Below are 42,767 nucleotides of genomic sequence, written 5' to 3'. Positions count from 1 at the left end.
AATGTAGATTGATAAAATTACCTTCCATTTTTTATTTCATTGATTTTTTTAGTGGTAGATTTTTAACTATTGTTCATTTCATAAGAGATTGAAAATCCATACTTTAATAAAAAAACAATATGGGATCACCAATGGATAAAACCATCTTCTCCAGCTATGTGCGGAAAGAAGGTTTGTTTGATGAAGTCTTTAAAGGCAATGGCGATGTTAAATCTGTGTACCAGAAGCTTTTAGATCTTTATGGATCCCGGTCTATTGAGGACTATGTCAGCTTGAACAATAAAGCCAAATCCTCTTTTTTTAATCAAGGAATCACTTTTCAGGTATATGGCGACAAGAAAAGTCAGGAAAAGATTTTTCCATTTGACCTCTTTCCTAGAATAATTGACCCTGCGGAATGGGAAATTATAGAAAAAGGGGCCATTCAACGGAGTTTGGCCTTAAATCATTTTTTATGGGATGTCTATCACGATAAGAAAATTGTCAAGGATGGAATTGTGCCTATAGAATTGTTGAGTTCTTCTCCCAATTATCTTCATCAAATGATGAATGTTGATCCCCCGAGCAAAATTTATAACCATATTTCTGGAACAGACATCATTAAACATTCCGATGGTAATTATTATGTTCTGGAGGACAATATCCGGTGTCCTTCTGGAGTAAGTTATGTGATTTGCAACAGAACCGCTCTAAAAAGGGCGCTTTTCGGTGTGTTCAACCATTATAAGACCCATACCGTTACCAATTATGCCGAAAACCTCCTCCACCTTTTGGAAAGTGTTAAGCCCCCGGGGGTGGATTCGCCCGTATGTGTGGTGATCACTCCGGGGATGTTCAATTCGGCCTATTATGAACATTCCTATTTGGCCAAGGCCATGGGTGTGGAATTGGTAGAGGGGCGCGACCTATTTGTTGAAAACGACTTTGTGTACATGAAGACCACCCAAGGACCTGTCCGCGTGGATGTGGTGTACAGAAGGGTTGATGATCTATTTATCGACCCCATGGAATTCCATCCAGATTCGGCGCTGGGTGTTCCTGGGTTGTTTGCTGCTTATCGACAAGGAAATGTTACCATCGCCAATGCGCCGGGTACCGGGGTTGCCGATGACAAGGCCATTTACACCTATGTTCCCGACATTATTAAATATTATTTGGATGAGGAACCCATTCTTAAAAATGTGCACACCTACCATTGTAGCCGTCCCAAGGAGCTTCAGTACGTTCTTGACCATATAAAGGAGTTGGTCATTAAACCTGTGGACGAAGCAGGTGGCTATGGTATTTCCATTGGAAATAATTTGACCAAGGATGAGATTGAAAGGGTCAAATCCGAAGTAAAAGCCAACCCCAGAAAGTATGTGGCACAGCCCATCATGTCCTTATCCGTACACCCTACTTATATAGACCAAAAAGAATCTTTTGAACAACGGCATGTGGACCTCAGAACTTTCACCGTTCTGGGACATGACCAACAATTTGTTTTGAAGGGTGGTCTTACCCGTGTGGCGTTGAAAGAAGGTAATTTGATCGTGAACTCATCCCAAGGTGGTGGATCTAAGGATACTTGGGTATTAAAACAATAAGAACACTATGCTTGCAAGAGTAGCCAACAACTTATTTTGGATGGGAAGGTATATTGAACGGGCAGAACATGTTGCCCGTTTCATGAACGTAAACTATTTTTCATCATTGGATGCCCCCAACCAACTATCGCAATCCAGACAGTTTGTGCTGCGGTCCATGCTGTTTATGGTTGGAAATCCCGTGGATGACGATGCCTCAATGCTCAATGAACCAGAAGTTCTATTCGATATCGGATTGAACCCGGTAAAAGACTATTCCATTATAAACAGCATCAAAGTTGCTAGGGAGAATGCCAATAGTTCCCGTGATCTCATCTCCACCGAGTTGTACGAGAGCCTCAACAAGTTCTATCACTTTGTGATGAACTATCCCACGGACACCTTCTTAAAGACCAATCTGTACGACTTTACGGTGAACATTACCGAAATGACCGCTGTGCTCCGTGGAAAGATAAGGGGCACCCTTTTGCATGATGAGGTGTATGCCATCATTATGATGGGAGTAAATATTGAAAGGGCCATTCAGATTACCCGCATCATCAACACCAAATACAATGATGCTTTGATGGCCAAGGGAAGCTACGGAGATACCATTGGGAACAGTTTTGAATGGACTACCCTGCTCAAATGCGCCGAATCTTATGATATGATGCGGCGACTCTATAAAAAATCCCCCAATAGCACCTCTACCCTAGAGTTTTTAATCTTGAATGGAAGATGCCCCCGTTCCTTTATGAACTGTATCAACCAAGTCCATAACCATATCCTTGAAATCGACAAGAAGGTGGAGTATGCCAAAAGCTCAACAGCTTTTATGGTTGGTAAAATTCGGTCTGAATTTGAATTCAAACAGATTGAGGAAATACATGAGGATATTCAGGGCAACCTAGACATGATTCTTAATAAAATGTTCAAAATTAGTGAGAACATGGAGAAAGAATTCTTCAACTACTAGGTCAATTTAACTAACTTGGCCTGATTGAAACCCCGCACATGTTCTATGAATATGAAATAGATTATGAGACCCAAAATTCCTATGAAAAGGGGTTGAAGGAAGCTTTTTGGCAATTTTTGGTCGTTCCGGAAGAAAATGATACCCAAGAACTTAGCTATTGGCATTTTGAGAACGATTTGGGAGAGCGCAACAGTGTGTCTGTAAATGGTTTGGGCTTTACAACGGTACAGGTACGATCTATAAAGGAAATTGATCACATTACCTTCAGTGCACATTTCAAGCTTATCAAAAAAGAAGTCAACCCGTTTGATTTTGAGCTACCGCTGGACCCTAAAGAAGAATTTGACATGCTCCGTAGCCTAGATTTTAGAATTGACCATGAGCCCTTTCTTAGAAATACGCCTTTGACCCATCTTCCCGAAAAGTATAGTTCCATATATGAATTTGATGAAAAAGTGCCTCTTTTTGAAAATCTTCAGGCCTTGAACCAATGGGTCTACAACAAAATCTTTTTTAAACCTGGCGTGACCAGTGTGGACACCGCATTGGAGGAAATCATTGAAAAAAGACACGGGGTCTGCCAAGACTTCACCCATCTTTTCTGTGCCATTGCCAAGAAAAATGGTATTCCTTCCCGTTATGTGTCAGGCTATTTGCACCAAGGAAATGGGTTCTTCGGGGACTCCCAAATGCATGCCTGGGTAGAGGCCTTTCTTCCGAATGCGGGATGGATAGGATTCGACCCCACCAATAACCTATTGGCCAACCACAACCATATCAAAGTCAGTCACGGAAAAGATTACACAGATTGTGCTCCGTTGAAAGGCGTTGTCTACACACTGGGCAAAAACGAGACCAAATACTCGGTTTCGGTGAAAGCGGCCCAGCAGCAACAATAGATTATAGAATGTGCTGAAAGAAACTTACTTTTGCCCAAATTTGATTACATGGTAACCACAGATCAGCAAAAAGGTCTTATTGAGCGCCTTGGTGCGTTAAGGAGGTATCTTTGACATTGATGCCAAACTTATAGAAATAGAAAACGAGGAAGAAAAAACCCTCGCCCCCAGTTTTTGGGACAATCCGCAAGAGGCCCAAAAACAAATGCAATCCCTAAAGTTCAAGAAAAAGTGGGTGGAAGATTATGAATCCGCCAAAACTTTGGTGGGTGATCTTGAGGTATTACTGGAATTTCAACAAGCGGGAGAAATTTCGGAAGAAGAAGTGACCCAGCAGTATAAAAAAGCTGTTGAGGCCATTGAAAAACTGGAGTTCAAGAACATGCTCTCTGATGAAGGGGACGAACTGACCGCTGTGCTACAGATAACTGCCGGGGCCGGAGGTACGGAAAGTTGCGATTGGGCGTCCATGCTCATGCGGATGTACATGATGTGGAGTGAAAAAAATGGCTACAAGGTCAAAGAGCTCAATTATCAAGAGGGTGATGTGGCGGGCATTAAGACCGTAACCTTGGAGATTGAGGGCGAATATGCCTTTGGATGGCTCAAAGGAGAAAATGGCGTACACCGATTGGTGCGCATCTCCCCTTTTGACAGCAATGCTAAGCGACACACTTCATTTGCATCGGTGTATGTATATCCTTTGGTGGATGATACCATTGAAATTGAGGTGAATCCTTCGGACATAGAAATAACCACGGCACGTTCCAGTGGCGCTGGGGGGCAGAATGTGAACAAGGTGGAAACCAAGGTTCAGTTGGTGCACAAACCCACAGGTATCCAAATTTCCTGTTCCGATTCACGTTCGCAGCACGATAACCGGGCCACGGCCATGAAAATGCTGAAATCGCAATTGTACGAGATTGAACTTCGGAAAAAGCAAGAGGCCAGGGCAGAAATAGAATCCTCAAAAATGAAGATTGAATGGGGTTCCCAAATCCGTAACTATGTAATGCATCCGTATAAATTGGTGAAAGATGTCCGCACCGGAGAGGAAACCGGCAATGTGGATGCTGTTATGGATGGGGAAATCAATCCCTTTTTAAAGGCCTATCTTATGATGATGGGACAGAAAGAGGAGTAGATGTATGACGTGAGACGAAAGAGACAAGAGACAGGAGATAAGACGAAAGAAGAAAGATAATAGATAATAGACGAAAGATGTATGGTGAAAAGTGCGGGGGGAGCAGTGGGCAGTAACCTGCAACCAGTAACCAGTAACCAGTAACCAGTAACCAGTAACCAGTAACAAATAAAGTATGATTAAAATATACCATAATCCCAGATGTAGGAAATCCAGGGAAGGATTGGAAGTTTTGGAAAAATCAGGGCAAGATTTTGAAGTGGTGAAGTATTTGGAGGAGGTTCCATCCAAAGAAGAGCTGAAAACCATTATTGAATATTTGGGAATCGCCCCAATGGAGTTGGTTCGCAAAAATGAGGCCGTCTGGAAGGAAAAGTACAAGGGAAAAACACTTTCAGATGAGGAGATCATAACCGCCATGGCAGAGAACCCAAAATTGATTGAACGCCCCATAGTGGTGAAGGATAAAAAAGCAGTGATCGGCAGACCTTCAGAAAAAATCAATACCTTGCTATAGTATTAAGAACGCATTTATTTGGCCATGAAAAGTACACAGACCCTCGTTTTCTTAACCTTTTTGACCGTATTCCTGTCCATTGGCGACCTAGCGGCCCAATATGGCTATGGATCACCATACGGAAATAGATACGGTAGAAGGCAAAGTACCATACCCAGAGCCCAAGAAACCCCTAAAGAAGTGGAACCGCCCACTGCGGAAGAAGTTGTGGACCAACAAATGCCTTCCATTTCAGAAGCGTTGGGGCTTAATCCTTTTGAGGAGGCAGTGGTGCGTACTACCTTGATACAATCCATACAACAACGGATAGAACTTCAAATTCTAGGACTGGAGCCCTTAAAGATGAAGGAAGAGTATGAGAAAATTTTGAAGAAGCAGAACGATGAGCTTAAGGCCGGTCTGCCAGAAGATAAGTACAATGCATTCCTAGAGCTTCAAGACGACGGTTTCAAAACCAAAAAGAAGAAGAAGAAGAAAAAGAAAAAAGATTAACAAATCATTAAGGTCATTGACGGGATCAAGTGTGTTGTTGACCGATATAAATTTCGTTCCTTCTTTATTTCATTTCAACTTTGCTGGTATAAAACCAAGCTATGCAAAGAATCATTATACCGTTGTTTTTGTTGGCAGTCATTTCATTGAATGCTCAATCACAGCAGAATAGGAGTCCTATCACCATTTCCGGAACAGTAATTGATCAAGATTCCGGGCAACCCCTGGAATATGCAACCTTTGTTTTGCAGGAAGTGGAGAATCCCGATAAAGTAACCGGTGGAATCACAGATTTGGATGGAAAATTTGAGATTGAAACTGATCCCGGCCAATATAACATCCGAGTTGAATATATTTCCTATAAAACCTATTCCCAGACCAACCAGAACTATACCTCATCAACCAACTTGGGGAAAATTATCCTTGCACCCGATGTGTCGCAGCTTCAAGAGGTAGAGGTGGTTGGTGAAAAAACCACTGTTGAGGTTCGATTGGACAAAAAGGTATACAATATTGGAAAGGACATCACCACAAGTGGTGGCAATGTCAGCGATGCCTTGGGCAACATCCCTTCCGTTTCTGTTGATGTGGAAGGTGCCATAAGCCTTAGGGGGAATGAGAATGTACGTATTTTGATCAATGGAAAACCGTCTGCCTTGGCCGGGTTTGGATCTACTGATGTTTTGCGGCAATTACCCGCCGATGCCATAGAAAAGGTAGAAGTAATCACCAGTCCATCAGCACGATATGATGCTGAGGGAACGGCAGGTATATTGAACATTGTATTGAAAAAAGAAAAGACCTTGGGCATCAATGGATCGGTCAATGTTACGGGTGGATATCCTTTCAATGCCAGGGCCACGACCAATTTCAACCTCCGTACCGAGAAATTCAACATCTTTAATACGTTGGGGTATTTTCATAGAGAATCTCCCGGAAATGGTTTTAGCGACAATACCTATTCACAGGGAGAGTTTGACCGCATCATTGAGGACCGGGAGACCAGTAGAAATGATGATGGGTTCAACCTCAATATTGGAATGGAATATTTTCTCACCGAAAAATCTTCCATTACAGGGAGCTTTTTCTATCGCCTTTCCGATGAGAACGATCTAACGGAAAATGACAACCAACGTTTTACCAATGCGGCACTGGCAAGTCGCACTTTCAGAACCGAAGATCAGGGTGAAGATGATAATAGTCGTCAATTTTCGTTCAACTATACCAATAACATCAACGATGATGGACATATACTGACCGCTGATTTTCAGTATTCCTATGATGACGAATCTGTTTTTACTGTAATTGAAGAGAACAGAACTGTGCCGAGCGATAGTTTATTGGCTCTTGAAAATATTTATGAAAGCGAGGTACAAGATGAAGTTTTGGCCCAAGTGGATTATGTTCTGCCCATGGGCGATGCGCAATTTGAGGCTGGGTATCGCGGTACCTTTGAAAAAGAGGTGAATGACTATCAATTGGACATATATAACCAGGATACTGATGCATTTGAGACCAACCAGGACCTGACCAATATCTTCACCTATCATGAAAATGTAAATGCTTTTTACACCCAGTACGGCAATAAATTTGGAAAGTTTTCCTTTTTGGCAGGATTGCGTCTGGAAAATACACAGATGAAGGGAAATGTCGATTCAGAAATTGACAGTCAAGCTTTGGAAGAACTTCTTGGAGAGGATGTTGATTTGAATTTTGACAAAAACTACTTGGGTCTGTTCCCAACCATCAACCTTATTTATGAGTTTAAGGGAAATCAGAATATTTCCCTTGGGTATAACCGAAGAATCAATAGGCCCAGGGGTTGGTTTATCAACCCATTCCCTTCTAGATCAAGTAGAACCAATGTTTTTCAAGGGAATCCAGACCTAGATCCGGCTTTTGCCAATGCTTTTGATCTAGGGTATTTAAAGCGATGGACCAAAATGACCCTTACTTCTTCCATATATTACCAACGGGAGACCAATTCCTTTGAGCGTGTACAGGAAGAAACCGGAGAAGTTACTTCAGATGGTATCCGTATCATCCGATCTATTCCCATAAACCTTTCCACCAACGAACGGGTCGGTGCCGAATTGGGCATGCTTTATAATCCTACAAAATGGTTGCGATTGAACGGCAGTTTTAATTTCTTCCAGTTCAGTTCTGAGGGAAGCTTTAATGGTGTGGACTATGGAACGGACAACTCCAGTTGGTTTGCGCGGTTCAGTTCAAAAATCTCATTGCCTGCCAAAATAGACTTTCAGGCCAATTCTTTCTACATGGGTCCACAACAAAATGCCCAGACAGAAACCAAAGGTATGTTTTCCTTGAACTTGGCCATGAGCAAAGACCTATTCAATGAAAATGCCACCTTGTCCCTGAACGTTAGCGACGTATTTAATTCAAGAAAACGACAATCTTTTACGGAAACAGCATTCTTTACATCAGACAGCGAATTCCAATGGAGGGTACGGCAGATAAATCTATCGTTTATTTATCGTTTTAATCAACCCAAAGATCGTAATCAAAGAGGAAGGGGAAGACAAGGTAATGATATGGAAGAAGAGGAAGGCCAATTCGAAGGTTAGGGAAAAAGGAACTCCATAAAACAAAAAAGAAGCCAAATTGGCTTCTTTTTTTTTATTCTTCAAGCTCGGCTCGTTTGGCCTCGCGTCTTTCTTTGAACATTTCACGTAAGTTACCGATCAACCAATAAGGCACAACAAAGGTCAACAAGAAAATCATCAACCAAAAGCCAATGGTCAAAATCGTTAAAAAAGCTAAAAAACCTAAATATTGGTCAAATTCGAACATTTTATTTCCTTTTGTTGAACAAAGATACTCTGTTCTTGTGAAAAAATACAAATCTCAATCCAAAAAAAGTGTATTTGCCCACAACAACTACCATATAAAATTGCGAACAACTACCTTTGTATATATAAATTTTGAAAAATGAGTTTTAGAATTGAAAAGGACACCATGGGCGAGGTTAAAGTGCCCTCGGACAAATATTGGGGAGCACAAACGGAACGTTCCCGAAACAATTTTAAAATTGGCCCTGCGGCCTCCATGCCGTTGGATGTGGTCTATGGCTTTGCCTACCTAAAAAAAGCGGCTGCCCATGCCAACCATGAGCTTGGGGTGCTTTCTGGGGAGAAAAGGGATTTGATTGCACAGGTTTGTGATGAAATCTTGACTGGAAAGCACGATGGTCAATTTCCCTTGGTCATCTGGCAGACCGGATCGGGCACCCAGAGCAATATGAATGTGAATGAGGTTATTGCCAACCGGGCGCACGAGATCGCAGGAAAGAAAATAGGCGAAGGTGAAAAGACCATTCAGCCTAATGATGACGTCAATAAAAGCCAATCTTCCAATGATACCTTCCCTACGGGAATGCATATTGCGGCGTACAAAAAAATAGTGGAGGTTACCATCCCCGGGGTGGAGCGGCTCAAAAATACCTTGGCCAAAAAATCGAAGGAATTCAAGGATGTGGTGAAGATTGGGCGTACCCATTTAATGGATGCCACTCCCCTCACCTTGGGCCAGGAATTTTCTGGATATGTATCACAGTTGGAACATGGAATAAAGGCCTTAAAAAATACTTTGCCCCACTTGAGCGAACTTGCGTTGGGGGGAACAGCAGTGGGGACCGGTCTAAACACCCCAAAAGGATATGATGTGCTGGTTGCAAAATACATTGCTGATTTTACAGGACTTCCGTTTATCACAGCCCAGAACAAATTTGAAGCCTTGGCGGCCCATGATGCCATTGTGGAAAGCCACGGTGCATTGAAGCAACTGGCGGTTTCCTTGAACAAAATTGCCAATGATATTAGAATGATGGCCTCGGGACCCCGTTCCGGTATTGGGGAAATCATTATCCCGGCCAATGAGCCTGGGAGTTCCATAATGCCCGGTAAAGTGAACCCTACCCAATGTGAGGCCTTGACCATGGTTTGTGCCCAAGTTATGGGCAATGATGTGGCCGTAAGCGTGGGTGGTACCCAAGGGCATTATGAGTTGAATGTTTTTAAACCTATGATGGCCGCCAATATTTTGCAATCAGCAGAACTATTGGGAAATGCTTGTGTGAGTTTTGATGAAAACTGTGCCACAGGTATTGAGCCCAATCACGAAGTCATCAAAACCTTGCTGAACAACTCCTTGATGTTGGTCACGGCATTGAACACCAAGATTGGGTACTACAAAGCGGCTGAAATTGCCAATACGGCCCATAAAAATGGAACCACACTACGTGAAGAGGCCATTAATTTAGGCTATGTTACCCCAGAGGAATATGATGCGTGGGTAAAACCCGAGGATATGGTGGGGAGTCTTAGGACTTAATATAGGGCTTAAAAAGAGACAGTAAGGGTAATTATCTAAGTCCTTTTGAAGACTTAAATTATCTTTTTCACAAAGCTGATATATTACCTATGCTACGAGAATTTTAATAGAAAATTCATGTGTCTTACTGTCTCTTAATACCATTATAGGCACTATATCCAATGGCCTATATTTGGACAATGCGGATTTAATATCAAAGTGGTTTTTGATTTCAAAACCAGCAATCATGGTAATGATATCACCTTCTTTAATGCCTGCTTCATGGGCACTTCCAAAGAAAGTATCCAACCCCTCAACCAAAACTCCTTTGTCTTTCAAAGACTTTCCAAAGATTCCAATATATGGTGTTAGTATGGCTCCTTTTCTGATGAGTTCTTCCCCCAATTCACTGTTCCCTTTATAAAAAGCCAACCTTGCTGCAGAAAAACCCCATTTATCCCGATAGTGAATATCTGCTCCATGATCTATTAAAAATTGAGCAATGGAAAAATTTTTCTCGGTGATACTGATCAATAATGCTGTTTTAGTGTTATTTACCTCTTCTTTTCCAACTTTTTCATCAATTGATGCTCCATGGCTTACAAATAGTTTTACTAAATCCAGATAGTTGTTTTGTGCTGCAATTGCTAGAGGAGTGAGTCCATCTTCATTTTTCAAGCTAAGATCCAGTTTATTAGTACCGAGCAAGCATTCGGCTATCATAAGCATTTTGTCAGTTGTTGCATGTGGATTTTGGAAAATAAGGTGTAACAAATCATCATAAATTACTGCACCGTATTCAATCAACAATTGGATTAACTCCATATCATCCATCATAATAGCAATGGACATAGGTGTAAAATAGGAAGTAATAGTTACTTTATCGTTATCATAAGAACCTGTGTGGGATTCTTTATAATTGACATCTTCAGCTTTTTCTATTGTTGAAAATATTATACCCCTCCATTCTTGATAAATTCTAAGTTTCGTTTTCAGAAGGTTCTCATCTGGAACATGATATTCTGAAAATAGTGGATTATGGCGCGCTCCATCCAATTCAGAAAATATTCTGCTTACAATCCAAAAAAAAGCTTTTCCGTTGATATTTTTGATGTCCATCTCTTTTAATAGGACATTCATATTTTGAACAGAACCCTTTTTTGCACAATGTATCAGTATATTTTCTGGTATTTTGACCTTTGATAAAATACCCGCTTTTATATATAGATCAAAAATCTCACCGGTATCATTCCCTGAAAACGATTTTTTAAATTCTTTAATGGTATACCTTAAATTTCTTCTTTTAAGTTCCTGTTTTGCGGCTTCAACTTCTTTCATTGAGCAATATTTAAACTAGTATCCTATCTAAAATATTTATTGATAAATCATCCGTGATATTCAATTTACACCCACATATTTAACCATAGGGCTTAGATTTGATGGATAGTGGTTTCTAGTTCATCAATGAAGAGGTTTTACCATCGTCTGGGGATTGTAATGTTAAGAAGTCAATTTTGAGCTGGGAAGTATTATAGGAATTGTGAACTGTATGGCATAAAAAAAGCCCGTTCATAATGAACGGGCTTTTTAGGTATATGGATAGTGTGTGAATTATTTCAACTCAAATTTGGAAGTACCCAACAATTTCAAATTGTCATCATAAACATTTACCATGTAGTTTCCTTTTTGGAATTCGTCCACAGGCTTGTTGATGTAGTCACATACGTCCAAAGAACTGTTTTCATAGTAGAAATTGGTTCCTTTGCTATAGGTGATGGAAGCACCTTCCTCAGTAGTCTTGGTGAAGCTGTCGCCCAAAACATTTCCTTGCGGGCCAAGAACTTCAATGAAAAACTCTCTGTCACCGGCTTCAGCGATTACGTTGTCAGCTATGGTAAAACAAACTTTAAACTTGTCGGTAGCCCTGGCTCTGGAAGTAGAAACCAGTTTTCCACTGTTTCTCTCTCTAACCGCATCTACACTGATAGTGGAAAGGTTAAGCGCAGAACCTCTTTCAACGGCATCGGCCAATTGTGTATTCTGTACGACCAATGAATCGTTGAAAACAGTTTGTTTCTCCAATTCAGTAAAAGTACTATCCCTCTGCATGGCCAACAAAGTGTTTGATTGCGTCAAGGAATCCACTTGCTTCATCAATTTCTCTCTTTCAGCCTTCAATACGCTAACTTGTCTTCTGTATCTTGAAAGAGAAGCAATGTCTGCTTTCATGCTTTGTACCGAATCAATGTACTTTGCAATATTGTCACGGGCAGCGACCAATTCCTCATTGGTGGCGTTGCTTTCCAAAATCGCTTTGTCGTACTCAGATTTCAAGTTGTTCAAATCGTCAACAACCAACTCTTTTTCCTGAGTCAGTGCTTGGGTCGTCTTTTTCTTATCTTGGTAAAGACTAACGGTGTAGATGATGGTTCCCAAAAGAACGACACCCAACAAACCTGCAATTACCTTCAAACCATTGTTATTTTTTGCTTCAGTCATAACGTTTTGTATTAATTGATTCTCGTTTAGGTTTTTTAATCAATCATGTTTGGTTTATATACGCTTTGGATTACCATTTGGATCATATAGGTTGAAATAATGTCGAAAAAAATCTTCATTATGATTGATATGCCTTATTTTTAAAGGAACTCAAAACAAACCCATGAGAAGAAATTTTATCCTGATGATGGTTGCTCTAACGCTCACCATCTCCTGTAAACAAAAAAACAAAGAGAAAGAAGAGGCCGAAGCGGTGGCTGCCCAAGTTGAAACTGAATTGCCCTCCAAAGTTGAAATAATCCCCATTGAACACGCAACAGCTGTTTTGGAGTGGAACAATACCACTATTTATATTGACCCGGTTGGAGGCAAGGCTGCTTTTGAAGGGCAACAACGACCAGACATGATTTTTATAACCGATATACACGGCGACCATTTTAATCCAGAAACTTTAAATGAATTGGAATTAGAGGGTGTCCAAATCATTGCACCAGATGCGGTGAAATTACAAATGGAGGAGGCATTATCGTCCAAAACAACCATAATGAACAATGGAGAGACCAAGGAAATGGCAGGATTTTCCGTTAAAGCCATTCCCATGTACAACCTACGTGAAGAAGCCAAGGATTTCCATGTTAAAGGAAGAGGCAACGGATATGTCTTTACTTTTGGGGACGAACGTATCTATTTTTCGGGGGACACAGAGGATATCCCGGAAATGCGGGCATTGGAGAATATTGACAAGGCATTTGTCTGTATGAACCTCCCCTACACCATGACGGTGGAAAGTGCCGCGGATGCCGTACTGGAATTTCAACCTGAGGAAGTTTATCCTTACCACTTTAGAGGACGTCCCGAGGTCAGTGATGTGGCAAAGTTTAAACAACTGGTCAATGAGGGAAATCCTGATATAAAAGTGGTCCAATTGGATTGGTACCCCAATGATGATTTTTAATGGGATAAAATAAAGGCAGCATATTGTCGTTAAGGTAACAGACTATAACCAATTCAAATACTTGACCATGGCTCCCAAATCCCGTGTTTTAGTAGTTGTTGCATTATTCTGTGCCGTACAAACTACGTTTTCCAATCAATGTGATAATTATTATTCCAAAGTGACGTATGCGCTCAATCATTGCAAAAAAGCAATGGAGGCCACCAACTTTGAACATCAAATGTATTATGCTGAAAGGGCTTTGACCGCTCTTGAAAAAGCGGATGAATTCAAAGGCGACTGCGTTTGTAAAAAAGCGTATGACAAAGCCTATGACACAAAGCAAACCTTGGACAAGGCCATTGAACCCGTAGATTGGGAAGCAGGCCGGTTTTTCACCAAAAAAGCTTTGGGAGAAATCAACGAACTCATCACTTTTTTGGACGAATGTACGTTGGGTACTTCCACTACGGTAACCATTGCAGACAGTAATACTGCCACATCGGAATACCAAGCCCATACTGATGGCGGTTCCAATGAAGACGAAGTGGTTGTTTCAAGCGACAATTCCATGGAGCTTGAAATGATCAAAGTTTTTGAGAAGCACGCCACAGATAAATTAAGAACAGCCGAACAAGCCGTTGCCCAATTGGTGGAACTCTCCAAAACCATTGGAACAAATCCTGTTAGTGGGGATAACGACCCCAACAGTTTAGCATCGCACCAACAAGCCTATTTGGAAAAGGCCAAAAAAATACTTGAGGAAGGCATCAAAAATCTCGGTGGAGAAGAATAGTTCCTCAATTACCGAATCAATTTCTTGTACTTGATACGCTTGGGCATGATATCCATTCCCAAGCGTTTCTTTTTGTTTTCCTCGTAATCAGAGAAAGAACCTTCAAAGAAATACACCTGCGAATTGCCTTCAAACGCTAAGATGTGGGTACAAATCCTATCCAAAAACCATCTATCGTGGGAAATGATCACCGCACAGCCCGCAAAGTTTTCCAAACCTTCTTCCAAGGCTCGCAATGTGTTCACGTCCAAATCGTTGGTAGGCTCATCCAGCAATAAAACGTTCCCTTCTTCCTTTAAGGTCATGGCCAAATGAAGTCGGTTACGCTCTCCACCCGATAGCATGTTCACTTTCTTGTTCTGTTCGCTTCCAGAGAAATTGAATCGACTCAGATAGGCACGGGAATTCACTTGTCTCCCTCCCATCATGATCAATTCTTGCCCATCGCTGAAATTTTCCCAAATCGATTTTTCGGGGTCGATGTTTGAGTGACTTTGGTCCACATAGGCCAATTTAGCCGTATCACCCACAATGAATTCACCCTTATCTGGAGTTTCTTCGCCCATGATCATTCGGAAAATGGTGGTCTTTCCTGCACCATTGGGACCAATAATGCCCACAATTCCCGCTTGCGGCAAATTGAAATTCAAGTCCTCGTACAGCAATTTATCGCCATACGCTTTGCTTACCCCTTTGGCCTCAATAACCTTGGTCCCCAATCTGGGGCCGTTGGGAATATAAATTTCCAACTTCTCTTCCAACTGTTTTTGATCTTGGCTTAAAAGTTTATCATAGTTATTTAATCGTGCCTTTTGCTTGGTCTGTCTTCCCTTGGCTCCTTGTCGAACCCATTCCAACTCACGCTCCAAGGTTTTTTGACGTTTGGAGGCTTGTTTGCTCTCTTGGGCCAATCGTTTGGCCTTTTGATCCAACCAACTGGAATAATTGCCTTTCCAAGGAATGCCTTCTCCCCTATCCAATTCCAAAATCCAGCCGGCTACATTGTCCAAGAAGTAACGGTCGTGCGTTACAGCGATAACGGTTCCTTTATATTGCGCCAAATGGTGTTCCAGCCAATGCACGGATTCAGCATCCAAGTGGTTGGTGGGCTCATCCAACAATAAGACATCCGGTTCTTGCAGCAATAAACGGCAAAGGGCCACACGTCTACGCTCTCCTCCGGAGAGGACGCTTATTTTTTTATCGGATTCCGGGGTGCGGAGGGCGTCCATGGCTATTTCCAGTTTGGTGTCCAGTTCCCAAGCATTGGAAGCATCAATTTGATCTTGCAAAGCAGCCTGCTTGTCCATCAACTTTTGCATCTTGTCCGCATCCTCATAAACCTCGGGCAGGCCAAACATATCGTTGATTTTGTTGTACTCGTCCAAGATGGCCACGGTTTCCGCAACACCTTCCTTTACCACCTCAAGGACAGTTTTATTCTCATCCAATTGGGGCTCTTGTTCCAAATACCCCACACTGTAACCGGGTGAAAATACCACATCACCCTGATAGTTTTTATCCACCCCGGCGATGATCTTCAGCAAAGTTGATTTACCTGAACCATTGAGACCTAAAATCCCAATTTTGGCACCGTAAAAGAAACTTAGATAGATGTTTTTGAGTACTGGGGTGTTGGCCGTTTTAAAGGTCTTGGTAACCCCAGACATTGAAAAAATGACTTTTTTATCGTCTGACATGCAATTGTTCTTTAAATTGAAAAAAGGGGAAATCTAAACCCGCCCCTTGAGCGCATTGAAGACCCAAGCTACGGCAAAAAAACCGATTCCCACCGCACCAAAGCCATAACCTGCAACTTCGTCATATTTGAAAGCCCCAAGGGCAATCATTCCTATTCCTACAAAAATCATGATCCATGTTGCCCAAGCGAGCACTGTGTTTTTGTTCATTCCCATATATATCGTTCAGAAGAGCTTCAAATATCGTAAAAAATGAAATAATCCAAAGACTCAAACACGGTTTATCCCTCAAAAGGAAAGGTAATCCCACATTTTTTACGGATTGTGTCCAATAATTCGGCCAGGTCCAAGCTATTTTGGTGTGACCATAGGTCACTTTCCAGTTTTTTGGCCTTTAGACATCGGTGTACTTCCTCAATTTCATAGACAAAACCGTTCCCTTGACGGGGAAGGGCGAACTGTTGTGTCTTTTCCTCTTTTACCAAAGAACAGCCATCCGCCTCATGCCATCTAGGATGGATAAAAATCTCTCCTTTGGATCCTGAAATTTCAGCCTCCATTTTAGAGTCGCCGGTCAAACCGCTGTACAAAACGGCTTGTGCAGTATCATAATGGAAAATCATAGAGGTTTGTAATTCTGTTCCGTTATCATGAAAATTTGAGGTGGCCATAATTTCATTGGGCATCCCCAGAATCAAATAGGCTAAAAAGATGGGATAGATTCCAATATCCAGCAGTGAACCGGAAGCCAAATCTGGATTCAATAATCTGGAATCCAAACCGCGATCCAAAGCATAAAATGCAAAATCGGCATGGAGATAGCCTACATCACCAATGGTTCCATTGTCCACCATTTGCTTTGCTTTTTGTACGGATGGATTGAATCTGGACCAAAGTCCTTCCATCATAAAAACTTTTTTTGCTTTGGCAGCTGCTACAATTTCCTCCACTTCTGCCCTACTAACGCCCAACGGCTTTTCACAGAGGACATGCTTACCTGATTTTATGGCCTCAATCGCCAAATCCTTGTGAAAGTTATGCGGCGTGGCCACATAAACAATATCTACCGCATCCGAATTGAAAAGCTCATCATAACTTCCAAAAGCATTCGGAATATCGAATTGATGGGCAAATTTTTGTGCTCTTTCCAGGTTTCTGGAAGCCACTGCAGCGACTTCCGCATCTTGCACCAATTTTAAATCTTCGGTAAAGTTTGTGGCGATTTTTCCAGGGCCCACAATCCCCCATTTAATTTTTGTCTCCATATAACCTCAAAAGTAATGATTATAACTCCTTATCTTTAACCGATAGCAAGAAATTGAAATACATCTATGGATATCAACTTCAACAAAAATGAAGACCATAATAAGCTGATGCTCTCCGAGCTTCGGAAAAGACTCGCCACAGTGAAGCTGGGCGGAGGTAAAAAACGCATTGAAAAGCATCATGAAAAGGGCAAAATGACGGCCCGTGAGCGCATTGATTATGTATTGGACCCAAAAACCCAGTCCATTGAAATAGGTGCGTTTGCAGGAGATGGAATGTATGGTGAACATGGTGGTTGCCCCTCTGGTGGTGTTGTGGTGAAGGTAGGCTATGTGAAGGGAAAACAATGTGTGGTGGTCGCCAATGATGCCACGGTAAAAGCCGGAGCTTGGTTTCCCATCACCGGGAAAAAGAATCTGCGCGCACAGGAAATTTCCATTGAAAATAGGCTCCCGATTATTTATTTGGTGGACAGTGCCGGGGTTTACCTGCCCATGCAGGATGAAATCTTTCCGGATAAGGAACATTTTGGACGGATTTTCAGAAATAATGCCATCATGAGCAGTATGGGCATTACCCAAATTGCTGCCGTTATGGGAAGCTGCGTAGCAGGCGGGGCCTATTTGCCCATTATGAGTGATGAAGCCTTGATTGTTGACAAAACCGGAAGCATTTTTTTGGCGGGCAGCTATTTGGTAAAGGCCGCCATTGGGGAAAATATTGACAATGAAACTTTGGGCGGCGCCACCACCCATTCCGAAATCAGTGGGGTGACCGATTACAAAGCCAAGGATGATAAGGATGCCCTGGACAAAATCAAGAGCATTGTTGATAAGATTGGGGATTTTGAAAAGGCGGGATTCAACCGGAAGGAATCAAAAAAACCACTGGAAAACCCAGAGGATATCCATGGTATTTTGCCAGCATCCAGAAGTGACCAATATGATATGTTGGAAATCATTAAGCGGTTGGTGGACAATTCTGAATTTGAACAATACAAGGAAGGCTATGGAAAAACCATTTTAACGGGCTACGCTCGTATTGATGGCTGGGCCGTGGGCATTGTGGCCAATCAACGGAAGGTGGTGAAAACCAAAAATGGGGAAATGCAGTTCGGTGGTGTCATTTATTCGGATTCTGCGGACAAGGCCACTCGGTTTATCGCCAATTGCAACCAAAAGAAGATTCCATTGGTTTTTCTTCAAGACGTTACCGGCTTTATGGTGGGCAGCAAAAGTGAGCATGGTGGCATTATAAAGGATGGTGCCAAAATGGTGAATGCCGTGAGCAATTCCGTAGTGCCCAAATTCACTGTGGTCATTGGAAACAGCTATGGAGCCGGAAACTATGCCATGTGCGGCAAGGCGTATGACCCTAGACTGATTGTGGCTTGGCCCAGTGCAGAGCTGGCCGTGATGAGCGGGAATTCAGCTGCCAAAGTGTTGTTGCAGATTGAAAAGGCTTCCTTGGAAAAAAGCGGCAAACCAGTGGATGCAGAGAAAGAAAAGGAGCTTTATGATAAAATCAAGCAAAGGTATGATGAGCAAATATCACCCTACTACGCCGCGGCACGACTTTGGACGGATGCCATCATAGACCCTTTGGATACTAGAAAATGGATATCCATGGGAATTGAGGCCGCGAATCATGCGCCGAGTGATAAAAAATTCAACATGGGTGTATTGCAGGTGTAATCACTCCACGGTGAACCGGGCCAATTGCTGTTCATCCCCTGCTTCTTGAAGCCGTATCATGAATTCTTCACTTCTTTGGTTGGGCTGTCCAAAGTTGTACTGCACCGTACATTTTAAAAAAGTGGCCGCTTCATTCTTTGGGGTCCTGTTTCCCAAATAGGTGGCGTTCAAAATCCATTCTCCTTTGGTCTCCGCTCCAACAATTTCAAACTGCTCATTGGAGTTTCCATGTTGCAGTTCTTCCAAAATCCGATTTCTGTCGCCAACTTCCGTATGTTCCCATGTGAAAAATCGTTTCTGTGGATTTACAAATTGAACGGAAAATTCAGCATCGGGTACGCTCCAATCCAATAGCAATCGAGCATTATAGGTGAGGTTGTTCCGATATTTTATAGCTACTTTATCAATGTTCAGCTCAGCATTATGCTGATTGACCATATTCCGGATTTCCGTACCCACTATTTTTTCCATTGAACTAAAGTTCAACTCTGGATTTACCACTCCAGTAATCATTCCATTCAACATGGTAAGGGCTTCTTGAAAATTCCCCGCGTGTTTCTGGGCCAAGGCCACATCAAAATAGGATTGGGTCTTATTCGGGAACAAATCCAACATTTTATCGGCTGCAAATACGGCCATTTTATTATTTTTCTGTTCCATGCATTTTAGAAATAGGGCACGTAATGCTTCGTAGGAGGGATTATCGACTTCCAGAATATTGGATAAAATCCGCTCTGCCAATTCTGGGCTGGACCCAAGGAAGAAATTGGACACATCCAAATAATATTCAGGGACATTGGCATACGTTTCCCTTTGATTCAAATAAATGTCATAGGCCTCTCTAATGTTCTTGCCTTTTTTAAGGTCTTTGAGATACGGCGTGACCAAGCTCTTGTTGTTGACCTTGATTTTCTCTTCATAAATGTTATTTTTCAATTGTGCCATATCTACTTTTTCACCAGTTTCTTTGGCATAGTTTGCGGATTTCGATGTAATCAAAAGAACCCCGTTGACACCAAGGCTACCATACTTGTTCGTTGCGGCAAGCCCCTTTAAAACCGTAATGTCCGCTATATTTTCTGGGTTGATGAAATCTGAACTAAAGACCGTCCCACTTCCCGAATCGGACTGCCGGAGGGGAACACCATCAATCACGATCAAACCATACACATTTCCCAGTAAACTGTTTCTAGGACGCATGGTGACTTGGCTCAAATCATCATTTTGTCCAAGGTTTACCCCAGAAAACTTGCCTTGAATCGCCATATCCGGTGTGGTTGCAGCGTCAGAAATGTCATCACTGGAAATGGACTGCACGGCATACCCCACCTTATCCCTGTTCTCCTCCCCATAAGCCGTTGTAATGGTTTCTTGAGGCTCATTCTTTCGTTCACTTACTACCACTTCCTGAAGTTGGATTCCTTGGTCTTCCAGTGAAAAGTTTAGCGTATTGGTCTCTCCCAAAACCTGCTTTTCCAAGCTATTGCCATAAGCAACTATCAATGTATCCCCAACTTTTCCATCAATGGTGAAACTTCCGGTTGCATTGGACTTTACCCTACTGTCTTCATTGCCACGGACATAAATTTCGGCTCCCTCCAAACCTACTGTACCGCTATAAATGGTTCCTGAATATTGGTTGGCATTATCCAAGGGGGCACCTGAATCCCTTTTTTCATTAAAATCCACCAAATTTCCATTATTAACGATGGACAAAAGGTTTAAACTGGCCTTATCAAAGTTTTTATTGCTGTTGATAATATAAACTTCCCCGTTAAAATTAGGGGTGCCACTGCCCAGATTTTGCCCTCCATCCGTAAAAAGCAATACATCCCCTGCATCTACGTAACTGCTCAGGGACTCATAGGAAGTAGCACCGTCATAGTGCACTTCCCCAAGTTTTTTCTTGATGGAAGCCCAATCGCTTGAATTCACTTGATAGGTATCCTTTGAGTGAACTCGGTCGCTAAAAGTGATTAGGCTCACCTTGGCATTTTGGACCGTTTTAAAGTAAGCGTCCAAGAAATAGTAATCCTTGTCAATATTCCTGTTTTGCATGGAAAGGGACACATCCCAACAGATAGTGACATTTTTGTTTTCTTGTGCATTGCTGCTGATTCCTGCAACCAAACAAAATGCAGTAATAATCCAGTTGAACGATTTCATTTTTTAATAATGCTATACTTTCACTAGGTGCTAAAGTAAATATGTATTCTATTCCGCAATTGGATAAAATGGACTTATACTAAAGTATAACTCATCAATCAATATCCCTGCTGTGGTTTTACCCTCGGTATCAACAACAATTCCGTTTGCCTGCCATTGACGTACCGAAATCCTTCTTCTCCAAAAAATCCAGCCTCTTCCAACATAATACGAATATCCCGGTTCCATTCCGGGATGTTCACCGTGGCATTCAATTCTATGGCATAGACCGTGTTTGGGTTCAAAGGGTAATTTTCGCCATCATCCTTCATGACACCACCTTGGGAATCCCACATGCCAATGGTGGTCCCTGCAGAGTGGCCATACATGCCCAAAGGATGGGTATAAATGGCAGGTTGGAGCCCGGCATCCTTGGCCTCTTGGAGCGATTGGGCCAAAATTTCATTTCCGGTTCTGCCTTTGATCATGTTTTTGGTCAAGAAGTCTTGCACCCTGTTGCCATCATACAGCGCATTCACCAAAAAAGAAGGGGCCTCGGTCTCCTCAGGTTTTAGCACATAGGCCAATTCCTGGCAATCGGTGTTGAGACGGAGATAGGTAATTCCAAAATCGCAGTGCAACAAATCGCCCGGCATGATCACCAAATCATCGGGCCTTCCCGAAAAGGAATACAAATGGCTTACCAATTCTTCACTGGTACGTTGTATGTCCACTGTAGGATGAAACCAGGTTTCCAGACCCAAATCGGTTACTTTTTGGCGCATCCACCACTCTACTTCGGTAGTTGTGGTTATCCCAGGTGTTATAACTTTCTCCGAAAAAGCTTCGGCAATAATATCGTGTGTGATGTCCACAAGTTGGTCAAAGAGTATCATTTCCCGTTCTGTTCGGGTCTCAATCCAGCGTACCGCCAATTGTTCCGCAGAAATTACTTTGGGTTGGTATTTTTTGGGAAGGTGGGCCATGAACTCATCATAATCCGTTTTGTCCAGACCATCCGCAATGTTGTGGTCTTTTGAAAAATTGAGTGCTATTTTCTGTGGATTCCGCTCTTCAATAAGTTGTACCAAACGTTTCCACTGATCGGGCTCTTTTTCCTTGTCCCAAGCCGAAACGATATTCTTGCCAATATTGTAGCGGGCCACCGCCAATTTATCAATGGTGTTTTTTTCCTTGTTCCGATAAAAAAGAAGAATGGTTCTTCTTCTTGCATTCAGCCAAGTGGCGGGAAGCATGGTCTTAAGCACCGGGTCTTCGTTATATTCTCTCGAAATGAGCACCCACATATCAATCCCCGTGTCATCCATCAATTGGGGAAGTAGCACATTAAAGCGTTCCTCCAGGATTTCATCCACCACTCGGGCACGTTCCACTTCAGGGAGTATTTGTTGGGCATGGGTAAAGAGAATGGTGCAAAGTGCAAAAAATAGCGTCAGTTGTTTCATGTAGTTTGATTTATCCTCTCAAAATACAAAACTTACCGTATTTGTTGCACTATTTTTTTACGGTGAATTTTTCCACTTTTGGTTTCGATGAAAGGTTTTAACGCATGGACTTCTTTGGGCACTTCGTATTTCTGGATTCCTTTCAAACTTTTGATTTTGTTGAGCAACTTCTGGATATCAACTTGGGATTCCTCTACCACCAAAACCAGTTTCTGACCCAAAGTAGCATCAGGTAGGCCTGCCACAAAAAAACGGGAATGAATTATATCGGCCAATTTTTTTTCTATCTCTTCGGGAATCAGTTTAATGCCCCCAGAATTGATGATGGTATCATATCTTCCCAACCACTTAAATTGATTCTCACTCACCAATTCCACCACATCGTTGGTCACTATTTTGTCATCCGAAATTTTTGGGGCATCAATAATCAAGCAACTCCTGCCATCCACAGAGATACTGATATGGGGCAGGGTTTCAAAACAGTTTGTTGGATCTTGCGTGATTCGTTTAACAGCAATATGGGTAATGGTCTCGGTCATACCATAGGTTTCATAACAATTGGTGGCATATTCTTTTAACGCTGATCTTAATTTGGTATCAACTGGCGCGCCACCAATGATCAATGTTTTTATCCTGCCCAGTTTGTCCAATGAATTTTGCACCTGCAAGGGGACCATCGCCACAAAATCGTAGGCATTATCGGAATTTTGCAAAGGGGTTGATGAGGGTTCCACGTACTCCAAATGCAAACCAAGAACCATAGCCCGGACCAGCATCATTTTTCCTGCGATTCCCGAACTCGGAAGACACAGCAAAGCTGTTTGGGCAGGTTTAAGATCAAAATATGCTCCTGTGGCCAATGCCGAATTGACCATGTGCTCTTTCTGCAAGATTATTTTCTTGGGTTTTCCTGTAGATCCCGAAGTAAAAACTTCCAAGGTGGATGAATCCGATGCCCAGTCCAACAAAAAACTTCCTATGGAATTTTCAAAAGATTCGCCCTCTTTAACCAAGCTATAGCCCACCTCCTTTAGGTCTTCCAAGCTATACGGAATACCATTGAGTTTAAACTGGGGGTGAATGTTATGCCAGATTGGATTCTCCATCGTTTAGGGCCACAAATTCTTCTTTGGTCAATACTTTCCCAAATAATCGGTCTTTCCAATTCTTCCAACCGTACTTTTTGGAGAAAAACCATAACAAAATGGGAAACACAACAAATACGGGGATCACTGCATCCCATCCCAGTGAAGGCTCAGAGATGTCTTTATAAATGGAATTCGTCTGAAAAGCGGTCCAATCTGCTGTCACCAACAAGGCTGTGATGAGATTGTTGGCCGCATGAAAACCGAGGGTAAGCTCCAGTCCTTCATCCATCAAAGTCAAAATCCCCAAGAAAAAACCCGTTCCTATATAGTAGATGAGAATCCCGAAACCTAATTTTTCCACTTCTGGATTGGCTATGTGCATCAATCCAAACAAGGCTGAAGTAACCACCAAAGGCACCCATCTATTTTTTGCCAAAATGCCCAACCCTTGCATCATGTGCCCCCTAAAAAGATATTCTTCAAAGCTGGTCTGCATGGGAATCAAAATAATCCCAATGATTGCCAAGACAATAAATTTGGTCAAATCAAAATTCAACACATAACTATCCGGAGAAAAATAAATATCGAGACCGACCAAAAGAATCATTACAACCGTCCACAGTCCAAATGAAAAAAAGATTCGTCCCCAATCAATTTTTTTTCGCGAAGTGGTCAATGAGGTGATGGATTGTTTGTGCACTAAATAGGTCCACCCCAGCACTACGAACAATCCAACCGCCAACGGAAATAATAGGATGATCAAAACCAAATTGGAACCAAATTGCGCTATAATCTGTTGCATGGTGTCTTCCACACTCACAGGTGAATTCACTGTTGCAATATAGTTTAGCACCATAAATGTGATAAAAGCCGTAGGGATGATGAAATATTTCCAAAGACCAATATCTCCCTTATACCCTTGTTCTATATACATAAATCTTCAATTAAATTATGTTTCCACTGTTTTGCTGCGCTATAATACAATTTACCGCCCGAAACCTTCAATGGACTCTCAAAATTATTGGTGTACAGACTTCCGGTGCCCAAGCCTTGTGGCATGGTATTTCCCAGGGTATAGGTCCACTGGGCAATGGCATTGAGCCCAATATTGCTTTCCAAGGCACTGGTAATCCACCAGCCTATATTGTATTTTTCAGCGAGCTGAACCCATTCTTCGCAACCACCAAAACCGCCCACCAAACTTGGCTTTAAAATGATGTACTGTGGTTGTATGGTTTGTAGCAACCGTTCCTTTTCTGTTACAGAAAAAACACCGATCAATTCTTCATCCAATGCAATGGGCAATGGTGTGTTTTGGCATAGCTCCGCCATATTATCCCATTGGTTTGGTTTGATGGGCTGCTCTATGGAATGCAGTTCAAATTTCGATAATTGTTGGAGCTTTTCCATGGCATCGGTTGGTGAAAAAGCACCATTGGCATCTACACGAAGTTCAATTTCATCAGGGGTAAAGTTTTTCCGGATGGCTCTTAGAATGGAAAGTTCTGATGCAAAGTCGATGGCGCCAATCTTCATTTTGATGCACTGGAAACCCTGCTTCAGTTTCTGTTCCAATTGGGACAGCATAGAGGCTTCATCTCCCATCCAGATCAGTCCGTTGATGGGTATGGGAGATTCTTTTTGGGTAAAATCCGAAGGGAACAATTCAAATGGAGTTTTGGATTGCAGGGATAGAAATGCTTGTTCCACCCCAAATTGAATTGAGGGAAACTCGGTCAGTGCTGCGAGCAATTTTTCTTGCCCCAAATGGAGGTTTTTGCAGACCCACTTCAATATTTCTTCATAATGGGATACGTCATCCACACTCAACCCCCTTAAAATGCCACACTCCCCTATTCCCCAAGAGCCTTGATCGCCAAGCAACAGAAACCAGGTTTCTTTTTGGGTCAAAACGCCACGTGAGGTTCCACTGGGCATCTTAAAATCCAGGATATACTTTTTATAGGTAGCTTTCATCCAATGGTTTCAAATGTAACCATATTTAGGATGTTTTGGATAAAAAATGATCAGCTAAAATTGAACCAAAAACGAACGCCCTCGCCTTGCTTGTCAATGTTCAGCTTGGATTGCAGTTGGTTGACCAATCGGTTCATCAGGCGGATTCCCATGGAAGAATGGGACCGTTCCTCGGTATCTTCGGGAAGGCCAATACCGTTATCGGTGTATTCAAAATAACCTTGATCGCCATTTTTGCGAAGATGGATATAGATTTTCCCATTTTCATCATTGTCGGGAAAAGCATATTTGAAAGAGTTGGAGACCAATTCGTTCAAGATCAATCCAAAAGGAATGGCCCTATCAATGTCCAATTCCGTGCCTTCGGCATCAATGGTAATGCTAATGTTATGCCCTCCTTTTTTGTAGACAGACTGCACGCTGTTGATAAGACTCTCAATATATCCTTGCATTTCAATGACCGACAGATCATCATTTTGATACAGTTTTTGGTGTATCAATGCCATGGCCTTTACCCTGCTCTTTCCTTCTTCCAATGCCTCAATGGCTGCTTTGCTTCGTGTATTTTTGGTTTGAAGGCTCAGCAAACTTGATACCATCTGTAGGTTGTTCTTTACCCGGTGATGGATTTCTTTGAGCAAAGAATCCTTTTCAACAAGGGCATTTTCAATGATGTGCTTTTGCTCGGCAATCAAGCGTTGGTTCTTGATACTTTTTAAATAGGCATAGACCAACCCTGCAAAACCGAGTAGGGTAAATATCAACGAGACAAATACCAAGTGCATTCGCTCATCTTTGGCCTTCATTTCACTGCGGGCCAGTTCATTGATGCGTTTCTGCTCCTCGATCAAACGTTGTGAGTTTTCCAAATCTTCATTGGCCACAATGGTGACCAACTGCTGTTTTATGATGGAGGACTGCTTTTGCGCCATGGAATCTTTAATCCGTTCATTGCGCTTGTAGTACATGGCGGCGTTTTTATAGTTCTCCACCTTGTCATAATATGCCGCCAATAGACTATTTCGCTTAATAAGTTGTAGCGCACCAATGTTCTCATACTCAACATCAAGGTTTCGCTTGGCGGCCAAAAATCGATCCAGCTGCAAATTGGCATCGGCCAAATAGAGGGTGTTTTCCACCATCTCACTTTTATGGCTGTTCTTGGAAGAGGTGTCCAAAACTTCGATACTGCTTTCAAGAAGTGGAATGGCTTCTTCATATTCCCCCAACATAACCTGGCATTTACCAATGTTCCCTTCTATTTCTGCCTTTAGCAAATCGCTTTCAAAAAGTTCATCCTCACTTTTTTGAATGGAGATATCGTTAAGGTACACATCAAGATAGGCCTTTGCTTTTTTTAATTCGCTCAAAGCGGTGGGGGCAGAATTGTCCAACCTCAGATAATTGCCCACCTTACTGTGGTATTTGGCCAGACCATACGAATCGTTGTCCGCAATGGTGGGCTTAACCTCCATGATGTATTGGTTCCTTGCCTTTCTGTAGAGCCCAAGGTTACTGTAAATATCATAGAAAGCAATATTTTCGGTGATGCCCATCTCCTTTTTTTGCTTTCTGATTTCTATCTGCTTGTCAAATAGTTGAAGGTTGGCATAATTATCGTCCAAAACATCCAAGATGGCTTTTTGCGAATCCACATCCAAGGAGTCTTTGGCTGCATAAAGGTCTTTGGCCAAAGTGGTGCTCTTGTCGTACTCGCCCAGATCGTTATAAATCTGTGCCTGCATCACTTGGTACAAGCGAATCGCAGTTGTATCATTGGTTTTTTCTGCGTTGGAAAGATATATCTTGATGGTGTCCAACCAATCGTAAGCCGAGTTTTGATTGTAACGGTCTATGGAATTGAAAAAAACAGTGAACCGTTCTTTTGGAAGGTTGGTGTCCTGAAATTCCTTTAGAACACTCTGCTCTTCATCCTCTGGGGACTGCGCAGAACCGTTGTAAAGAAAAACAAAACAAAGTAAAGTGAATAAAATTCTGACGTAACGTTCCATTAATTTACTATATACAGCATCCCAAAAAATTATTTGGAATCCCACAGTATTGTTTGTGCCCTTTATTTTTATTTCCCTATAGATGATTTCTGCGCTGGATGGATCGTATTGACTCAACCTTTGGAATCAACGTATGGGGTATATAAAGAACGTTAGTTTAGTGCCAAAATTAAATGCAAAGGGACAGAGTTGTTCAGTATTGTTGTGAAACTGCCAATTTCTGTTGTGAAATGTATCCAGAGGTATGTGAAACAACCTTTTGTCGATGTTTTGTGCATTTCATGGATTTTGGCTACTTCTATAAAACCAAAAAAGGCCTTGCTATTAAACAAGACCCTTTTACGAGAACACTATATGAAAATGAAAAAATTACTTTCTAATTAATTACACTGCTAAAGTATGCGAGGAATTCCATTGCTGAAAAACATTGTTGTGAACCCTTAAAAAGTTGTGGTCATTGGCACTGAAAAGATTGTGGCATAAAAAAAGTGCCCCTAAGGGCACTCTTTATATTCTTGTTTTCCTCTTGAAATCAACTGTTCATCGAGGAAAGGATAAATTCCTTGAAATCCTTGGAAATTGGAATCAAGTTATTATTGATCATAATATCTTTTGAGTTGATGGCATCGATGTGATCCACATTCACGATATAGGATTTGTGTGCCCTATAAAACTTGTTTTTGGGTAATTTCTCCAAATAATCCTTGAGCGGGGAACGAACCAAAAACTTTTTGTCTGCCGTGTTCACTTCCAAATAAACATTATCTGCTTTGATAAACTGGATATCCGTAAACTGAATTCTGTAGTACAGGTGTTGTTTTTTTACGAAGATGGAATCCTTTAAAACAGAATTGGAAGTAAAGCTTTCACCTTCTTCTCCCTCAGCATCCCTAATTTCACCTTTCTTGTTATAGTTGAAATTGGAAAGTGCAATTTCTATGGAGGTGTACAAATCCTGTTGTTCAAATGGTTTTACCAAATAGCCATCAGGTTTTACGGTTTTGGCATTCTCAACCGTTGCCCTGTCCGAGTTGGAGGTCACAAAGATGAAAGGAATATTGTACGATTCCCTAATGTGCTTTCCAAGATCGATGCCTGTTTTATCGGAAGCCAGAATAATGTCGATCAAGACCAAGTCCACATGATTGTTTTTCAATACCTCCACAGCCTGCTCATAAACAATGACATTGTCCACGATCTCATAGCCGATTTCTTCCAGCATGGACTGCATGTCATCAGCGATAATGACATTGTCCTCAACAATTAATATTTTAATCGGATGTTCCAAGTTCCTTAAAGTTTATTTGGTTGTATCTCAAAATTACAAAAAATTATTGATAGCAATATAGAACAATATCGCCAGTGCAAAGGTACTGAGAGCCAATTTTTTAAGTTCCCCATCAAGTTCGCCTGGTTCATCGGTTTTAAAAACGGTTGCCAAATGGATCAAAATAGGCACAAAGGCCACCATAAAATAGGAGTTCCAAAGGTTGATGCTTTCCATCCAGATATAACCGAGAAAACACAAAAAAGCGATGAAAATCAACATAAAATGATAGCGTTTTCCGTTCGCAAACCCCATTTTAACCACCAAAGTGTTCTTTCCGTGCTTTTTGTCCGATACCACATCCCTAAGATTGTTCAGGTTGAGTACCCCCACACACAACAGCCCAATGGCCACGGCCGGCAGAACCGAGACCCAATCCAAAGCCTTGGTATATAAAAACATGCTGCCCAAAACCCCTAAAAGTCCAAAAAAAAGAAAAACGAACACATCACCCAAACCTATATACCCATATGCATTGGAACCTATGGTGTATTTAAGGGCCGCCCAGATGCTCAAGGTCCCCAAAAAGAAAAAGAGGAGCACGTAGATCAAATCCTCAGTGCCAAAAGCCCTATAGATCAGAGCCATGGCCAACACCATGGTAACGATAATTGAAACAATGATCCCTTTTTTCAGAACGGGTCTTGAAAGCAATCCACTTTGCAGTGCCCTGGCGGGGCCAATCCGATCTTCATTGTCGGTGCCCTTTACCCCATCGCCATAATCATTGGCAAAGTTGGAGGTAACCTGAAAACCAATAGTGGTCAACAGGGCCAACACAAAAATGCCCAGCTCAAAAAACCCTTTTTTTTGGGCCAAGGCTGTACCGACAATAATTCCCGATAAAGAAAGAGGAAGGGTCCGCAGTCTAGCGGCCTGTATCCAGGCCTTTACATTTGCCAAGATTAATAAGGGTCTTCTATTTGTATCCGTTTGCCATCTTTGTAAGAAGCCACAAAGGCATCCTTAAAGCCCATCTGAACCAATTGTTTCCTGAACGATTGGGCCTCGTCCAAAGTTTCAAAATTACCAAGTGAATAGGCGTAGAAAGGATTTGTCTTTACAAAAAGAGTATTGGTCAATGCTTCAGAAGCTAAAGTGACATTGTTGTCCACAAAGGATTTTACCTGTACGGAATATATTTTTTCCTTGTCCAAAAATGCCTTGGCCAAATAGAACTCCCGAACCAAACTAAGCTCTTCATTTTGCGCTTTCAGATTGTCTATGCGTGTTTTTACAGCATCCAAACTATCTATGGAAACCAAAAGGTGGTTGTTCTGATTTTCAAATGAATTTTTACTGCTCAATCCCGCAGTGAACGAAGTGATGGCCAAAACCCCAATGACAAACAAACCGGTAATGCCCAGTAAAATATTGCGTTGTAGCTTTATCTTTCGGAGGTCCTTGTTTTTATACTTGATTTGGTCCAAAAGTCTTTCGTTGATAATCTGGGCCTTATCTATATCCTTATGAAGGTCCAACAGGTCACTTTCTTCAATAAAAGGCATATGTTAAGTGGTTTTGGTTCGGTACTATGCTAAAGACATAGCTTCCAGTAAGTTAATACATAAATACAAATGTAAAATTTTTACGTAAAGAAAAAAACTTAGCGGTGTGAATTTATCGCTACAGGGGTTTTATTGAGAACTTACTGATTCCTAGCTCTTCAAACCAAATAAATGCCATCATCCTTAATATTTATTTTCCGCTGTCGGTACAATATCCCCACTCCTTTTTTAAAAGCCTTTTTGCTCAAATGGAGCGCATTTTGAATCTCTTCCGGGGAAGACTTGTCGTGAAGGGGCAAAAAGCCATTGTTCTCGTGCAGTTTATCGAATATCATTTTGGCGGTTGGCTCCAACATTTGCGCCCCGATGGGCTGCGGGGAAACGTCTATTTTTTTATCGTCCCTTACATTTTTGATATACCCCTTAAATCCACTGCCCACTGAAACAGGCTTGAACAAGTCACTATCAAAAATGAGTCCTTTGTGTTTTTGGTCCACGATCACCTCCCATCCCAAGGGTGTTTTTCGGGTCACCAGAACGTCCACCTCGTCATTCACTTCATAGGCCGTATTCTCATTGGACAAAAACTTGTTTATCTTACTTGAACCCACCAACCGGAAGGACTCTTCATCCAGATAGCAGTGTACCACATATTTCTTGCCTTCCTCCATCCGTTCAGTCTGCTCCCGAAAAGGCACCAAAAGGTGTTTCTCCAGTCCCCAATCCATAAAGGCACCGAAGTCAGTCACCTCAGCCACTTTTAAAAAGGCAAAACCATTGCGCTTAATGTAAGGTTTTAGGGTAGTGGCGATGGGCCGCTCATTATTATCGAGATAACAAAACACCTCCATTTCTGCATCAATCTGAAAATCCTCGGGGACATATTTGTTGGGCAGCAGCACCTCTGTGCCCTCTTCGTCGCCCAAGAAAAGGCCAACACTTGTGCTTCGCAATACTTTTAAGGTGTTATAGTTTCCCAATTCTATCATAGTGCAAAGGTAGACTGAAAATACGGGTATAAAAAAAGCCGCCCAAAAGGACAGCCCTATTTGATTTTTTGACCCCTTTAGTTATAAACGGATTCTTTTCCAAAATACTTGGTCAGCATATAGTAGATCACAGCGCGGTACTTGTTCTTTTCGGAACGTCCATAACCATCAATAACGCTGCCAATGGCTTCCATTAGGGCTGGACTGTCCGCAAGTCCCAATTTTTTGACCAAGAAATTGTTCTTTACGGTTTCCAATTCCTTTTCATCCGATCCAGAAACCCGGGAAGCATCCAAATTGTAAATGGCAGGGCCCAGCCCGATGGCCACCTTGGTCAATAAATCCATGTCTGGTGTCTTCCCAAATTTGCCTTGGATGTCCTCGGCGTACTTCGTGATCAACTCGTCTCTTTTGCTCATGATTGATTGGTGTTTTGTTTGATTTTTACCTTGCTCCTAAGATATGAAATCGAAGTACCCAAGCAAAATTTTATTGTTCATCAAACGGGGGGTGCTAATTTCTAATATTTTGGGCTTAAGCGAAGTAGCGTAAAAACTGTTCAATCCCTCAGCAAGCTCCTGCTCATTTTCTGCCGTGTAATGGTCAAATCCGTACATCTGGGCCAAATGCTCCGCAGTGAAGGAATGTTGGGTCTCAAAAAAGGTGGAAAACTCCTCCGTATCCTCTTTTCCCGGGAGAATCCTAAAAATACCACCACCGGAATTGTTGATGAGAATGATCCTAAAATCAGGGCGAATATGGGCATTCCACAATCCATTGCTGTCGTAAAAGAAGCTCAGGTCGCCTGTGATTAACAAAGTGGGTTCCTCTGCATGAATCGATGCCCCAACAGCCGTTGATGTACTGCCATCAATGCCACTGGTGCCACGGTTACAAAACACTTTTAAGGAAGCATCCATTGGAAACAATTGGGTGTAGCGCACCGTGGAACTATTGGCCAAATGCACCTGATACCCTTCGGGTATATCCTGCATCACTCGGTCAAAAACAGTAAAATCAGAAAATGGAATCTGGTCAAGATAAGCCTCCCTCCTAGCCTCATAGTGTTTCTTGGCTTCTTGCCACTTGGTTTTGTAGTCACTCTTTTTGGTTTCCGCAGGTAAAATCGCTTTGAAGAAATCGTTTGGGTCGACTTTTATGTGTTTTGAGAGACAAAAGAAGGTATCAAACGCTTTTTTGGAATCCACGTGCCAATGTTCCTTAGGTTGATACGCCCGCAAAAACGCCTTGATTTTTTTGGAAACGATCAACCCACCAAACGTGACCAATATATCAGGTTGAAGCGCTTTTAAGAGGGCATCTTTATTCTCCGACTTTTCAATGGGTGCGATGATGCTATCTATGCTCGGGAAAAATTCAGGATGGTGCATGTTGGAGGTGGTCTCCGTAAACACCAAAGTATTTTCGTCTTGGGCCAAGGCATCCAGCACTTCTTTTTCCATTGCGTTCGGCTGATTGACCCCTACCAATATCATTTTCCGACCACTTTCCTTCCAAATGGAGGCATATGCTGCCCAATCTTCTTGACTTGAATCGATAGGAATATCCATCTTCTTTTCAGAAATCAGCAGGCTTGGCTTTTCCACAACACCGTACAAAGGTTCTTCAAACGGAATGTTGATGTGTACCGGAGTTTTTTTCCACCGTGCTATTTGCAAGGCATTCACAAGCGTCCTTTCGTTGTACTCCTGAACCGATTGTTGGGTTTGCCTTAAAAGATCTCCCCCCCATTTTGAAACAGATTCAGAGGCATGGGAAAGATCCTGTTTTAAATTGGCGGAGTAGCCGATGTGCTTTTCCAGCACATTTTCCTGTCGAATGGTCTGTCCATCACCAATATCAATCCGATAACTGGGTCTATCCGCAGAAACCACGATCAAAGGGATATCGCTATAAAATGCTTCGGCCACTGCCGGGTAATAATTCAAAAGCGCACTTCCCGAGGTACAAACTACAGCTACGGGCTCTTGTAACCGCTGGGCCATTCCCATGGCAAAAAAGGCAGCGCAACGCTCATCAACAATACTGTAACAGGTAAAAAATGGATTTTTGGAAAATCCGATGGTCAAGGGAGCATTCCTAGAGCCCGGGGAAATCACAATATGTTTGACTCCTCTGGACTTAAAGTACAGTACCAATGTCTGCGCCGAGGGAATATCTGAGTACATCATGGACCACAAAAATACATCCCTAAACCGTATTCCCCTAAATTAAGGAGCATCAAATTACAGGATGTTAATCATGGTCTTGCTTTTGTTCTGGGTCTCAACCCATTCGCCTTCTGGATGGGAGGCCGAAGTGATTCCGCCACCGACAAAAATAGTGGCCTTGTTTCCCTGCAATTCCATACACCGCAGGTTGACAAAAAGTGAGGTTTCACTTTTGTTGTTCAGGTTCAATTCACCTAAAAAACCTGTGTAAAAATTGCGCTGATAATTTTCATGCTTCAAAATGAAGGCTTTGGCCGCTTGGGCCGGTATTCCACAGACTGCAGGGGTGGGGTGCAATGCGGTAATAACTTTTCTGATGTCATTTCCCGGGGATAAAGTTCCTTTTACCTCAGAGCGCAAATGCCACAGATTGCCAGCCCTGATGGATTCCGCTTTTCCGATATGAAGTTCCTCCATGGCTTGTCCCAATCGTTCCCGGATGTAATCCGAGACCATTTGCTGTTCCTCAACTTCCTTTGTGCCCCATTGCGGTGCTTTATCTCCATCAAAAGGTAAAGTGGCCGCCAAGGACATCGTATGCAATTTGCTGTCTTTGATTTTCACCAAGGTTTCGGGAGTGGCGCCGCACCATGTACCCACTTTGGGATGATGGAACAGATAGCAAAAGGCGTTGGGATAATTGTCCAAAAGATTTTGAAGGATTTGAACCGGTTTTGTAGTGGTTTCAACCTCCATTTTCCTGGACAGTACCACTTTTTGGAGTTTGCCGGTCTGTATTTCAGAAATCCCCTTTTTGACTAAATTGATATGGGCTTCCTTTCCGTTATCTGAAAAGTCAACAGCACTTTTTTTAGCCTTGATCTTGATTTTGACCACTGTTGAAAGTACTTCATCGGGGTGGATCAAAATGGCATTGTCCTGAAGGTCAAACGGGGCAAAAACAAAACCTTTTTCTTCAAAATTGGTAGTTTGGTACAATGTATCATCAGCCTGAAAAACAGCGGTCACTCTCTCTTCCCGAGGTTTTCGGTAGGCAGCAAAGGGCAGGCCTTTTTTAAGACATGCATCGATTTTCTGAAGAATGGCTTGGAAGTCCCTATTTTCTGGGTAAGGCAATGGTGGTCAGTTTACAATTGGAAATCAGTTTGCCATCCTCATCAGTAATCTTTATCTCCCAAAGTTGGGTGGTTCGGCCTTTGTGCAAGATGGATGCGCGAGCGTATACAAAGCCCTCCGCAATTGATCTTACGTGGTTAGCGGAAATTTCAATGCCACGCACAAAAAATTGCTTTGCATCCAAAAAAATATAGGAAGCCGCGCTGCCCACACTTTCAGCCAAGGCCACCGTGGCACCCCCATGTAGCACGCCATCGGGTTGATGCACCTTGGGGGTTACAGGCATACGGGCCAATAAAAAATTCTCGCCCACATCTATATAGGTAATGTCCAAGGTTTCCATCAATGTCCCTTTGCAAATTTCGTTACAAACGGAGAGAATCTTCTCTTTATGCGCTTCCATCCTTCTATTTTTTGTAAAATTACACAAAGCTAAAGCAATCGAACAACTTAGAAACGACTTTATGGGTCCAAGTGAAAAGACCGTAACCTACACCGCCCAGAACACCTATCTAACCCAAAATCCCATCAACCCGAAAACCAAGAATGTATGGTTGGTGTTTCATGGCATTGGGTATTTGAGCCGCTATTTTGTAAAATATTTTGATGGTCTTAATCCTGACGAGAACCACATTATTGTGCCCCAGGCGCCCTCAAAATATTATTTGAAAGATGAGTACAAATATGTTGGTGCCAGTTGGCTGACCAAGGAAAATACTCCCATGGAAATTGACAATGTGCTCAATTATGTGGATGCGGTTTTTGATGCGGAACAAATCCCTTCAGATTTGAACCTCATCCTCTTTGGTTTTTCCCAAGGCGTTTCCATTGCGACCCGTTGGCTGGTCCATAGAAAAATTGAAGTCAGGGCATTGATTCTCTATGCAGGAGGGATTCCCAATGAATTAAAAAGGGAAGATTTTGATTTTCTGGATTTGGAAGCCACGACCATAAAAATTATGTATGGAGATACCGATGAATATCTCACTCCAGAACGAGTAAAATCCGAAAAAGTGAAAATTGACAGCTTATTTCAAGGGAGAGCAGAAATCACAACTTTTGAAGGCGGACACGAAGTGAAACCTGGGATTATTCAGGGTTTGTTATAAGCTACATGCATTATCCCTCATTGGATTCTGTTGTAGGCTCTTCTTTTGGGTAATACTTGATTACCCGGGTGGTGTAGGTGTTGCCGGGCGTGATGATTTTCTTGACCCAGTTCTTTTCTTCATTGCTATCAAACTGGAAAATATAGGATTCCACGGACTCCGTATTCACGGTTTTAGTGACTACTTTGTCCAGAACACCATTGGCATAATGGTAAAATAATTTCTTTTGGGAAACAAATTCCTTCCCTTCAAAATCATATTGAAAAAACTCACTGGTCACCAAATTACCTTCTGAATTAAAAACCTCCTCAGTGGCCCGGTTGGGTTCCCCATCAAGATATTCCTTGGTCAGAACCACCTTTTGTGTACCCTTGGGGCCCTTGCGTTCTGAATTTCGTATGGTCTTTTCAAGAATACCATTGGTGAAAATACTGGTAGTAAGCTCATTTTTATAGGGTGTGTATTCAAAAGTGGTCTCATCCACCCCATCTGAATTAGAGGTGGTTATCTTTGTCAACCTACCTTCTTCATCATACAAATATTCCTGTTGTTCCAGAAATTCCTTGTCGTAGGAAATGATCTTTTCCAAGACTTTTCTTTGGGGGACGGTATCGATCTCATAAAAATTGGCCATGGAGGTCGATGCGTCCAGCACATTGTTCTTATAACTCTCCATCCGCCTTTCCACGAGCTCACCGTTGTTGTATTTGTAATAGGTGATATCTTGATCGGTATCGTTGTATTGGGTCACCGTTTTGGTCAATATCCCTTCCTTGTTGAACTCAAAGGATTCCCTTCCATAATCGGTGATGACCAAACAGGACTTCACCCTGCCATTAAGGTCAAAATCCTGAACCGTGAATATTTGTATTTCTTGGGAACGTAGTCCAGGGGCAAGGAAAAAAACAAGAAAGAAAAGCGTAGCGTAGTTCTTTTTCATGCTGTAAAATTACTTCGAATTAAGCCAATTAAAAAATTAATAGCATACACTATGCCGAAATTAACCTAAAGAAAACAAGGGCATTAGAACTTCCGGTCTGGGCTGAACGGGGATAAATCCATCCCTGTTTTTTTACCAGAGATCAGTTCGGTGATCATTTTTCCTGTTCCAGGGCCCAAACTCCAGCCCATCATGGCATGTCCGGTGGCGATGGTCAAATTTTTATATCCTCTGGGTCTTCCAATATAAGGCAACCCATCTGGCGTAACGGGGCGTAGCCCACATTGTGCATTGCTTTTGTCCTCCTCCGAAATCGTAAGCCCCTTATAATAGTGTTCTGCACCTTTGGCAATGGCCTCCACCCTTTCTTTGCGAATGGTATTGTTGATTCCGGAAAATTCCATGGTTCCGGCAAAACGGGTAAAGCCCTGCATGGGCGTAACGGCCATTTTGGCCTCCATGAGAATGGCCGGCATGGATATTTTTGTGGGCGATTCCACATTGATTCGGTAGCCCTTTCCTGCTTGCAGCGGCAAATCGATGTTGATTTTCTTTGAAAGATGTGATGTCCACGACCCCGCAGCAAAAACCACTTCATCAGCTTGATAACTGGCTTTGTTGGTCCGTATTTCCGATACCACACCATCTTTTACCTCCATATCCAAAACCTCTTCTCCCTTATGGATGCTCACCCCACTATTGGAAAGGTGTTCCAAAAGCCCCATCATGATTTGCGGAGGGGTGGTATGCCGATCACATTCGTAATGAATGGCGCCCATGGCATTGAGTTCAATATTGGGCTCTATTTTTTTCAACCCATCAGCTTCCAAATGGCTGGCCTCCAATCCCATTTCTTGGGCTTTTTTCATTACCTCAAGCTCATGATCTCTGGCTTTTTCGGTTTGATAGAGCATAAGCAATCCTTTGTTCCCAATATGAAAATCGCCGAGATCACCGGAAGCCTGCATCTCTTCATAGAGTTTTCGGCTCAACAAATTAATATCCTTTATGATGGGCATTGCGCGCTCCACTTTGGCCTTTGTAGATGACTTTTTAAAGTACCAGGCCCATTTTATAAAGTCAATATCCAATCTGGGTTTCATATAGAACGGACTGGAGGAATTGAACATGTACTTGATTCCCTTTGAGATCATTCCCGGGGAAGCCAAGGGTACAATATGGCTTGGTGTTAGGTAGCCTGCATTGACAAAGGAAGCTCCCGAAGAAATATCGGACTTGTCTAAAACCGTTACCTGATGGCCCTCTTTCTGTAAAAAATAAGCTGTTGAAAGTCCTACAATCCCACCGCCAATAATGACCACATTTTTATTTTTGCCCATATCCTATCACTTAAAAACCATGTGTGAAAACCTCATGGATCATAACCATGAATTTCTGCACAAATTTAGAATGTAAATAATTTCTAAGGATAGAAGTTTGCCCTAATTTTTAATGATTTTGGGCGGTCATAATCTTAGCGTGTTCAAACATTGGCCTTGGCACGTACCAAATCAGGAATATCCGGTCTGGTTCGCATTCCTTCCTCAATGATGGCCTCAACCCGTTCCCTTTCCTTGCCCTGCAGGGGCATTCTGGGCAAACGAACGTACTCTGTGCCCATTCCGGTGGCTACTTCGGCTAATTTTATGTTCTGTACCAATTGTGGGCTAATGTCCAATTCCAACAACGGCATAAACCATCTATAAATGGCCGTGGCCTCTTTAATCCTGCCGGCTTTCACCAATTCATAAATGGCCACGGTTTCCCTTGGAAAAGCGCATACCAGACCGGCCACCCATCCATCGGCCCCCATCAACATACTTTCCATGGCCAAAGTGTCCACTCCGCATAAAATTTTCAACCGATCACCAAACCTGTTCCGCATTCGGGTAACATTGGTAATGTCGCGAGCGGAATCCTTTACAGCCTGAATAGTATCGTACTGTACCAATTCCTCAAACATATCCAGGGTGACCTCGATTTTATAATCCACCGGATTGTTGTAGATCATCATGGGCAATGAGGTATTTTGGGCCACCGCCTTGAAATAGGCCACGGTCTCATAATCGGTTGACTTATACCGCATGGGAGGCAGAACCATAATTCCCTTAGCACCGTATTTTTCGGCCTGTTCCGCAGCTATTATGGCATCTTTGGTGGTCTGTTCAGCAATGTTGATCACCACAGGAACTTTATCTTCCACGAGATCCACGGTATGTTGCACTAAAATTCGCTTTTCGTCTTGGGTAAGCGTGCTTGCTTCTCCCAAGGTTCCGCCCAATATGATGGCATGTACCCCAGCATCAACCTGGGCATTGATGTTCGTGGAGAACATATCAAGATCCAATTGGTCGTCCTTTGTAAATTTTGTCGTTACCGCCGGCATTACCCCGACCCAATTCATTTTCATGGAAAAAAATTTAGACATACGTGTTCAATATACACAAAGACATGAAAAGTCAATCAGATTTTTATCAATCTTTTGAGTACTTTTGGGGAATTTTGAAAAAATATTCCGCTATGAACAAATTTGCACTGATTGCTTTGGGTTTTCTGTTTGCCTGTAACTCTTCCCAAAGAACCGTACAGGAAACCGCAAAGTCCATATCAGTAGCAGACCCCGTCATCTATGCCCAAACCATCACCCAAGACGAATTAAAAGATCATTTATACACCTATGCCTCTGATGAATTTGAAGGCCGTGAAACGGGAGAACCGGGGCAAAAAAAGGCTGTGGAATACCTAAGAGATCAATATAGGGCCTTGGGGATTCCTGCTGCAAAACAGGATGGTGACTATTTCCAGAAAGTTCCCTTGGAAGTGGCAAAGGTTCCCGAAGGGAATATCAATATCAACAACAACACTTTTGAGCTTGGGGAAGATATCTTAGCATTTACAGTGGCCCAAGGTGATTTCAATCAAGTGGTGTATGTGGGCTATGGCATAGAAGAGGATGCTTATTCGGATTATGGGGGCTTGGACGTGAATGGAAAAGTGGTCCTCATCAAATCTGGTGAACCCATGAATACAAATGGCAATTATATCCTTTCAGGGACTACCAAAAAATCGGTATGGAGCAATATGTCCGAAGCCATGGAAAGAAAAGCCACTTTAGCCATGGAAAAAGGGGCCAAAGGAATTTTGTACTGGGATTCCCAAAATTTTCCACGGTACAAAGGGTATTTTGAATTCATGAAGGCCAACAATAGCGGAAAAATGGAGTTGGCCGAAACAAACACCGACAATTTTATTGTAATCCTTAACGAAACAGCTGCAAAAGCCTTCAAAGGAGATATTGAAAACGACCATTCGCCAAAAACCATTTCGGTGGACCTGAAGCTGAACATTGCCAGTGGAAATGACAAGATAGACTCGGAAAATGTGGTCGCCTTTATAAAAGGAACCGAAAAACCGGACGAATATCTGATCATTTCTTCCCATTTGGACCATATTGGGGTAAGTGCCAATGGAGAAATCAACAACGGTGCTGATGATGATGGTTCTGGGACCGTGGCCATGCTTGAGATTGCAGAGGCCTTCAAGAAAGCAGTCGATGCCGGTGATGGCCCTAAACGTTCCGTGGTGTTTTTGCATGTAACTGGAGAAGAAAAGGGACTCTTGGGATCAAGATATTATACCGATGTGGACCCGATTTTCCCTTTATCGCAAACCGTTGCAGACCTAAATATTGATATGATCGGACGCATTGATCCCCAACGGAACGGAGGCCGAAACTATGTTTACCTTATTGGTTCTGATAAATTGAGTACGGAGCTTCATAAGCTATCGGAGGAAATCAATGCCAAATATGCCAACTTGGAGTTGGACTATACCTATAATGATGAAAACGACCCCAATCGGTTTTATTACCGTAGCGATCACTACAATTTTGCCAAGAACAATATTCCCATCATCTTTTATTTTAACGGGACCCATGCAGATTATCACCGCCCCGGCGATACCCCGGATAAAATAAACTATGATCTATTGGAAAACCGCACACGTTTGATTTTCCATACGGCCTGGGAAGTGGCCAACAGGGCCAACAAGGTTTTGGTGGATAAAGTTGCGGATTGAATTCTATTTATGCCAAAACAATAATTAAAGCTCATTTGTCAGGTTGAGCGCAGTCGAAACCTTTTGATCATAAAAAACCTTTTAAATTCTCGCCTGCCTGACCGTTTAGCAGGCGGGAGTTCGAATAGACAGTTGGCATTTTTTCCTCTTTGCTTCAAAAACTGTAGCTGTGTCCAAAGGTAATGGTAAGTTCATTTCTGTTTTCTGTTGAAAGGCTTTTGAACAATTGAATTACATTCAAGTGGAAGTTGTGCTTCTCTTTAAGTACATAGGATATATTGGCCCTTAGATTTGTAACTTTTGTATTTGTGGTATTTGAATTACTTGTATTATGGGAAACACCAAAATTGGTGTTCAACGTATTCTCCAAAAACCTGTTGTTGACATTCAATGTAGGACCCCATGTGGAAGCGTTTTCTGTACCCACGGTATTGAGCGTGCCATTTAGGGCCGCAGTAACATTCATACCTTTATTGGGAAATCCCAAAGTGTAGGCAACATTGCCATTATGAAACGTGGAAGCGTTCCCTATCCGAACCACACCATCCTCTGAATTGGAAACATCGGCCAGCCCCCCGTGATCGAGGCCCAGAGCTTTGAGGCGGCGGAGGACATTGCCGACACCGATGTGATCGGCACCGTTGCGGCCACCGACCCGGAACAGGATGCCCTTACCTTTTCCATAAGCACGAACGACAACGATATTTTTGAGATCGACGCATCCTCGGGCGAGCTGAGCCTTGCTGAGGGCAAGACCCTGGACTTTGAGACCGCCGAGAGCCATGCCATAACGGTGGGAGTAACAGACGGGAACGGTAGTGCCACGGCCACAATCACCATAAATGTAACGGAAGTCGTCGCACAGAACCAGGCTCCCGTGATCGAGCCCCAGGGCTTTGAAGCGGCGGAGAACATTGCCGACACCGATGTCATCGGTACCGTTTTGGCCACCGATGCCGAGGACGATGCCCTTACCTTCTCCATAAGTGTGAACGACAACGACCTATTTGAGATCGACCCCTCCTCGGGCGAACTGAGCCTGGCCTCCGGCAGGTCCTTGGACTTTGGGACCGCAGAGGAGCACACTATTACCGTTGAGGTGACCGATGGTGTAAACGACCCAGTCCCCGCAGAAATTACCATTACCGTGACCGCTGTCTACGATACCCTGGCCGAGAATCCCGCCTCCTTTGTCACCACATGGGTAACCACGGCCAACAATGAGATCATTGTGATTGGGGTGGATGAATCCCTTACCTACGACTATACCATAGACTGGGGCGATGGTACGGTGGAGGACATCACCAATACCGATTTCATTGATAGCACAGTTCAGCATGAGTATGCCGGGCCGGGCACCCATACCGTGGCCATAAAGGGTACTTTCCCGGCAATAATGATGGGGAGTACTCAAGTTGCTGATGCGCTTAAATTGGCAAGCATAGAACAATGGGGCACCAACCCGTGGGTCACCACGTATGAAGCCTTCAGATTTTGTGGGAACATGGTGTACAACGCCACGGACGTGCCGGATCTCTCGCAAGTGACCGATATGAGTCATATGTTCGGTGGTGCCGATACCTTCAATGGGGACCTTAGTGACTGGGATGTAAGCAATGTCACCGATATGAATTATATGTTTTTCAGTGCTGACAGCTTCAACGGGGACCTCAGTGGCTGGGATGTGAGCAGTGTCACCGATATGAGCTATATGTTTACTTATAACATTGCTTTCAACGGGAACATCAGCGACTGGGATGTGAGCAATGTCACCAATATGAGTTATATGTTCGCTGATGCCGCTGCCTTTAACAGAGACCTTGGGGCATGGAACATCGGTAGTGTCACTTATATGACAGATATGTTGAGTTATTCAGGGCTTAGCCCCAACAACTATGGCGCCACATTACAAGGCTGGGCAACCCAAGTGCAGAACAATAATGGGCCGTCCAATATTATGTTGGGCGCTGAATCGGTCAATTATTGCAATACACAGCTAACGCAGAA

38 protein-coding genes are annotated in these 42,767 nt (G+C 42.6%); 14 read left to right on the top strand and 24 right to left on the bottom strand.

Going from position 1 to position 42,767, the window contains the following annotated elements; all coding sequences use genetic code 11:
• Window positions 1-131 precede the first annotated feature (131 nt).
• From A7D14_RS00185 to A7D14_RS00155, 7 genes are all read left to right on the top strand, one after another.
• Window positions 132-1,586 carry a circularly permuted type 2 ATP-grasp protein gene (locus A7D14_RS00185; protein WP_141673172.1) on the top strand — a complete coding sequence of 485 codons (1,455 nt, stop codon included), beginning with the start codon at window positions 132-134 and terminating at the stop codon, window positions 1,584-1,586.
• A 7-nt stretch (window positions 1,587-1,593) separates the two neighbouring features.
• Window positions 1,594-2,541 carry an alpha-E domain-containing protein gene (locus tag A7D14_RS00180; protein ID WP_067028661.1) on the top strand — a complete coding sequence of 316 codons (948 nt, stop codon included), beginning with the start codon at window positions 1,594-1,596 and terminating at the stop codon, window positions 2,539-2,541.
• 38 nt (window positions 2,542-2,579) lie between these two features.
• A complete protein-coding gene (locus A7D14_RS00175; protein ID WP_067028658.1) occupies window positions 2,580-3,440 on the top strand; it encodes a transglutaminase-like domain-containing protein in 861 nt (286 codons plus the stop codon).
• A 48-nt stretch (window positions 3,441-3,488) separates the two neighbouring features.
• Window positions 3,489-4,584 (top strand): peptide chain release factor 2 gene (gene prfB / locus A7D14_RS00170; RefSeq protein ID WP_141673171.1). Its coding sequence is split into 2 segments (ribosomal slippage): window positions 3,489-3,551 and window positions 3,553-4,584, totalling 1,095 coding nucleotides; the frame shifts between segments, so codons are not numbered across the junction.
• Window positions 4,585-4,759: 175 nt separating this feature from the next.
• Entirely contained in the window at window positions 4,760-5,101 is a 342-nt protein-coding gene (gene arsC / locus A7D14_RS00165) for an arsenate reductase (glutaredoxin) (RefSeq protein WP_067028652.1), read from the top strand.
• 24 nt (window positions 5,102-5,125) lie between these two features.
• On the top strand, window positions 5,126-5,593 hold the full coding sequence (locus A7D14_RS00160) for a hypothetical protein (RefSeq protein ID WP_067028649.1): 468 nt from the start codon (window positions 5,126-5,128) through the stop codon (window positions 5,591-5,593).
• A gap of 101 nt (window positions 5,594-5,694) precedes the next feature.
• Window positions 5,695-8,181, top strand: coding sequence for a TonB-dependent receptor domain-containing protein (locus A7D14_RS00155; protein ID WP_067028646.1), 2,487 nt, complete (start codon window positions 5,695-5,697; stop codon window positions 8,179-8,181).
• Window positions 8,182-8,233: 52 nt separating this feature from the next.
• On the opposite strand, the gene A7D14_RS19885 is transcribed toward A7D14_RS00155, so the two are convergent.
• Window positions 8,234-8,407 (bottom strand): hypothetical protein, encoded by a 174-nt coding sequence (locus A7D14_RS19885; RefSeq protein WP_176712335.1) that lies wholly within the window; start codon window positions 8,405-8,407, stop codon window positions 8,234-8,236.
• A gap of 138 nt (window positions 8,408-8,545) precedes the next feature.
• Here A7D14_RS19885 and fumC point away from each other — a divergent pair, with 138 nt between their 5' ends.
• Entirely contained in the window at window positions 8,546-9,946 is a 1,401-nt protein-coding gene (gene fumC / locus A7D14_RS00150; RefSeq protein WP_067028642.1) for a class II fumarate hydratase, read from the top strand.
• Window positions 9,947-10,033: 87 nt separating this feature from the next.
• Here the strand turns inward: fumC and A7D14_RS00145 are convergent, their stop codons facing one another.
• A complete protein-coding gene (locus A7D14_RS00145) occupies window positions 10,034-11,263 on the bottom strand; it encodes an ankyrin repeat domain-containing protein (RefSeq protein WP_067028638.1) in 1,230 nt (409 codons plus the stop codon).
• Window positions 11,264-11,536: 273 nt separating this feature from the next.
• Complete coding sequence (locus tag A7D14_RS00140) at window positions 11,537-12,424, bottom strand: hypothetical protein (RefSeq protein ID WP_067028634.1); 888 nt, start codon at window positions 12,422-12,424, stop codon at window positions 11,537-11,539.
• A gap of 163 nt (window positions 12,425-12,587) precedes the next feature.
• Here A7D14_RS00140 and A7D14_RS00135 point away from each other — a divergent pair, with 163 nt between their 5' ends.
• On the top strand, window positions 12,588-13,379 hold the full coding sequence (locus A7D14_RS00135) for an MBL fold metallo-hydrolase (RefSeq protein ID WP_067028631.1): 792 nt from the start codon (window positions 12,588-12,590) through the stop codon (window positions 13,377-13,379).
• A 67-nt stretch (window positions 13,380-13,446) separates the two neighbouring features.
• Complete coding sequence (locus A7D14_RS00130; protein WP_141673169.1) at window positions 13,447-14,154, top strand: hypothetical protein; 708 nt, start codon at window positions 13,447-13,449, stop codon at window positions 14,152-14,154.
• 8 nt (window positions 14,155-14,162) lie between these two features.
• Here the strand turns inward: A7D14_RS00130 and ettA are convergent, their stop codons facing one another.
• From ettA to A7D14_RS00115, 3 genes are all read right to left on the bottom strand, one after another.
• Entirely contained in the window at window positions 14,163-15,854 is a 1,692-nt protein-coding gene (gene ettA / locus A7D14_RS00125; RefSeq protein WP_067028625.1) for an energy-dependent translational throttle protein EttA, read from the bottom strand.
• A gap of 33 nt (window positions 15,855-15,887) precedes the next feature.
• On the bottom strand, window positions 15,888-16,064 hold the full coding sequence (locus A7D14_RS00120; protein ID WP_231562643.1) for a CAL67264 family membrane protein: 177 nt from the start codon (window positions 16,062-16,064) through the stop codon (window positions 15,888-15,890).
• A 71-nt stretch (window positions 16,065-16,135) separates the two neighbouring features.
• Window positions 16,136-17,119 carry a Gfo/Idh/MocA family protein gene (locus tag A7D14_RS00115; protein WP_067028622.1) on the bottom strand — a complete coding sequence of 328 codons (984 nt, stop codon included), beginning with the start codon at window positions 17,117-17,119 and terminating at the stop codon, window positions 16,136-16,138.
• A gap of 66 nt (window positions 17,120-17,185) precedes the next feature.
• On the opposite strand from A7D14_RS00115, the gene A7D14_RS00110 reads away from it, so the two are divergent.
• Entirely contained in the window at window positions 17,186-18,814 is a 1,629-nt protein-coding gene (locus tag A7D14_RS00110) for an acyl-CoA carboxylase subunit beta (RefSeq protein ID WP_067028619.1), read from the top strand.
• Here A7D14_RS00110 and A7D14_RS00105 read toward each other — a convergent pair whose 3' ends face one another.
• The 14 genes from A7D14_RS00105 to A7D14_RS00040 form a co-directional block, all read right to left on the bottom strand.
• A complete protein-coding gene (locus tag A7D14_RS00105; protein WP_067028616.1) occupies window positions 18,815-20,980 on the bottom strand; it encodes a TonB-dependent receptor plug domain-containing protein in 2,166 nt (721 codons plus the stop codon).
• 98 nt (window positions 20,981-21,078) lie between these two features.
• Complete coding sequence (locus A7D14_RS00100) at window positions 21,079-22,425, bottom strand: M24 family metallopeptidase (protein ID WP_067028613.1); 1,347 nt, start codon at window positions 22,423-22,425, stop codon at window positions 21,079-21,081.
• 32 nt (window positions 22,426-22,457) lie between these two features.
• Window positions 22,458-23,531, bottom strand: coding sequence for an AMP-binding protein (locus tag A7D14_RS00095; protein WP_067028609.1), 1,074 nt, complete (start codon window positions 23,529-23,531; stop codon window positions 22,458-22,460).
• Window positions 23,509-24,447, bottom strand: coding sequence for a CPBP family intramembrane glutamic endopeptidase (locus A7D14_RS00090; RefSeq protein WP_067028606.1), 939 nt, complete (start codon window positions 24,445-24,447; stop codon window positions 23,509-23,511). Before A7D14_RS00090 ends, A7D14_RS00095 begins: the two co-directional genes overlap by 23 nt.
• Window positions 24,438-25,490 (bottom strand): o-succinylbenzoate synthase, encoded by a 1,053-nt coding sequence (gene menC, locus A7D14_RS00085; RefSeq protein WP_067028603.1) that lies wholly within the window; start codon window positions 25,488-25,490, stop codon window positions 24,438-24,440. The genes A7D14_RS00090 and menC overlap by 10 nt, the downstream gene beginning before the upstream one ends.
• A 50-nt stretch (window positions 25,491-25,540) precedes the next feature.
• Window positions 25,541-27,502, bottom strand: a complete 1,962-nt coding sequence (locus tag A7D14_RS00080; protein ID WP_067028676.1) for a sensor histidine kinase — start codon at window positions 27,500-27,502, stop codon at window positions 25,541-25,543.
• 532 nt (window positions 27,503-28,034) lie between these two features.
• A complete protein-coding gene (locus tag A7D14_RS00075; protein ID WP_067028600.1) occupies window positions 28,035-28,790 on the bottom strand; it encodes a LytR/AlgR family response regulator transcription factor in 756 nt (251 codons plus the stop codon).
• A 33-nt stretch (window positions 28,791-28,823) separates the two neighbouring features.
• Complete coding sequence (menA, locus tag A7D14_RS00070; RefSeq protein WP_067028597.1) at window positions 28,824-29,732, bottom strand: 1,4-dihydroxy-2-naphthoate octaprenyltransferase; 909 nt, start codon at window positions 29,730-29,732, stop codon at window positions 28,824-28,826.
• A 2-nt stretch (window positions 29,733-29,734) separates the two neighbouring features.
• Window positions 29,735-30,337 (bottom strand): SPOR domain-containing protein, encoded by a 603-nt coding sequence (locus A7D14_RS00065; RefSeq protein ID WP_067028594.1) that lies wholly within the window; start codon window positions 30,335-30,337, stop codon window positions 29,735-29,737.
• A gap of 158 nt (window positions 30,338-30,495) precedes the next feature.
• Window positions 30,496-31,326, bottom strand: a complete 831-nt coding sequence (locus A7D14_RS00060) for a S1 RNA-binding domain-containing protein (protein ID WP_067028591.1) — start codon at window positions 31,324-31,326, stop codon at window positions 30,496-30,498.
• Window positions 31,327-31,403: 77 nt separating this feature from the next.
• Complete coding sequence (locus A7D14_RS00055) at window positions 31,404-31,745, bottom strand: DUF2853 family protein (RefSeq protein ID WP_067028588.1); 342 nt, start codon at window positions 31,743-31,745, stop codon at window positions 31,404-31,406.
• 36 nt (window positions 31,746-31,781) lie between these two features.
• Window positions 31,782-33,518, bottom strand: a complete 1,737-nt coding sequence (gene menD / locus A7D14_RS00050) for a 2-succinyl-5-enolpyruvyl-6-hydroxy-3-cyclohexene-1-carboxylic-acid synthase (RefSeq protein ID WP_067028585.1) — start codon at window positions 33,516-33,518, stop codon at window positions 31,782-31,784.
• A 54-nt stretch (window positions 33,519-33,572) separates the two neighbouring features.
• Entirely contained in the window at window positions 33,573-34,634 is a 1,062-nt protein-coding gene (locus A7D14_RS00045) for a chorismate-binding protein (protein ID WP_255307354.1), read from the bottom strand.
• Window positions 34,615-35,037: a PaaI family thioesterase gene (locus tag A7D14_RS00040; RefSeq protein WP_067028581.1), complete on the bottom strand. Its 423-nt coding sequence runs from the start codon at window positions 35,035-35,037 to the stop codon at window positions 34,615-34,617. The genes A7D14_RS00045 and A7D14_RS00040 overlap by 20 nt, the downstream gene beginning before the upstream one ends.
• A gap of 61 nt (window positions 35,038-35,098) precedes the next feature.
• Between A7D14_RS00040 and A7D14_RS00035 the strand changes: the two genes are divergently transcribed.
• A complete protein-coding gene (locus A7D14_RS00035) occupies window positions 35,099-35,743 on the top strand; it encodes an alpha/beta hydrolase (RefSeq protein WP_067028579.1) in 645 nt (214 codons plus the stop codon).
• Between the two features lie 10 nt (window positions 35,744-35,753).
• On the opposite strand, the gene A7D14_RS00030 is transcribed toward A7D14_RS00035, so the two are convergent.
• From A7D14_RS00030 to A7D14_RS00020, 3 genes are all read right to left on the bottom strand, one after another.
• Window positions 35,754-36,683, bottom strand: a complete 930-nt coding sequence (locus tag A7D14_RS00030; RefSeq protein WP_067028576.1) for a hypothetical protein — start codon at window positions 36,681-36,683, stop codon at window positions 35,754-35,756.
• Between the two features lie 83 nt (window positions 36,684-36,766).
• Window positions 36,767-38,023, bottom strand: a complete 1,257-nt coding sequence (locus A7D14_RS00025; protein ID WP_067028573.1) for an NAD(P)/FAD-dependent oxidoreductase — start codon at window positions 38,021-38,023, stop codon at window positions 36,767-36,769.
• Between the two features lie 143 nt (window positions 38,024-38,166).
• Entirely contained in the window at window positions 38,167-39,093 is a 927-nt protein-coding gene (locus A7D14_RS00020) for a dihydrodipicolinate synthase family protein (RefSeq protein WP_067028670.1), read from the bottom strand.
• A 110-nt stretch (window positions 39,094-39,203) separates the two neighbouring features.
• Between A7D14_RS00020 and A7D14_RS00015 the strand changes: the two genes are divergently transcribed.
• A complete protein-coding gene (locus tag A7D14_RS00015) occupies window positions 39,204-40,760 on the top strand; it encodes a M28 family peptidase (protein WP_067028667.1) in 1,557 nt (518 codons plus the stop codon).
• A gap of 154 nt (window positions 40,761-40,914) precedes the next feature.
• Here the strand turns inward: A7D14_RS00015 and A7D14_RS00010 are convergent, their stop codons facing one another.
• The gene (locus A7D14_RS00010) at window positions 40,915-41,301 is read right to left on the bottom strand and encodes a hypothetical protein (RefSeq protein WP_141673168.1); all 387 of its coding nucleotides are present in this window, start codon (window positions 41,299-41,301) and stop codon (window positions 40,915-40,917) included.
• Window positions 41,302-41,337: 36 nt separating this feature from the next.
• Here A7D14_RS00010 and A7D14_RS00005 point away from each other — a divergent pair.
• On the top strand, window positions 41,338-42,767 hold a 1,430-nt coding region (locus A7D14_RS00005; protein WP_141673167.1), incomplete at its 3' end, for a BspA family leucine-rich repeat surface protein.

The sequence above is a fragment of the Allomuricauda sp. CP2A genome (assembly GCF_001683915.1).
Lineage (GTDB): Bacteria > Bacteroidota > Bacteroidia > Flavobacteriales > Flavobacteriaceae > Flagellimonas.
The sequence above is the reverse complement of the archived record's forward strand: the minus strand, read 5'-3'. Positions and strand labels throughout refer to the sequence as shown.

Excerpts from the sequence above, each read along its gene's own strand:
- A7D14_RS00040 (WP_067028581.1), bottom strand. The coding sequence starts at position 35,037 with ATGGAAGCGCATAAAGAGAAGATTCTCTCCGTTTGTAACGAAATTTGC.
- A7D14_RS00090 (WP_067028606.1), bottom strand. The coding sequence starts at position 24,447 with ATGTATATAGAACAAGGGTATAAGGGAGATATTGGTCTTTGGAAATAT.
- A7D14_RS00025 (WP_067028573.1), bottom strand. The coding sequence starts at position 38,023 with ATGGGCAAAAATAAAAATGTGGTCATTATTGGCGGTGGGATTGTAGGA.
- A7D14_RS00160 (WP_067028649.1), top strand. The coding sequence starts at position 5,126 with ATGAAAAGTACACAGACCCTCGTTTTCTTAACCTTTTTGACCGTATTC.
- A7D14_RS00105 (WP_067028616.1), bottom strand. The coding sequence starts at position 20,980 with ATGAAATCGTTCAACTGGATTATTACTGCATTTTGTTTGGTTGCAGGA.
- A7D14_RS00060 (WP_067028591.1), bottom strand. The coding sequence starts at position 31,326 with ATGATAGAATTGGGAAACTATAACACCTTAAAAGTATTGCGAAGCACA.
- A7D14_RS00015 (WP_067028667.1), top strand. The coding sequence starts at position 39,204 with ATGAACAAATTTGCACTGATTGCTTTGGGTTTTCTGTTTGCCTGTAAC.
- A7D14_RS00155 (WP_067028646.1), top strand. The coding sequence starts at position 5,695 with ATGCAAAGAATCATTATACCGTTGTTTTTGTTGGCAGTCATTTCATTG.
- A7D14_RS00080 (WP_067028676.1), bottom strand. The coding sequence starts at position 27,502 with ATGGAACGTTACGTCAGAATTTTATTCACTTTACTTTGTTTTGTTTTT.
- A7D14_RS00115 (WP_067028622.1), bottom strand. The coding sequence starts at position 17,119 with ATGGAGACAAAAATTAAATGGGGGATTGTGGGCCCTGGAAAAATCGCC.
- A7D14_RS00145 (WP_067028638.1), bottom strand. The coding sequence starts at position 11,263 with ATGAAAGAAGTTGAAGCCGCAAAACAGGAACTTAAAAGAAGAAATTTA.
- fumC (WP_067028642.1), top strand. The coding sequence starts at position 8,546 with ATGAGTTTTAGAATTGAAAAGGACACCATGGGCGAGGTTAAAGTGCCC.
- arsC (WP_067028652.1), top strand. The coding sequence starts at position 4,760 with ATGATTAAAATATACCATAATCCCAGATGTAGGAAATCCAGGGAAGGA.
- A7D14_RS00185 (WP_141673172.1), top strand. The coding sequence starts at position 132 with ATGGATAAAACCATCTTCTCCAGCTATGTGCGGAAAGAAGGTTTGTTT.
- A7D14_RS00180 (WP_067028661.1), top strand. The coding sequence starts at position 1,594 with ATGCTTGCAAGAGTAGCCAACAACTTATTTTGGATGGGAAGGTATATT.
- A7D14_RS00110 (WP_067028619.1), top strand. The coding sequence starts at position 17,186 with ATGGATATCAACTTCAACAAAAATGAAGACCATAATAAGCTGATGCTC.
- A7D14_RS19885 (WP_176712335.1), bottom strand. The coding sequence starts at position 8,407 with ATGTTCGAATTTGACCAATATTTAGGTTTTTTAGCTTTTTTAACGATT.
- A7D14_RS00065 (WP_067028594.1), bottom strand. The coding sequence starts at position 30,337 with ATGCCTTTTATTGAAGAAAGTGACCTGTTGGACCTTCATAAGGATATA.
- A7D14_RS00130 (WP_141673169.1), top strand. The coding sequence starts at position 13,447 with ATGGCTCCCAAATCCCGTGTTTTAGTAGTTGTTGCATTATTCTGTGCC.
- A7D14_RS00055 (WP_067028588.1), bottom strand. The coding sequence starts at position 31,745 with ATGAGCAAAAGAGACGAGTTGATCACGAAGTACGCCGAGGACATCCAA.
- menC (WP_067028603.1), bottom strand. The coding sequence starts at position 25,490 with ATGAAAGCTACCTATAAAAAGTATATCCTGGATTTTAAGATGCCCAGT.
- ettA (WP_067028625.1), bottom strand. The coding sequence starts at position 15,854 with ATGTCAGACGATAAAAAAGTCATTTTTTCAATGTCTGGGGTTACCAAG.
- A7D14_RS00120 (WP_231562643.1), bottom strand. The coding sequence starts at position 16,064 with ATGAACAAAAACACAGTGCTCGCTTGGGCAACATGGATCATGATTTTT.
- A7D14_RS00135 (WP_067028631.1), top strand. The coding sequence starts at position 12,588 with ATGAGAAGAAATTTTATCCTGATGATGGTTGCTCTAACGCTCACCATC.
- A7D14_RS00020 (WP_067028670.1), bottom strand. The coding sequence starts at position 39,093 with ATGAAAATGAATTGGGTCGGGGTAATGCCGGCGGTAACGACAAAATTT.
- A7D14_RS00100 (WP_067028613.1), bottom strand. The coding sequence starts at position 22,425 with ATGAAACAACTGACGCTATTTTTTGCACTTTGCACCATTCTCTTTACC.
- menD (WP_067028585.1), bottom strand. The coding sequence starts at position 33,518 with ATGATGTACTCAGATATTCCCTCGGCGCAGACATTGGTACTGTACTTT.
- A7D14_RS00175 (WP_067028658.1), top strand. The coding sequence starts at position 2,580 with ATGTTCTATGAATATGAAATAGATTATGAGACCCAAAATTCCTATGAA.
- A7D14_RS00095 (WP_067028609.1), bottom strand. The coding sequence starts at position 23,531 with ATGGAGAATCCAATCTGGCATAACATTCACCCCCAGTTTAAACTCAAT.
- A7D14_RS00035 (WP_067028579.1), top strand. The coding sequence starts at position 35,099 with ATGGGTCCAAGTGAAAAGACCGTAACCTACACCGCCCAGAACACCTAT.
- A7D14_RS00030 (WP_067028576.1), bottom strand. The coding sequence starts at position 36,683 with ATGAAAAAGAACTACGCTACGCTTTTCTTTCTTGTTTTTTTCCTTGCC.
- A7D14_RS00140 (WP_067028634.1), bottom strand. The coding sequence starts at position 12,424 with ATGACTGAAGCAAAAAATAACAATGGTTTGAAGGTAATTGCAGGTTTG.